This is a genomic window from Paenibacillus solisilvae, from assembly GCF_042656405.1.
Lineage (GTDB): Bacteria > Bacillota > Bacilli > Paenibacillales > Paenibacillaceae > Paenibacillus_Z > Paenibacillus_Z solisilvae.
The window spans coordinates 1-57671 of sequence record NZ_JBHSOW010000016.1 but is presented as its reverse complement, the minus strand read 5'-3'; the positions used below and the strand labels follow the sequence as shown (position 1 = coordinate 57671).

Sequence of the window (57671 nt, the reverse complement as noted above, 5' to 3'; positions counted from 1 at the left end):
CGAGAGATGACCCTGCAAATAAAGTACGATCTCCTTGTAGCCAAGCCCATGCATGGATACCGCATCCACAGGAACGCCGCGCTCTAACAGCCCTCTCACCTCATCAACAAGCCCTTCCTCAATCATGGCATCCACGCGTTCATTAATGCGTGTGTAAAGAACGGCTCGGTCCATCGTCAGGCCAATGATACAGAGTTCAAAAGGCGACGTCTTATTCTGCCTTGCGAGCTGCTGGGATAAGGTAGTTCCAGTCAGATGATAAATTTCTAATGCACGTATGATTCTTCGTTGATCGTTGACATGAAGCCGCCCGGCAGAGTCAGGGTCGACAACCCGCAGCTTCTCCAGCAAAGCTTCTGCGCCATGTTCGAGCGCGTATGTAACCTGCATCTCTCGAAAAGACTCATCCGAGCCTACATCGGCAAAATCATAACCGTATGCAACAGACTCCACATAGAGGCCCGTACCGCCAACAATGAAAGGAAGCCTGCCACGGGCTGTAATGTCCGGAATCAGAACGGCGCATCGTTCCTGAAATTCTGCAGCCGAGAACGGGTGAACAGGGTCACAAATATCTATCAGATGATGCGGGATCCCTTCCTGCTCCTCAGGCTTGATTTTGGCGGTCCCGATGTCCATGCCCCGGTAGACCTGAATAGAATCGCCGGAGATGATTTCAGCATTCCAGGCCTTGGCAATATCCAGACTCAGTCTGGTTTTACCCACTGCAGTCGGTCCGATCAGAACGAGCAGTTTCGGTTTATCCATTGTATTCATGTTGTCAGAGTTGCTCATGACGATGTGATCACTCCATAAGCAATTTTGTTAGCGTGCTTGCGCTCAAAGCCCAGGCGAACAAATTCGCCGCTATCCCGGTGCTCCTTGAGCACGACGGATTTGCGGGCCACGCGTATCGCATGTTGAACCGAGTCCTCATCCAGGGCTGCGCGGTTTGCAAGAGCCCTAAGGGGCTGGATGGATGAAGAGTCGTGAAGCGGCTGCCTGAACATCGGGTCGAAATACACAATATCAACACTCTTGTCCGGCTGCTTTTCTAACCAACTCTTGTGGTCCATGCATATGACCTCAATACGACGGAGAGCTTCATTGACATCTTCATGTCCGGTTTGATAGGACTGCAGGCCTTCCCGGATGACAGTGGACAGCACTTGCGCACTCTCCAAAGCGGTGACCTGTCCACCCGCACCTGCCGCATATGAGAATACGATAGAATCTGAACCTAATCCAGCTGTACAATCGACAATTGAATCGCCTGGAACGCATCCCGAAACATCAATCAACGGGTCACGCTCCCCTTTGCGAAGTCGTTTCACTCGTACATACGCCATGCTGGGGTGAAAATACAGCGGAGTGTCCGAATCCTCATAATAACGCAGTCCCAGGTCGTCTGCAACAAGCAGCCGGTTATCATTGTACCGCTGCCTTAATAAGGTCAGCGAATCCTGCTTCCTCGGGACGAAACGCCCGCCGAGCTCCTCACTGATACGGTGTGCGTAAGCGACCAGCTCTTCCGAGGGCTTATGCGGTGTAGTAACAATCATGACATCACCCGTTTAAACATTTTTTCCAGCTGGTAAGTAGACATATGGACAACGATCGGTCTGCCATGCGGGCAGGTATAAGGCTGATTGCACGCCCCTAACCGATGCAGCAGGCCTTCCCCTTCTTCCCGGGTCAACCGGTCGTTGGCCTTAATAGACGCTTTACAGGAGCACATAATAGCCGACTTCTCCCGAAGCTTGCCGATATCAATGGATCCGCGTTCATTCAGCAGCCATTCGATCATCTCTTCAATAACCGACTGCTCATCCCCTTGAGGCAGCCACTCCGGATAAGACCTTACGAGGAAGGTATGACTGCCGAATGGCTCCAGCTCAACTCCCGCCTCCAGCATGAAGTCTAACCGATCCTTCAGCGCTGCCGCCTCTGTAGATGTGTATTCCAGTGTCATCGGCACGAGCAGCTGCTGGCTCGCCTGCTGCGGACGGCTAAACTTATCGAAGTAATATTCATAATGAATACGCTCATGCGCCGCATGCTGATCGATTAAGAATAAGCCTTCTTCGTTCTGGGCGACGATATACGTTCCATGAAGCTGACCGATCCAGTACAGCTCGGGAAAAGATGGAGCCGCAGGTATTCCGGTGCTCGATATAAGGCTGCTGCCAGGCGGGAGATGAACCTGCTCTGGTGAAGGGTCCTTTTCATGCACAGAATGAACGGTATCTGCTTCAAACACCGCACCTGCTGCGGTTTCACGCATAACCTGATCCGCCATCCGCTGATTAGGCAATTCAGCAGACGGCGGTGCATACAGCCGTTCGGCGGCATCCTTAGGGATGACGGAACGCGCGCTCTGCCAGTCCGGAAGTACATTTCTGCTTCGTACAGAGTATCCGGCGGAATGATCCGCTTGATTGGAATAATTTCCAATGCCGCTGCCCGTCGACCGTGATGCTGCAGACCAAGGCCAACGGTCGTTTTGCCCGCTGCCGCCTGCTTGACTGCCGCCGGATGACGTTTGACTCTCCTTGCTCTCAACTCGCCGCCCCGAATCGTCCACGATCGAACGGAAGGATGGCTCGGGCTGATGAAAAGAGATATTTTCCTGAATGAAAACGGGCTTAGAACGCTCAGCCGGTGCGGGACCCGGTATATGCCGCTGCTTGCCGAGCGCTGCACTTACTGTTTCCTCGATAAATTGACGAAGCTCTGCTTCTTTGCTGAACCTTACCTCCATCTTGGATGGATGCACGTTCACATCCAGCAGGCTGGGATGCATACCGATCTCCAGCACGATCATCGGATACCGATTTATGGGAAGCAGCGTGTGATACGCTTGCATAATGGCTTGGTTTATCACGAAGCTCCGGATATAGCGGCCGTTGACCACAAGCGTGATCCCATTGCGGTTAGCTCTTGTTTGTTCCGGTTTAGAGATGTATCCCCGAAGATCATAATCCGCTTGCTCCCCTTCAATCGGAAGCATCGATTTGGCAGCTGTCGTTCCATATATCGCAGCAAACGTCTGGAGACGGTCACCGGTTCCAAGCGTGCGAAGCAGCTGGCCGCCATTATGCTTAAGCGTGAAAGCAATTCCTGGATGTGCAAGCGCCAGACGATTCACATAATCCGCAATATGACCGATCTCCGTCTGAATCGTCTTCATGTATTTAAGCCGTGCAGGCGTATTATAAAATAATTCACGTACCGATATATCCGTCCCTTGAGGCGCACTGGTCTCTTCGTTCACACGAATACTGCCGCCCTCAATAACAAGTCTGCGGCCAAGTCCTGTCGCCTCCGGAGAGGATATACATTCCACACGGGCTACCGCCGCAATACTCGGAAGCGCTTCGCCCCGGAAGCCAAGGCTGGCAATACGGAACAAGTCCTTGCCGGATGAGATTTTACTTGTTGCATGTCGGAAGAATGCCGTCTCGATGTCATCACCGTCAATGCCTGAACCGTTATCGGTTACACGCACTAAAGTGAGACCTCCTTCTTCGATGACGATATCAATCGTCGAGCTTCCCGCATCAATGGCATTTTCCACAAGCTCTTTGACGACCGAGGATGGCCGTTCAACCACTTCTCCCGCAGCAATCTGATTGGCAAGCTGCTCGTCCAATACATGAATTTTGCCCATTTATGCCGCCTCCTTCCTCAATTATTCGTACTTGCTGACACTTATTTATCTTCCGTAAGCTTAAGCTTCATTTCATTCAGCCATTGCATGGCCTGCATCGGCGTCATATTAAAGAGATCCAGCCGTTTAAGCTGGTCCGCAAGCTGCTCGGCTTTCGGACTTGCTTTGCGCACCTTGGTCTGTTCCAGCACAGGCTCGGAGAAAATAGACAGCTGAACAACCTCCGCCGCAGCTGCCGAACGGCTCGAATCAGCCTCAGCCGTGACGGCGGGCGCGATGACGGTTTCTTTCACTGGGGCAGCTTGTTCGTAGGCAGAGGCTGCCTCGCGCACAGAAGCAGCAACCAGCTCTTTCTTATCCTCGATCGCAAGAGGCTGCGCTGAACGCTGCAGCCCGTCTTGCTCGTTCACATGTGTTTCCAGCAGCGTATAGGCGCGGGATATGATGCTGCTTGGAAGACCGGCGAGCTGCGCGCAATAAATGCCGTAGCTGCTGCTGGCCGCTCCCGGTACCAGCTTGCGCAGGAAGGTCACGTTATCACCGGTTTCTTGAACAGCCATACAAGCATTCGCGAGTGAAGGAAGCGTATCTTCCAAATGCGCCAGCTCATGGAAATGCGTCGAGACCAGCGCTTTGCTGCCTACAACATGATGAACATATTCAATGACCGCTTGTGCAATCGCCATGCCTTCGCCAGTCGAAGTCCCGCGTCCAAGCTCGTCGATAATAACCAAGCTTTGAGCGGTTGCCTTCTCTGTCATCGTCTGGATGTCCTTCATCTCGACCATGAATGTGCTCTGCCCGCCGATAAGGTCATCCGCTGCTCCGATCCGGGTAAAGATCCGGTCGATGAGCGGAACCTCAGCACGCTTCGCAGGGACGAAGCAGCCGATTTGGGCCATGATGCAAACGAGCGCTACTTGACGCATGTAGGTGCTTTTACCCGCCATGTTAGGACCGGTAATAAGCAGCATGGATGAACCGCCGCCGCCGCCGCGCAGGGACGTGCTGTTCGCGATGAATGGCGTACCCTCCATAACGGCTTCAACGACGGGATGACGGCCGTCTTCAACAATTAAATCAAAGCCTTCGGTAACTTCGGGCTTAACGAAGCGCTGATCGGCACTGACGGTCGCCATTGATTGAAACACATCTAAAGCGGCAAGCATCTCGGCCAGTTTCTGCAGACGATGCAGATGGACTGCTAAGTGATCGCGCAGCTCGATGAATTTGGCGTATTCCAGATCGACCATTTTATCTTCAGCTTCAAGGATCAGCCGCTCTTTCTCTTTAAGCTCCGGTGTCACGTAGCGTTCTGCGTTCGTAAGCGTCTGCTTACGCTCGTAGCGCCCCTCCGGCAGCATTGAGATATTCGCTTTGGACACTTCCAGATAATAACCAAATACTTTGTTGTACCCGATCTTCAGCGACTTGATTCCGGTTGCCTCTCGTTCCTGGCGTTCCAGATCGGCAAGCCACTTCTTGCCGTTCACGCTCGCCTCCCGAAGCTCGTCCAGATAGCTGTCGTAGCCCGCCCGAATAAGAGAACCCTCGCGCACCGAGACCGGCGGATCATCAACGACAACCGTTTCTATGATAGCCGCCAAGTCCCCGCAGCCGTCGATTCCATCAACCAGCTTGCGTAGTGTTGCCGAATCCGAAGCCGCGCACAACGAGGTAAGGGCAGGCACATGCTGCAGTGAAGATTTCAGGGCATTCAGATCGCGTCCGTTCGCACTTCCGAATGCGACACGTCCGACCAGCCGCTCAAGGTCATAGATTTCGCTCAGCTCGCGGCGAAGCTCATCACGGAGCATGAAGCTGCGGTACAGCTTGTCCACCGCTTCCAGCCGTTCATTGATAACGGCTTTATTAAGAAGCGGCTTGTCGATCCACCGGCGAAGCAATCTAGCCCCCATTGAGGTGCGTGTACGATCAAGCAGCCAGAGCAGGGAGCCCTTCTTATTTCGGTCGCGAACCGTTTCGACAAGCTCCAAATTACGGCGTGTGAATGGATCCAGAATCATAAACTGATTCGGTTCATACTCATGAATCCGGCGAATATGGCCAAGCGAACGCTTCTGCGTATCATCCAGATATCCCGTCAGCAAACTGACTGCCCGGTACCGCGCAGGAGGAAGCTCAGGGAGATTCACCTCATTAAATTGTTCTGCGAGCCTGGCTGCTTCCATGACTTCACGGGAAGTAAACAGAACCGGACGATTCCAGCCGGAGGCCGCTGCCCGCAGCTGCTCCAAGGGTCCGTTGTCACCGACGATTTCGGAAGGATGATACACGTTCACCTCATCCGTCAGCATGTCCAGTGCTGCAGCAAATGAAGTCACATAGAGCTCACCCGTCGTTAAATCACAGGCTGCCACGCCGAAGCTGTCGTTAGTATGAGCAATTGAAACAATGAAATTATTCGCTTTCTCAGCGATCGATTTGGATTCCATGACTGTACCTGGCGTAACGACGCGGACGATCTCACGTCTTACAACACCTTTGGCAGCTGATGGATCCTCGACCTGTTCACAGATAGCAACCTTGTAGCCTTTCTCAATTAAACGGGCGATGTATCCCTCTGCAGCGTGATAGGGGATCCCGCACATCGGAATACGTTCCTCCGCTCCGCCTTCTCTTCCTGTTAACGTTATACCAAGCTCACGAGATGCGAGAATAGCGTCATCGAAAAACATTTCATAGAAATCACCAAGCCGGAAAAATAAAAACGCGTCCTTTGCATCCTCTTTAATTGCGAGGTATTGCAGGATCATCGGGGTATATGCAGCCATGCCGCCCCTCCTGTAAGTATGTAACATAAGAATCAAACATCAGAGTTTTATTATAACAGAAAAGCGCCCCCGGTGGAGCGCTCCAGTTATTCCTTGGCGGGGATGCGCCATTTCAAACGGATATCTGCTTGCGTATCCCAGATCCGGCCTTGAAGAGCCGCATTCATAAGAGGTTCAATCCACCGGGATAACTCTTCATAGGAACGGGTCGCTTTCATCGCAGCTATTAATGGTTCTAAACATCCGCGCAGCTGTATCCGATCCCCCGAATAATAAGCATCGATTATCCGCTCTTCGCGGGATGGCAGATAAAGCAGCTGATCCGTCTCACGCGCACATAGCAGCATGAGCGCAAAAGCACCCTTCGCAGCAAGCGGTGAAACGAGCCAGCTGGGAAGCGTGCGATATTCAAATCCGCCATGGGGCTGAAATCTAAAATCGCCGAGCGATCCAAAACGCGGTCTGCGTAATTGTTCATTTGCTGACTCTATCATAGCCAGAGGCAGTGCCAGATAGCTGTCAAGCTGATGAAGCAGGCGGCTTGTCAACTTGACACCGCTGAGGTGGATGTGACCGCCAAGCGCAAAGCCGGGAGCCGGCATTCCGCCAGCAGCCCATCGAAGCGTCTGATCTGAAATCCGCATATTCGCTTGCAGGAGCAGCTGATGGATATGATGCGCAAGCCGCACAGGCGTAGATGCTGGAGCCGGCCTCAGCTCAGCCACCGGATACATCACTCTACCTCCGACAACAACAGCATCACATCCTGTTCCATGCCCGCCTTCCAAATACCGGGCCGCCGATACAACCTTCCCCTGCTTGGACAGGAGCAGAAATTCCGGATCTGCCCCTATCAGCTGTTCTTTGTCTTTGTTCTCCCTGCCTGGAAGAGCGAATTGTCCGGTTTGCCAATCTGCTGCAAACTTCTGGATCGCCTTATCCCAGACGGTTCCGCCAAGCGCAGCGATTTCCGGCAATTCAACAGCTTTGACTGTGCATCTGCCGCTGCCCTCTGTATGGATGCTGACAACGGCCAGCTCCAACCCGAGGGCATGCAGAGCCTTCAAGGCCAGCCGGGTCAAACGAATATATAAAGGATCTGCCGGATCAAGCTGCTGGCGGCTTTCGGCTGCCCCCTCGGCCGCCCATGCTGCGGAAGCACCGCTGCGGCTGAATGAATGACTCGCTGCTGCCGGCATAACCCGTTGAACTTCAATTGGCTGCAGATGAAAGACCGAAACTGCAAAATTCCGGCTTCCAGCGCTTCCTGCTGTATCCTCTATCCTCACGCCGGATCGAGCTAACCGGCGTTTCATTTCAGCAGGTTTCAATTGTGCGAAAGCAGAGGCTTCCGCGTTTAATACGAACGGCTCCCCGGCTGCCCGCCATGCTGGCGGAAGAGGACAATCGTCGATTACGATAACAGCATCCGAGGCAGCCGGCACACCGTCCCGCCACGCTTGGAGACTGAATGCTGAAGCCTCGCGGCGCTTCCTGCTCCAGTACCAAACCTTACCGGCCATCTTCTTAACCTCCGATCGATCGCTGCTCTTACCTAAAGCCCGCTTTCGCAGCCTGATTCTTACAGCCCAAACCTTATATTTTTCCAAAAAAAAGAGGGCTCACGCCCTCGAATCCTTGCTCTTGCCCGCATACGATAGAGTATTCCGCTGTAACCCTCGAAATTACAGCTCGTCGTCGAGAAGATCTGGATCCAAATCTTCAAAGTCGCCATCATCGCCGTATTCGATACCTTTGTCAAAGTCTTCATGCCCGCCCGGCAGCGTGGCAACCCATACCTTTGTTTCAGCAATCAATTCGACTGCAAACTCACGCTCAACACGAATAACAACGCCTGAGCCGCTTGCCGAAATGTTTGCCTCCACACAGTTTGGTTCCTGCGTCGAATCAGCCGAAACTTCCTCCGTCGAAGCCCGATGCTTCGGATCGAGATAGGAAAGCGGCACATGCTCGACGTAAGACAACGTTTCTTTCGCTACATCGGTCTGGGAATTCTTGTTGTAAGAATACCAGATGTTGATATCGTAAGTACCGATAACCTCGATCCCATCGCCGGAACGGACCGCCTCATATTGATGATTAATAATCCATGCGCCCAATATGCTAGTGGGATGATGAGGCGGCGTAACGTTGTGAGTTACTGTAGAAAACTTACGACCTTTGCCGCAGACAGCTTTGGTAATAATTTCTCTAGCCTTAAGCTGTTTATCTGCATAAGCCATCGCTTTAACCTCCTCCATACAATCATTCATTTAAAGTGTATGCAGGACATTCGTCTAGGGTGACTATTTCTTTTTGACATGTACAAATTTTATAGGCTTATTCTTGTAATTCGCTCTGCAGCTTAAAACGACTGTTCACGTGCGGCCGTTTTTTGGCTGTTTTTTTGTTTTTTCCACCGTTTTGCGATACCCAGATAACGCTCGAGCTCAAGCATTAACTGCAGCAAGGCCGCCCTTACTTCAAATTCCTTGCGGGTTATGGGCAGCGGCATCGAACGGAACCGCGCTCTGAGCTGGGATAAGCTCTGCTCTACTGCGCCTTCATAAACATCGGATTTCACATCATCCTCCAAATGGTCGAACAGCTCAGCAATCAGCTCGCCTTGCGGCAGCGATTCATAGACCAGGGACAGATGCACCAGCATCTGCCCGATGGATTCAAACTGCTGGTGCCTCATATCAAAGTAAGTCGGCCAATAGCGCCAATAAGCGCCATCCTGCCCCCAAATGCGGTTCTCAAGGCTTAACTCCGCCCGCCTTGTTCCCTCTTCGATCGCTTTGCTTGCTTCCAGTACTTCTTCCCCGTCCCACACCAGAGATGGAGTGCGCAGAGTTTGTGCCATATTATGAAAAATAGCGCTAAACTTCTCTTCCGTTATAAGCCGAAGCTCCAGGACCTTCTTCTCTTCCTTGGGCACATAAAGGAGATTGATGACTGTCGCCCATCCAAGCCCGGTCAGCAGCAGCATAATTTCATTGCCGATTAGTTCCATCGTTACTTCTTCTCTGGCATAGATATGGAAGACGATGACGGCGCTTGTTACGATTCCATCCTTGAGGTGAATCCGGGATAGCACCGGAAAAGTAAGCAATATAAAGATTGAAATCGTCCATATATGAAAACCAAGCACGATAAATAACAACGAGGCGAAGAAAAGCCCCAGCACGGAGGCTACAAACCGCACAAACGCGTTCTTCAGCCCTCTTAGCCGTGTGACTTCAACACCAAGAATGGCAAGGAGTCCGGCAGACAGAGGCGGCTGAAGATCGAGATAATGTGCCGTATATAGCGCAGCTAGGGCGGCTAAAGCGGTTTTGACTACACGAATTCCCATGTGATTCTCCTGACATGCTTACCGATTCATTCCGGTTTTTCCCTTATCGTACCCCTGTCATTATTAATCAGTCAACTCTATGCACCGAATCATAGCTTTTCAAAACAATAACGGCATTATGACCGCCAAAGCCAAAGGAGTTACTTATGCCGATCTTCAAATCCGCTTGACGGGCAGCGTTAGGCACGTAATCCAAGTCACATACGGGGTCACGTTCAAACTGATTAATTGTTGGGGTAATCATGCCTTCATTTAAGCTTTTTACTAATGCTATCGCTTGAACCCCGCCTGCAGCCCCCAGCATATGTCCTGTCATCGACTTGTTCGCCGTAACCGGGATTTGATAGGCAGCATCTCCAAACAGCCGTTTGATCGCCAAGGTCTCTGATTTATCGCCAAGCTCTGTGCTTGTCGCATGCGCATGAATCACGTCCACTTCCTCCGGCTTGATCCCCGCTTCCCGAAGAGCTGCCCGCATGGCCAAGTAAGGACCAATTCCTTCCGGATGTGTCGCAACCATATGATAAGCATCTGAGCTTGCCCCATAACCAATGACTTCCCCGTAAATCCGGGCGTCCCTGCGCAAAGCATGGGAGAGAGTTTCCAGAACAAGAATTCCGGCTCCCTCCGCCATCACGAAACCGTCCCGACCCGCATCGAACGGCCGACTTGCCCTGCCAGGCTCATCATTGCGTGTGGATAATGCAGTCGCATTGCTGAAGCTTGCCAAAGAAATCTCTGATACGGCTGCCTCCGAACCGCCTGCGATAATAACGTCCGCACCGCCCATCGCCAGGAGTCGGTACGCTTCACCTATAGCTGTATTACCGATCGAACAAGCTGTTACCGGAGAAAGGGTCGGCCCTTGTGAGCCGTAACGAATGCTGATCATCGCCGCTGCCATATTGGATATCATCATCGGGACAAGGGTTGGACTAACCCTCTCCGGACCACGGTCCTGAAGCACCCCGTCTTGTTCGAGCAGCGTGGTCAGCCCTCCGATACCGGAGCCCACATACACGCCCATACGTTCCAGATCCACGTTCGCAAGATCAAGCCCTGAATCCGCGACCGCCTGCTCCGCTGCCGCCAGCGCGAATTGACAGAACCTGTCCATCCGGCGCGCTTCCTTCCGTCCGAAGATCGCCTCTGCATCGAAATTCCGCACCAGCCCTGCAATCTTCGCTTTATGTCTAGCCGTATCAAATGTATCGATCTGCGCAATCCCTGATTGACCGGCGAGCAAATTCGTCCACAACGTCTCCACATCATTGCCTAGCGGCGTTATAGCACCCAAACCTGTAATAACGACTCTTTCCATATGTGTTTGCCTCCTTAAAGTTTTATGAAGCAATACTTGCAGGGTTACATCGCAATAAAACTGGCTGCGGAAGCATAAGCCTCGTTTTATGAAGCAATGCTTTCCGAACTGCTTCGCAATAAAACTGACTTGCTATGCCTTCTCAGGCAACCCTTGTGAAAGCAAGTTTGTCACACTTCCTATCCTATTACAAGTTGTTGTTTATCATAGTATAATGTATACCATGATAACTGAATTGCGAGGTGAACCGTTTCATGAATCATCAGACTAGACTCCAGGCTCTATCCACTTTCTTGAAAGCTCAGCGAATGAAAATAGTACCTCAATCCGTTGGAATTCCAACAGGAACTCGCCGCAGAACGCCTGGCCTGCGCAGAGAGGAAGTCGCTCAGCTCGCAGGGGTAAGTCATACCTGGTATACATGGCTCGAGCAGGGCCGGGATATCAAAGTTTCCACATCTGTTCTCGATGCGGTCTCAAGCGCCCTTCAATTAACGCCGGATGAGAGAAAATATTTATTTGCTCTCGCCCTGGAGGCCGGTACAAGCATTCATCATCCCGGGGAATCGCTGCCGGAAACAACTGAAATTAGTCCCTCTCTGCGTAGAATCTTGTACGAGCTGCGTTCGTGCCCCACCATTATCTCAGACCGCCACTGCCAAATCGTTGGCTGGAACGAAGCAGCATCGCACGTATTCATGGACTTCGAGCAGATTCCATATGACGAGCGAAATATGATTTCGTTATTGTTTATGAGAAAGGAATTCAGGCGGCTTGCCGTGAATTGGGAGCATTTTGTCAGCGGATTCCTAGCCATATTCAGAGCCTACTATGGACAATATGTGGAGGATGAGTGGTATCAGAAATTTCTTACTCGCATGAAAGAGCTCCATCCCGACTTCAGCCGTCTGTGGGAGCAAAGCGCTGTCAGTGCCTCCCCTGAGGTTGTCATAGAATTCAGGCATGCTAAAGCAGGAAAAATGCTCTTCCATCTTACTTCCCTTCAAGTACACGGAAGCATTGATCTGCGCTGCAGCATTTATACTCCTGCTTCGGATTCCACTACCGAAACAAAGCTCAAGCAGCTGATGGATAAAGGGATATCTTCATCCAACTAACCGCTGCAGCAAAGTTGAATGCCTCTGTGCAACTCTCTGCTCCTGCGAAAAAAAAGCTATCCTAGAGCCGAATTTATTCAAGCCCAAAAGATAGCTATATAAAGTTTAGGTTTTATCATGCTGGAGCTTTATCATTTTGAGATATCTGCGAGCCAATTGCCCTCGCCTGCCGCCGCTATACTGCATCTATACAGTTATTTTCAGTCAATATTACTGACCTGAGGAGCTAAACTGGAAAAATCCATTTAATAAGTAAGGTCAGTGCCCAGAAACGCTCATCTGAGCTCAAATAACTGGACAATATGCAGTATAGATCCAGCAGTTGGACCTGCTAAGCCGTTTAACTGGATGAAATCCAGTTTAGAGCGATGCTGTGCCTCCGATTATTTACCTGCTTTCAAAAACGTTTCGGGATATAAGAATCAGCTCCCTGGCCGCCCGTAAAAGCAGAAAAACATTAAATCCAGCATGCTTAACAAATTCATACTATTCAATAGGCCAAAAAAAGAAAGCCTCATTAAATAGAGGCTTCCATTTCAGGAATCTTTAGGGACAGCGCAATAACTTACAGCTTATAAATATCCTTGTATTTTTTCTCAAGGTACGCGACCAAATAATCCGGATCCAGCGGTTTGCCTGTAATGTCTTGAATCAGCTCCGACGGTGTCCGCAGCTTGCCGTACTGATACACCTTATCGGTCAGCCAATCCTTGATCGGATGCAGCTCGCCCTTCTCGACCAGCTCCCAGAAGTCCGGAAGATCGCGTTCCAGGGTATCCGTTATTTGCGCTGCGTACATGTTACCGAGGGAATAGGAGGGAAAATAACCAAAAGCCCCGCCGGACCAATGCACGTCCTGCAGTACGCCTTCGCCGTCATTCTCCGGCACGATGCCCAAATACTCCTTATATTTCTCATTCCACAGCGCCGGAAGCTCGGACGCCTTAACGCCTTCGTTGAAGATCAGCTTCTCCATTTCATATCGAATGATGATGTGCAGATTGTAGGTAAGTTCATCAGCTTCGATCCGGATGAGAGAAGGCTTCACTACATTGGTCGCTCGATAAAAGTCCTCAACCGGAACTTCAAGCTGATTCGGAAAATGCTGCTGTAAATCTTTATAGTAGCGACTCCAGAACGATTTACTGCGGCCGATTACGTTCTCCCAAAAGCGGGACTGGGATTCATGAATCCCCATCGATGTGCCAGTGCAAAGCGTCGTGCCGATCAGCTCATCTTTAATATTCTGCTCATAGAGCGCATGACCGCCCTCATGGATCGTTCCAAACAACGCGCTGGTTACATCGTCAGTCAGGTAGCGGGTCGTGATTCGTACATCGCCGGGATTCAGGCCTGTTGCGAACGGATGCACGCTCTCATCCAGGCGCCCGCCTGTAAAATCAAAGCCCATCTGACCCAAAATGAACAGGCTGAACTTCTTTTGCGCTTCTTTGGCATAGGTCTGCTTCAGGAAATCCGTTGCCGGCTGATGCGGGGATGCTGCAATAGCCGCAGATAACGGAACCAGCTTCTCACGAAGACCGCCAAACACGCGGTCAAGCTCAGCCGTCGTCATGCCAGGCTCATAAGCATCCAGAAGCGTATCGTAACGGGAGCCTTTTACTCCCCATAGATCGATGAATTGATTGGTGTATGTAATGATTTTGTCCAAATAAGGCTCGAAGGAAGCATAGTCGCTCTTCTCCTTCGCTTCTTCCCAGAACGACTCGGCCTGCGAGGTCAGCACGACATACTCCTGATACAGCTTAGGCGGAATTTTGACACTTCGGTCATAATCTTTGCGCGTCTCCGTAACAAGCCGCTGATTAATCTCGTTCAGGTCGGCGAACACACCCGGCTGCTCGAGCTGTGTCAACCATTCACCAAGCTCGGGTGCAGTTGACAGCTTGAACATTTGACCGGATAAATGACCGATCGTCTCCGACCTTACCTCCATACCTTTGCGCGGCGCACCCGTGCGCAAATCCCAGTACAATACACCAAGCGCTTCTTCATAGCTCTTAATCTGCTTGATCTGTGCAAGAAACAAGGATAAGACATTCTCAGCAAGTTGTGTCACAAAGCATCCACCTTTCTATAAGTAAAAAACGGTCACCTACTTGATCATACTTTTTGCAAACCGTATAATCAACTTTAATCCGTGTTTACGCAAGATAAAAATGCGGAAAGGAGTGATAACGATGAATTTTACCTTTACCGATTCCGCAGTGAGCCAGCTCTCCGAACATATGGCGGATTCAAACAAAAGTTTGAAACTGTTTTACGATACGGAAGGCTGCGGCTGTGTCGTGTCAGGTGTACCTGCTCTTCAAATCATTGACAAGCCTTACGAGGACGATAAACTCGGCGAAGGAACGCCTTATTCGGTTTGGTATGAACCCCGCTACGAGGTATTCTTCGAGCCTAATCTCAAAATTGATTATAATCAAGCCCGTCACTCGTTCAGCTTGAAGAGTGATAATCAGATCTACACGGCAAATTTACGTCTGTTGAAGTAACCGGCAGCTTTAGCGTTAAAAAGAGAGAAGTACATTCATACTGTAAATTTATCCAGGATAGGAGATTAACCATGAGCGCAATCCAAGATATTTTGTCCTATAATGAGCAGTTTGTAGAGAACCGGGAATATGAGAAATATTTAACCGATAAGTTTCCAGATAAGAAAATGGTTATTGTAACTTGTATGGATGCCAGGCTGACCGAGCTTTTGCCTAAGGCGCTGAACCTGCGCAATGGGGATGCCAAAATTATCAAAAATGCAGGAGCCATTGTAACTCAGCCCTTCGGCAATATTATGCGGAGTATTCTGGTTGCGGTGTATGAGCTTGGTGCTGACGAAGTGGTTGTCATTGGCCACCATCAATGCGGCATGACAGGTCTCAACCCAGAAGGCGTCATCCAGCATATGCTTGATGGCGGCGTCTCGGAGGAAACCATCCGCACGCTTCGCAATTCCGGGATGCATCTGGAGCGCTGGCTGACCGGCTTCGACAATGTACAGGACAGCGTGGAGAGAAGCGTTGGCATTATAAGCAACCATCCTCTTCTTTCCGCGACAACCCCTGTGCATGGACTAATCATTGATCCTGAAACGGGTAAGCTAGATCTTGTTGTCGACGGCTATGAAGCCCTGCGAACCAAGTTTCAAGGTTAATCCTAACAAGTAATTGTTCTTTCTTAATATAGAAGAGCCTCGCTGCAGACCGAAATGCCGGTGCACCCGAGGCTCTTCTTCATTAAAGACGTTTCTTCTCTTCCCTGGCAATAACCGCGGCCGCTCGTGCTGCGACAACGTCGCTTCGATCACGGAGAGTATGCCGATGCACAAGAGCTGCTTCCCCGCTGCTCGGTGCATTCCATATAAGGCCTCTCATGGAGCAGAGCTGCTTGCATTGCTGGAGAAGAGCTTCATCTTCCAGCGGAATTTCCATATCTGTGAATGGCTCACCTCTCTCAATGTCATCAAGCCTAGACATGAGCATCTCCCGAAGCTTCACCCCGTTTACACCGATTTGCGAAGCCTCCGCGTCCGTTATTTTATTCTTCGATTGCCGCAGCATTTTTAAGGCTCCGGGTATATTTCCTCTCCGCTGATGATAGGAACCTACTGCCAATTGAATAAGCCCGACCCAAATCCGGCCAAGGCCGTCTCCGGGATGTTCCTTCCAATATTCCTCCAGCAGTTCATGGCATTCAAAATAATCTCTAGTCGCATGAAATTCCACCAGATATGAAAGATATGCAGATGGATACTCGTTATTTGGCATCGTTATCCCCCATTATAATCAATAGCATTCATGAAAAGAGAATGAAAGTTGAAACCTTTGATTATATTAGACGTAAATGAAGCGAAAGGCAATGACAGATGTACGAGCACTCGCTCAGGAGGAGATTGACAGATGAGAAGAACACTATTGCTGCTGATGGCCTTCACTTTATTCTTCGCTTTCAGTGCTGGATCGGTGGATGCAAGACCCAAATTCGGGGGCATCAAGTCACCCAAGAAGAGCTATACACAGACGCCGGCTAAGCCGGCCGAAAATGTAAATAAAAGCACACCCGGTACTTCAGGTACTGCAAAAACAGGCACGACAGCCAATCGCGGATTCTTCAGCGGCGGCAGTTTAATGAAGGGATTAATGATCGGCGGTATCGCAGGCTTGCTGTTTGGAAGCATGTTTGGTACAGGGTTTTTCAGCAACTTCCTCGGCCTGGTTGTTAACCTATTGGCTATTTATCTAGTCATCGTTGCGATTCGCGGGATATTCCTCTACTTCCGCAACCGTCGCCGCCGGGCGCATCCGGGTGACCGGGGACGCTACTAAAGGTGAGAATCTATACCGATGAGATTATTAACGCAGTCTGCCTCCATATGGCTGAGCGTCGAGGAGTCTCGCCATCGGATGTGGAAGTGCAGTTATCGTGGGAGGAGCAATACGGCTTCACCGCTGAGGTTTGGGTGAATGGCCGCAACCAATATTTAATAGAGGCAAACCTGCTTGAAGCAATTGAGCAGTATTTGCTGAAGCAGTATAAGATCCGTAAGTTCCGCTCCCAAATCACGCTTGATGCGGATGAAGAATTTTGGGCAGATATCGAGGACTAACCGGATTGGTTGGTTCGATACGCAAACGAGTGCAGAGATTGTTTTCTGCGCTCGTTTTTTTTGCTGCAAGCTGTTAATTAGTAAATACCGGTAAATGCCGTTTTCCTCGCAACCTCTTCCTCTCTCCAGAGTCTAATAGACTAAATTGGGAGAGGATTGATAATTAGGCATATGAGGATGAATTTCACAGTTATTATTGCCCTGACTCTAGCCTTGCAAGCCGGTATGTCTTCGACCGCATCAGCCGCGGCCGCAGGTACCGGCAGCACAACCAACTATCGTGTATATCAGAATGACAAGGCTCTCCGAGAATTCAACACATCTAAGGGTGCAATTGCGTATGCGAAGAATTTTTCCTATGCGCATGTGGAGAAAATCACAGGAAAACTGTGGGTTTGGGATAACTTTCCGAAGTATAAGGTGTATGAGAACGGCTTCTCGACAAGCAGCCGAGAATTCCGGACGCTGCAGGAAGCCAAGCAATTCGCTGCGAAGCTCAAATTTGCTCAAATTCGCGATTTAGAGAAGCCTGGTTTTGTTGCCGGCACTTATCCGAAGTATCAGCTCTATCAAGGCGATAAGACACTAGCCAATTGGAGCTATGCCACACTAGCCGATGCAAAGAAAGCCGCAAAAGCATACATCAATGTACATATTATCGATCTGGCATCGAACCAATGGATCTGGGATAACTTGACTGTTTACCAGAAAAGTCAGCAGCGACTTGGAACAGCTAAGTATGAGATTCAAAGAGACGGCGTTTCAGTGGACACTGCCCGCTATGCATTCCTGCTTGATGCCCTGCGTGCTTCTACCCGGATTGCCGGCAGTTCAGTCGTTAATGTAGAGACGGGACTTATCGTTCATAACAACCTGCCCGGCTTCACCATTACTCAGAACGGAACACCTGTTAAATCCGTTTATAGTATAGATAGTGCCGTATACGCTGCGAAAAGTCTGGTAAATGCCGCTGTCACAAAAAACGGGCTGGAATGGTGGACGAATACCCCCTATTTGAAGGTTGCGCAAGGAGCTCATTTCTTACGTTCCTTCCATACGCATGAAAGTGCAGTTAAATATGCGGCGCAGTTCAGCGATTCCATTGTCACGAATGCAGATGGAAGAGCCGTTTGGAACAACAAACGAAAGCTGCTGTACTGGGGATGGAACGGATCTTCCCGCACATCTACCGTTCTGAGTCAGGTTAGTCAAACACATGGACTTGATTACGATTCCCCTTCTTGGTTCGAGCTTGCAGGCGCCGATGGGCGTTTATCCGATTATTCGGATCCTGCCCTTGTTCATGCGATGAAACAATCGGGAATCAAGCTCACGCCGCTCGTTAGTAACCAGTTCGATGCTAAATTAACGACATCGTTCTTGAAAAATGCAGCTGCTCGGAAGAGCTTCATTCAGAATCTGGTTGGGCGGTTGAAGTCACTTGGCGCGGACGGAGTTAATCTGGATTTTGAAATGATGGCGGGCAGTGACCGGGCTGCCTATTCCTCTTTCGTTCGCAGCTTAACGAATGCCGCTCATCTTGCAGGGTTGACCGTATCCATCGATCTTCCTCGCGGCGATGTAAACTGGGATGCCAAAACCGCCTATGACCATGCCGAACTGGCTGGAATCGTGGATATGATCATGATTATGGCCTATGATCAGCATTGGCAAAATAGCGATGAAGCGGGATCAGTGGCAGAGCTTCCGTGGGTCGAGGAAGGGGTTCAACAGTTTCTGGATTATGGAATTCCGCGCAGTAAGCTGATGCTTGGCGTTCCTTTTTATGTGCGTGAATGGCGCGTGAATGCAGCTGGTAAACTTGTAGACAGCAAAGCCATTCTGATGAAGGACATACCTGGTCTAATCCAAGAACAAAGCGCCCTGGGAAGGTTCGATAAAGCTTCGGGACAAATCAAATTCACCTATAATAAGGATGGTTATACGCACGTATTCTGGGCTGAAACGATGGATACAATGAAGGCTAGAATTGCCATCGCAAAGAAATATGAGCTGGCAGGCGTAGCCGCATGGCGCCTTGGCTACGAAAGTTCAAATCTATGGACATTGCTGCTTCAGCAGAAATAAACAGCCGGTGCGAATGTGAGATGTCATGTGCCTGTCTGCTATGGTATAATTGGGTAGAAACACGATCGGTTTACTACATCATTAATAGTGAATCAGACCATAGCGAAGGAGACATGCACATGTCGCAAGTTAGAGAGATTCAATCCATTGAGGAATGGAACACCGCTTTAGAAGGTTCAGCCACTCGTCCACTCGTTGTCTTCAAACACAGCACGACATGTCCTGTCAGCGCGAATGCTTATGACGAATTTAATAAATATCTGAACAACAATGAAAATGCTGACGCTGATTTTGTATTAGTCAAAGTGATTGAATCCCGTCCGGTCTCGAACCAAATTGCTGAAGATGTAGCCGTAAAGCATGAATCGCCCCAAATCATTCTTGTGAAGAACAAAGAGAAATATTGGAGTGCAACACATTGGTCGATTACAGAGGCGCACATGAAAGCGGTCATGGATTAAGCTCCTTACAGAATACAGAAAAAACGGGTATCGCATGAAGCTTAAACTTCTGCGGATACCCGTTTTTTTAGGTCCTTTCCATCTCATAGGGATGGCGTCTAATCAATTCAGCCACTGCATCCCCGCGTCCTGTCTGCTGCAGCCTCTCTATGTAACGGGGCAGGGAACCCTTGGCATGATAGGGGCCGCCCTCCTTCATTACGGTCCAAAGCGGGTCTACGTCATAGGGCATCGTCGCCATCATGCTATCATGCCACTCGTTCAGCAGGTAGACAGCTTCGCGGCACAGCTCCGGCCTCTCCTGCGCCAAGTTGCGCTGTTCGTGAACGTCCTCGTTCATATGGAACAGCATCTCCTTGTCGAAGAGATGGTAGCCATCGTGATAAGTCCGGATATAGAGCCACTCCCCAAAGCGCACGCTGCGCTGACAGACGTGGGCGCACTGGGAGACGACGAGATAGTCCCGGCCGTTCTCCTCGCCGGTCTTCAGCACACTGGCGTAGCTGCTTCCGTCCCAGCTTGGCGCCGGGGCGCGGCCGAGCAGCTCCGCGATCGTCGGTGGAAGATCGAGATGGTAATGAAGGCCGTTGTCGACAGTTCCCTTCTGCAGGCCGGGCCAGCGGATAATCATCGGGATGCGGCAGGTGCCTTGGTCGGCCGTTCCGTGCTCGCCATAGATACCGAGCTCACCCATGTTCTCTCCGTGGTCGGCTGTGATGATGACGATTAAATCCTCCATCACCCCTTTGCTCTCCAGCAATTTGAAAATCGAGCCGATGTTGTCGTCCATATAGCGGATTCCGCAGTCATAACCGTCAATCATGGTGCGCAAGCCCTCCATCGAACGGATCTCGCCGGGATGACGCGGATAATCCGGCGACGTCTTGCTGTCGTACATATTGATCTCGCTCGCGCTGTGGGGACCCACCTTGCGCATGTGGCCCTCCAGCACTTCCTCGGTAATCCACTCCGGAAGCGGCTCGCCCTCAAACGGATTGCCGAAGGAGGCGGGAGCCCGATAAGGAGTATGCGGGTCCCAGTAATTAACGTAGAGCATCCAGTCGTCTTGCTCCGCGTTGCGCTCGATCCAATCAAGAACGACAGGCGTAACGGTTTCGGCGGATTCCTGCCCGCCTTGTCCCGTGTTATGGATCTCGTTGAAGCCCGCGTAGAACGTCCAGGCTGAGTGCCTCTCGCCGAACGGGCTGACAAGCGCTGTCTTCAAGCCCGCTTGACGGAAGAGAGCCGGGAAGCTCTCTGCTGCGAGCCGGTCCCGGAACTGCCGCTCCTCCCCTTCGTGCCGGACGTCAGCCGCTGTTCCACCGTGGCCCACAACGCCGTTGTGAATGCCGAAGCGGCCGGTCATCAGAGCCGTGCGTGAAGGAAAGCACGGTGCATCCGAAGTGTAGTAGTTGTCGAAGCGTACGCCTTCGGCGGCAATACGGTCGATATTCGGCGACGTATTCCGGGTATAGCCGTAACAGCCCAAATGATCAGGCCTCGTTGAATCCAAATCCAGCAATAAAATTCTCATGTCATCCTCAATCCCCTTTCCGGTCTGGTTCATGCTTTTATTCTTCGACTGCCGGACACTCCACTCCGCCGATTACTCGTCCAAATGGGAAGTGAATGTACACACGCTTTCTTTATTGGCCATAGCTGTATTATAAATTTCGGTTTTGTCAGGCGTCCACGTACATTTCGCCAAAATCATGTACATTTCTATTCCTATCTTTCTCCCCTGGATTCGAATATTGAAGGTGAGGTTTACCGTAACCCCTTATTGTGATACGATTTTGTCGACATTCGAGCGAGGAGCGCTGTTCTATGATTCAAATAATAAGTGTACATTTCGATCATTACATTCCCAATTGGCGTACACAGATGGAGGTTCTCGGGCACAACGTGATTGTCCTCGTCATGGAGGGGAAAGTTAGATATGAGATTAATGGGGAAGAGATCGTCGCGGAGAGAGGGGACTTTCTTTATATTCCGAAGTCGACCCGGCGATGCGGCGAGAATCTGAATGGAAGCCCGCACCAGAAGTATACGCTTCTGTTTACCATCGAACCGGGCATGGACACCGGAATTCCGTTCCTTGATCAAGGGCGGTTCATTCAGTTCCGATTGGCGAACTTCCAGTACGCACAGCGGCGCTTCGAGAGATTGTACGAAGAAATGCGGGGAAGCAAAAGCTTCCGTTTCATAATCTGCCTGGGCATCGTGCAGGAGCTCATCGGCATCCTCTCGCGGGAACTGGAGAAGCCCGAGGTGACACCGATCAAGATGAAGTACGCCCAGATCGTCAAGCATTATTTACTGGAGCATTACCGTGAGCCGATCGAGATCGAGCAATTGGCCAGGCTGATCCACCGCTCTCCCAACTACACGACCGCCTTGTTCAAGGAAGTGTTTGGGCATTCTCCGATCCGGTACATGCACCAGCTGCGGGTGCTTGAAGCCTGCAACCTGCTGCTCCATTCGGATATGACTATAGCGGGCATCTCGCAGTATTTGGGCTATTACGATACGTCCTACTTTTTCCGAGTTTTTAAAAAATACAGCGCGATGTCGCCCTCCGAGTTCATCACCCGCGGCAGCCAATCGGATCTGTCTCAGCTCTTCTCTTGATCAATCCCGTCACCCTTACGGCCCGATATATTGATGACGAGGAAATTTTCGTGGATTCCTTGATTAAATGCGGACAATCCAGTGAGGGGATAACACGAAGAGGAAATAAAAAATGTGTACGAAACAAACGGATTCTAACAGTCGGTATTTTCCAGCGGCTCCACATGTCTATTATCTGCATACGGTTCTGTCCCGCTGGTTGTCGGAACCGCCCATTTCACGGCATTGGCGATGACATGCAATACATATTTGTTATAATACGTCGGAAACGTTTCATGGCCGGGCTGAAAGTAAAATACCTTCCCCATTCCCCGATAATAAGCGCAGCCACTGCGAAAAACCTCCCCGCCCTTGAACCAACCGATGAATATCAATTCGTCTGGAGCCGGTATATCGAAAAATTCCCCATACATTTCTTCCTTCTGCACCACGAAGTATTCACTGCCGATACCTTCTGCAATCGGATGGCCGGGGCTCACAACCCAAATCCGCTCCCTTTTCCCATCTTCCCTCCATTTCAACGTGCAGGACGTTCCCATTAATTTTCGGAATATTTTGGAATAATGACCTGAATGAAGGACGATTAAGCCCATGCCCTGGCGCACTTTTTCGTAAATCCGATTCACAATGCTATCGCTAACTTCTTCATGAGCCAAATGTCCCCACCAGATTAAGACATCCGTACGATCCAATACTTCCGCCGTTAAGCCATGTTCAGGTTGGTCGAGTGTTGCCGTCTGAATGCGAAATCCGTACGGCTGAAGACCATCTGATAAAGCGGTATGAATACCTTTCGGATAAACCCTGCCAGCCTCCGGATTTGTTTTTTCGACTCTGAATTCGTTCCAAATCGTTACGTTGATCGGTTTCCATTCAAACATGGCATGATCTCGGATCTGCACTTTGAGCATGGCTTTGGCCACCTCTCCTGAGTAACAATGTAATACTTTTTATTTATGTTTCCAATCAGTGCCTAATGACATCAACACCGGAGACCTTTCTCTTATTGTCGAAAAAAATTACCGCATGAACTGTCACTGCAGGTACTAACATTTGCTTAAATCGAAATGAGTGAAGCCGCTCCTTCCCAATATTTAACACTTACCTTTTACATGATCTAGATATGACGAAAACATTCTCTTAATATAACTGCTCTACTATCTGTTAAGTAGACTTATCTTAGGAGGAATCATATGAAATCAGTGAAAAAGAACGGAATTAAGGCTGCAATTGTAGGATCTGCAGCAGCTGCTCTAGTGGTTACGAGCGTCATCAGCGCCCAAGCGCCAGATCATGCGGACGCCGCTTCTTCGAAAACGAAAAATGTGATTTTGTTTATCGGTGACGGAATGGGTACGGCCCAGCGCGATGCCATCCGCCTTGCAACAGTTGGTGAGAAAGGCAGCCTTGCCATGGATGCAATGCCTTCCGTCGGATTAATTCATACGAGCTCCACTGTCCCTGTAACCGATTCGGCTGCTTCGGCGACGGCATATGCCAGCGGCGTAAAAACTTATAATGGCGCAATCGGCGTCGATGCAAACAAGAAAAATGTGAAAACGATTATGGAGTACGCCAAAGATGCCGGGAAATCCACTGGCGTAGTTACGACTAGTCAAGTTACGGACGCTACAGGTGCAGCTTTCGGCGCTCACGTGGAAGACCGTTCCAAACAAAGCGAAATCGCCCTGCAGTACTTGTCAAAAAGCAAAATCGACGTCATTCTAGGCGGCGGCGAAGATTATTGGTATCCGGCAGGAGACCCGGGTAAATTCAAGGACGAGCCTGCCGAAGATCCGTCGGAGAAAAGCAAAGGCACGCAGCTCAACCTTGTCAATAAAGCAAAAGCATTAGGCTATAACTATGTTACGAACAAAACCGATCTGCAAAAAGCAAAAGGCGGCAAGCTTCTTGGACTATTTGCCAACGAGGAAATGTTCCAGCAGCGGCCAGAAGGCGAAGGAGATCTTTATAATCCGGTTGTTTCTCTGCCAGAGATGACTAAAAAAGCGATTTCCACGCTTTCTGCCAATAAAAAGGGATTTTTCCTGATGGTCGAAGAGGAAGGTACGGACGAATTTGCCCACCAGAACAATGCGAAAATGATGATTAAAGCCGGACAAGAATTGGATAAATCCGTTCAAGTAGCCAAAGATTTCGCCAAGAAAAATCCGGACACGCTTGTTCTTGTGCTTGCCGACCACGAAACGGGCGGGTTTTCCATTGAAGAAGTTACCGCAGACGACGAGTCGGGCGATGGAATTTCCAAGGAAGACGGTCCTTTTGCCGTTGCTAATTCCAAGTTTAACTTTGTAGTTGATTGGACAACCTCTGGTCATACAGCCGTTGATATCCCCATTACTGCAATGGGTCAGAACGCTGAGCTGTTTACAGGAATCTATGAAAATACCGAAATTTTCAACAAGCTCGCGCAAGCCTTGGGAGTTAAAGTAAAAAAATAATACGACTACATCATTATCTCCCGCTGAGAGCGGCATAGTAAACGAGTGTTTGGAGCGGCGGTGCAGACTTTACTGACCGCAGGCCGTATTACGGGCAGCCAGAATAACTGGCTGCCTTTATTATTGTTTCTGTGTCACCCAATTGATCAAAACAATAAGGTTATTTCCCCGATTCACTTGGTCAAACGCTTCTCCATTCCATACTTACCAATTGAATCCGCAAGAATACAATAAAGGTATTTGCACATATCAACATCTGGGTTTAATTGGAAAAAGACACTAACGAAGTGTTAATGTCTTTTCATCACCTTGCAATATCATCCACATTCAACAGACTAGCTTGCGAAGCCGCAAACCTGCTGGGAGTCATTCCGACAGCAGCCTTGAAAGACCGGCTGAACAAATGAATACTCGAGAAACCGACCGTATCAGCAATCTCAGTCAGGGTATGTTTTCCTTCCATGATTCTGCATTTTGCTTGCTCGATTCGGATATGTGTCACATATTTATGGATCGAGATGCCAAGCTGCTGCTTGAACAAGTAAGATAGATGGTTAGTCGACACCCCGGCAGACCGGCTGATGGATTCGTTATTTAATTGAGGATCGGGATAGCTTTCATGGATATAATTGACCGCTCTTTCGATGAAAGCCCATCCCTTCGTCATTTTTCCTTCTATTGCTTTCTGATCGCTTTGATTTTTAAAAAACAAGTATAACAATTCCAGACAGACGGACTTCGTCAGTAACGAATATCCCTCTCTTTTCTCCTGGAATGCCCGGTGCATCAGCAGGAATCTCTTCTTCACTTCAATTCTGTCGGCTGCCTGTATATGGGAAACAGGAAAAATGGAGGCAAGCTTCATTTCCCTCTCCACTTTTGCTGTTTGCTTATACATCGCTGCAGTCGTGTAATTCAATCGGCTTCGTTCTTCATCAAAATACAAATCAAAATGAAAAATATATTGAATCAATGGAAGAGTTGAAGTGGATCGTATGATATGCGGCATAAATGGATGCATCAGCAGAACATCGCCTTCTTTGGCCAGGTATTTAACACCGCTCAAAAAAAACTCCGCTTCACCTTGCTCGATATAGGTATAAACATGATCGTGGTCCAGCCATTCACCGGCCAAGGAGGAGGATTGCATAATTCTCTCCGCCCTTACGAAAGGCGAGATGCTTTGTATCCATGACTCATGCATTGATTACTCTCCTAACTCGATTACACCCCTGAAGATCTTCCTCTTAGTATACCTGAAGCCTGTCCCGATTCTCAAGGGAGAATTGGAAAGGCTTGCATTTGTACCAGTGAAGAGCCGGCATTCTAGGACCAGTCGAACAATACGCCGTTATACTGATCTTTATTGACTCTCAGCCCCTCGTAAGCCTCCTGCGCTTGCTCCGGCTTGATCACATGACTAATCAAAGGTTCGATCTGAAGCCTGCTTTGTTTCATAAGTTCAAATACAATCTTCGAATTTCTCACCAAGGAATGTTTAACAAACTCATTCGGTTCAACGGGGTACCGCCATTCATGCGCTCCCTTAAACGTAATACAGCCCCGGCCATAAAGATGACAGTAGTTTAAAATATCCGTGACATCTGCGTTGTATTCACCACGGGGGCTTCCTAAGAAAATAATCTCGCCTAACTTTGCTATCCATTCCAGACTCTCAACCCCTACACGGGCTGCACCGGTAGCTTCAATATGGGTGGAAACGCCTTTTCCATTTGTTATGGCCGCTATCTTTTCTTTAACATTTTCTTCCCCGCCATGAAGCGTGTAATCCACACCGCATGTATGGGCGGTCCGGATTCGTTCTTTTGACAGATCAACCCCGATAACTGCGGCACCCTGCAGGCGCGCCAATTGCGCAGCCAGATTTCCAACAAGCCCAAGACCGGTCACACTTACATAATCGCCGATTTCAATATCGGATACACGCACCGAGGTCATAGCAACTGTAGCCATGCGGGTAAATGGAACCCACTTCAAATTCAGATGATCAGGTACTTTAATAAAGACATGACTGGCGGTTACAACTTGATATTCAGAGTGACTGCCATAGTGAAATACGATATCTCCGGCTTGAAAACCGCTTACAGCTTTCCCCACTTCAACGACTGTACTCACACTTGCATATCCAGGACATAATGGAAGCTTAGCCCAATCTTCCTTGCCGGACAGCATCGCAAGCTCTGTTCCAGGGCTGATAAGTGAATAAATCAATTTCACTGCGACTTCATTATCGTTCAAGGCTGCAGAGATAAGGTTCTCTTCCACCGTTTCAACTTGCATCGGACTTATAAACATGACCTTCCTGTTGATCATTGTGCTCCCACCCCCAATATTGATAACTCTTAATATAAGCCTTATCCGATTAGTTGTCTTTGCTTGCAGAAACGAATTTTTATCGAAAACAACGATAAACCTTCCATTTGATCGTTTGGTAAATAAATTTGATTATGGACAAGTAAATGGTACAATTTGAATGAAAACTTTACCAATCAAAACGAAGGAGTGAAGGTAATGGCAGTAGATATTTATGTAAACTTCAATGGGAATTGTCGGGAAGCGGTTGCGTTTTATGAACAAGTTTTCGGGGTAGAAAAAACCCATTTTATGACCTTTGGCGAAACTCCTGCCGACCCGAATTATCCTCTTCCGGAAGAAGCCAAAAATTTAGTCATGCACACCCGGCTTAACATTGATGGAAGCAATGTCATGTTCTCCGATGTTTTCCCCGGCATGCCTTTCGTTGAAGGAAATAACATAAGCCTTTCCGTAGTCAGCACCGACTTGGATCAAATGAAATCTTATTTTCACAAGCTGAAAGAAGGCGGCAAGGTTAACATGGAGCTGCAAGAAACCTTCTGGAGCAAATGCTATGGCAACTTAAAAGACCAGTTTGGAATTGAATGGCAGTTCAACTACGATAATGGTGAAGGCATTTAAATAATAAAAGACAAGCAGGCGCCGGAAGCTTAAGTTCCAGCGCCTTTATCTTATGTCTTGGTTTTTTTCCGTTCCGCTTTGCTCAGCTCTGGAATTCCACCTTCATCTATTAGCGGCCTTCAACCCTTTCCAGCTCGCTTATCCCCATAATCTCATACAGCTTATCCATATTCAGATGATTACGGACATGATCGGCCAGCTTGTCAAAAGCCTCAGCTTGACGAGTGCGGAACGGTATAATCGAGAGAATGGGATCTAATCCCTTAAAGCTGCGCACGGAATCCAGCCATCTTCTGCGAAACTCATCATTGTGAAAAATCCCGTGGATGTAGGTCCCCCACACTTGCCCATTTTCGGAAATCGCACCATCTATACCTTCTCCGAGGGAAAATAACGAGTGCACGGGCTCAAGCTTAATCGTTTGTCCCATATGGATTTCATAGCCATCAACAGGAATCCCCTGCCACGATGACCAAGCCCCTGCATCGCCAATAACCTGTCCCAGAACTCGAACGGTGCGTTTTTCCTTATAAAAAAGAGTAGACAAAGGAAGGAAATCCAACCCGCTAACGGCACCTTGCTCGGATTCCACCTGAAACGGATCACTGAGACTTCGGCCTAACATCTGATAGCCACCGCATATGCCAACAAGGCGGCAGCCGTTTGAAACAAGCTTTTGGATGGCCTCAGCTAGGCCTGACTGCTGTAAGTAGGCCAGATCTTCCAAGGTGTTTTTGGAACCGGGAAGAATGACCACATCCGGCTGCTTCAGCTGTTTCAAGCTCTGCACATAACGAAGGGAAACATCCGGTTCTGCAGCAACCGGGTCGAAATCAGTAAAGTTGGAAATACGCGGAAATCGAATCACCGCGATATCAAGGCCATTCTGAATAACCTCGTCGCTTTGCAGATGATCAAGCACAACCGAATCCTCAGCTTCAATGCCGATTTGCGCCACGTACGGAATGACTCCGAGCACCGGTATACCTGTTCGCTGTTCCAGCCAATCAAGGCCAGGCTGAAGCAAACTGACATCCCCTCGGAACTTATTAATAATAAATCCTTGAACCCGTTTACGTTCATGCTCTTCTAGAAGCTCTAAAGTGCCGACAATAGCGGCAAATACGCCTCCCTTGTCGATATCGGCAACGAGCAGCACTGGAGAATCCGCCCACCCGGCCACCCGCATGTTAACGATATCTCGGCTCTTGAGATTAATCTCCGCGGGACTTCCCGCCCCTTCCATGACTACAAGCTCATATTCAGCCCGAAGACGATTCAGGGCATCTTTGACAATCTCCGCGGCAAGCGGCAAATACGCTTCCCTGTAACGGCGCGCACTCATTTCCTCATGCGGTTCGCCGTGCACCACAATCTGCGCGCTCATCTCACGGGTTGGCTTTATTAAAATGGGATTCATATCTGTCGTTGCAATAATACCGCATGCTTCCGCTTGCACGCCTTGCGCGCGCCCGATTTCTTTACCGTCAACCGTCACATAGGAATTCAAAGCCATATTTTGTGATTTATAAGGGGCGACCTTCCAACCATCCTGCTTGAAAATCCGGCAAAGCGCCGTCGTCAGGACGCTTTTTCCTACGTCCGAAGCGGTTCCCTGAATCATAATCGTTCTGGCCTGCTTCATCAACATGCCGCCTTTCTTTAATTAAGTATGTATACTGGCCGAATAAACGCTGTCCTTATCCAGGGTTATTCTTTGGTTTCCAACGCTTTTGCCATTTCGGCAAGCTTAATAACTGTTTTCCAGTTGCGTGAAGTAGCAGGCACAAGCTTTTGAAACTTCTTCGTTAATTTGGAATCTAAACTGCTTCTTCTGTAAAGCACATAGATTTCTCTGCCATCGATCAAATATTCATCGCCTTCAAGCTCAATATCCGGTAACCGATCCAGCTCTTCCTGCGTTGGTGCTTTCTTCAATAAAGTCAAATGTATGCTTTGTTTGTCGATCAGCGTCTCCGGCGAAAACGGACATGTCGCAGTTATCGTTTTCCATTCGGATTCGGATCTTACCATAACGGAAATGGTTAAGCCAAAGACGCTGCTGATCTCCTGCTCAATCCTAGCTTCAAGCGATTCCCCCTCTTCCTCTGATTCAAACAGCACATTCCCGCTGTTGATATACGTTTGTACGCGAGCAAACCCCATCTCCTCGAACATCCGTTTTAACTCCGTCATCTTAATCATGTTATGACCGCTGACATTAATGCCGCGCAGCAATGCAAAATAAAGGGTCATGGTATGCTCCTTTTCCAGCCGGAATCATTTATTTTGAAATTTACCGCTTATTTTATTATAAACGTAAGTTCCTCCTAATTGGCCGCTTTCGTGAGAAAAACGGCAAAAACCAGTTCGAGGACATTCGCCCGAACTGGTTTTCTTTCTTTTCCTCATTCGCATTAATTCATGAAAGGATTCATTTCTTCTGCCCCATCGAAGCTTTGCGTGCTTGCATGATTTTGGTTGGCTTGCTGCAAGCCGTCAAAGATATTGAGCAGATACGTAACCGGCAGCAGCAGAGCGACGAAAGTGACCAGAGCCATGTGGAATGGAAAATTCCCTTGAGCTGCAAACACGATCATAACGATATTCAGGATAAACGTTAGCATGAACGCAAGCCCTCTTGGCATAAGTCCTAAGTATAAATGTCCGGCACCTGGAAATATCATGGACAGCAGTACGGTTAACGCTTTGCTTTTACGCACTTTGTACGAATACGGATAAGGATTCATAACCTGCGGCCTCCTTTACAATTTGGACTCTTCTAGGTTCAGTTTAACCGATAGATCAGCTTTGTGTACTCCGCCCTGGGCACTGTTTGACCCCCGACTTTAGTCGGGCAACTCATGCTAATGAGGTGATTGACAAGTGAATGTTCAACATGGAATCGACAAGCTGGTTTATCATTTCATAAACACACAGTCCGCCGACGGTACATGGCGCTTTGGATTTATTGAATATGGAACAACCATGGACGCGGCGGTCATCATGCTGCTGCAAACACTAGGTTATGAGAACCATAAACTCATAGATGCGTTATGTCATCGCATTCAGGCGAAACAGCATTCCGACGGCGGCTGGCGGGTGTATCCCGATGAGCATGCACCTAATTTATGTGCTACTGTGGAGAGCTATTTTGCCTTGTTATATGCAGGGGTTTCTGCTTCTGAAGCTTCTATGGTCCGGGCCAGATCGATCATCATGCAGCTTGGCGGGATCTCACGGGTTAATAGTCTGCTGACCAAATTCTTGTTGGCCGTAATCGGCGAATACGAATGGCCGCGGTGGTTCCCGGTTCCCTTAGCCTTCATGATGCTGCCGACTTCGTCTCCCGTCCATTTTTTTCAATTCTCCGGCTACGCCCGCGCACACATGGCTCCCATGCTTATCCTCGCCGACAGAAAACCGGCATTTGGTTCATCCCCGCTCTCCCCGGAACAATCGCTGCTGCTATCCAATCCGGCTCATGATCGTTTGGAGCCTGGCTGGGAACGGCATTTCAATCCGCGTATCCTCGCTGCCATTAAGACGTGGACACAGTCCGTTATGAAGCTTCCGGGGCAGGCGAACACAGCCGCAACGCGGCATGCCGAGCAGTACATGCTGGACCGTATTGAACCGGATGGCACGCTGTACAGTTTTGCGAGTGCTACCGTGCTTATGATTCATGCGCTTCGAGCTATTGGCTATGCAGCTGACCACGAGGTGATTAAGAAGGCCGTACAAGGGCTGGAGTCGATGGTTATGACGGATCTGGATGGTAACCGTATCACCCTGCAAAATACAACTTCGACCGTGTGGGATACCAGCCTTATCAGTCACGCCCTGCAATCAGCTGGCTTGAATGCCTTGAACCCTTCCATCACTCAAGCAGGTCAATATCTGCTATCAAAGCAGCATTCGAAGCTGGGGGATTGGCAGCTGCAGGTTCAGAATCCGGTTCCGGGCGGGTGGGGCTTCTCTCATGTGAATCATATCAATCCAGATATTGACGATACGACCGCCGCGCTTCGTGCTATCTATGGATTACGTCATCTCCCTTCCTACAGAGAAGCTTCAAACAAAGGCCTGCAATGGCTGTTGGCCATGCAAAACAGCGACGGCGGCTGGGCGGCATTTGAGCGCAACAACAACCATCGTTTCATCAGCTGGCTTCCGCTTGACGGTGCAGACGACGCGGCAACGGATCCTTCTATAGCCGATTTGACCGGACGAACACTTGAATATGCAGGGGGCATGCTTGGCTTGAAGAACAACCTTCTTTTCATCAAGCGGGCCGTACAATGGCTATATCAGCATCAAGAGGACAACGGCTCTTGGTATGGACGCTGGGGGATCTGTTATATTTACGGCACATGGGCGGCTTTAACCGGTTTGAGCGCTGTTGGTGAGCCTCCAGATTCCGCTCCCATCATGAAAGCAAAGGAATGGCTGCTCCAAATACAAAATGAAGACGGCGGCTTTGGCGAATCCTGCTTCAGTGACAAAGCAAAAGCGTTTATCCCGCTCACGGCCTCAACGCTTTCGCAGACTGCTTGGGCACTGGATGCTCTAATCTCCGTATCCGATTCTCCATGTAAGCACATGAACAGCGCCGTTCAGTTTCTGCTCGAGCAGCAGTTTACGGCAGAAATCGCTTCCTTTTATCCAACCGGAGCCGCGCTGCCGGGGCATATGTATACACGCTACGACAGCTATTCACTAATCTGGCCGCTTCTGGCGTTGTCCAATTACAGGAAGAAGTATCTGAATTAATCAGGTAAACATACAGCAGCATAATTGATCCGATTATATTCTGGCTGGAAACCGTTTTTGAAGTAGAGCGTCTTGGCTGATTTGTTGGTGCTTTCTACGCTTAACCGGATATAGTCGACTGCCGTATGCTGTAAACGACGCAGAATTTCAGATAATAACGCTTTTCCGGCACCTTGTCTTTGCCAATCACGCCTAACAGCCAGGGTTGGTATCCGTGCCCCAGTCCCTCTAAGTAATGACGAGACTAATCCAATCGGCTCTCCGCTATTATTCATGCCTAGGAGATACAGGTCAGGATTGAAGCTTGCACTCTGGAATTCGTGTATGACACTTTCTGCACGCTTGTTACCGCCGAATGCATCGTTATAAATATCAGCCCAAACTTCTGCGTCCGCTAGTGCCGGAGAACGAAATTGAAATGGAGCAGACCGGTTAATGTCGTTTAGATCAGATCTGTTTTTCAGACAGAGTATCTCCAAGGTACTTTGTTCCTTCATTCCAAAATCGACCCCGCAAGCGGTTTCTCCTGCAATTAGCGAAACCGCACGATGACAGAAGTGAACAGGACTTGCTTCTTGATTGGCGATCCCTTGCAGCCGTTTGAAAATGAACTTGAAGATGGCCGTTCCAATCCCCCGCCGCCTCCAATCCATATCCACTGTCCCAAAGCAGTAGACGTCGGTATGCGAGCTTCGTTCAACAAAGCATAGTGAGAAGTACCCGGCAGTAACTTGCCCAAGCTCAACAACAAATGTGTGTTCACGTATTCTTCCATTCGGCTCATCCAAATCCTGTTCAAACTCGGTGACACCGATGCCGTTTAATAAGTGGTTGGGGTCGCGGTTAATCATGCTTACTATCCTGTGAGAATCTGAAGCTGTGTGTAATCGAAAGAACAGATCGCTATCCGAAATTTTCATTTGATTCGTAGACTCCATTCCTCACCGGATAATATTCGTTTTGCTGCATTTACATAGCATCATCCCTATATTCGATAAAGCCCCAACCTTTTCCTGCACCATGATGAGAACTTCAGCATTCAGCAGCTCACAACAAAAAAGCGCCCCATAGGGACGCTTATCAAGAAGCCAGTGCATTTCATTCCTTGCATTCGCTGCAAATTAATCCAGATGCTCCTATCGAAGACGCCAATACATGTCGTTCAGACGAAGCTCATTACGAAGCGAGCGATTGTTGGTCGAATTATCAATGATAACACATTCGATACCGGTCATTTCAGCCCAATCCACCAGTTGATCCACGCTCACCTCGTAGGAGAATACGGTGTGATGGGCGCCGCCGGCGTGAATCCATGCCTCAGCTCCATCTTTCAATGATGGTTGCGGCTTCCACAGCACGCGTGCCACCGGAAGCTTTGGCATCGCTTGCTCCGGCTGCACTGCATCCACTACGTTGATAATCAGACGGAAACGGTGTCCCAGATCGATGATCGAAGCATTCAATGCAAGACCGCCTCGTCCATTGAAAACCATGCGGGCAGGATCAGCTTTACCGCCAATACCGAGTGGATGTACTTCCAGGCGCGGACGGTCAACAGCGATAGTCGGGCAAATCTCGAGCATGTGCGAACCGAGGACCAGCTCATTTCCTGGTTCAAAATGATACGTGTAATCTTCCATGAACGACGTTCCTTTATTACCGGCGATCGTCTTCATAACGCGCGTCAATGCGGCTGTCTTCCAATCACCTTCACCGCCGAATCCGTAACCGGCTTCCATCAGACGCTGTACGGCAAGACCAGGAAGCTGTTTCAAGCCATGCAGATCTTCGAACGAGGTCGTGAATGCGGTGAATCCGCCTTCTTCAAGAAACGACTTCATACCGATCTCGATGCGGGCTTGCTCCCGAATCGCTTCCCACAATTCAGGCGTATTGCGCGTTTCTGCCGAAATGTCATAGACGGATTCATATTCATCTGTCAGCGCATTGACCTGCTCTTCGGTAATTTCGGAAATCCGCGCGACAAGGTCGCCTACGCCATAGCCGTTGATGGACCAGCCGAATTTGATTTGCGCTTCGACTTTATCGCCTTCTGTCACGGCTACTTGACGCATGTTATCGCCGAATCTTGCAACCTTCAGCGAGCGCCCTTCTGAAAAGGCGACAGCCGTCCGCATCCAACCGGCAATGCATCCGCGCACTTCCTGATCCTCCCAGTAACCGACGACAACTTTACGGGCAATACCCATTCGCGCCCCAATGAATCCATATTCACGATCGCCATGTGCCGATTGATTCGTATTCATAAAATCCATATCGATAGAATCCCAAGGAATATCACGATTAAATTGTGTATGAAGATGCAGAAGCGGTTTACGCAGCTCAGACAGACCGGCGATCCACATTTTTGCAGGAGAGAAGGTATGCATCCACGTAATTAGTCCTGCGCAGTTCTCATCCGCATTCGCTTCCGAGCAAAGCTTGTAAATCTCCTCCGGAGTTGTAAGTACAGGTTTAAAGACCACTTCAAAAGGAATGGCCTCATCACGATCTAATCCCTCTGTAATGATACGTGAATGATCCGCTACTTCGAGCAGCGTCTCAGGACCATACAAATGCTGGCTTCCCGTTACAAACCAAAATTGATATTTTTTTATGGACAGCAATAAATTCTCCTCCTTATTCATTCACTTGTACGAACAAATCAACAAAGCTTCAATTATACTGCTATATAGAGAAATGAATAAATGCAATAAAACTCCACATAACAAGCACATTCGCTTCTTCCACTTGTACGTACAACCTTATCTTCTCCTATTGTACGCCTTCACCTTATCATTTACAAGAGTTAAACTTATTTTGGATAAAATCAAGCCTTTTACCCTATTTATCTAACAAAATTCATATCCTGCACTTGACAATGATACACTTTGTATCATAAATTACTAGTAGTAGAGTAATACGGAACCCGCTCGTACTAGGACTAGATGTTCAGTATTCACGTAAGGAGCTATTAACATGACGATGGGAGACCGTTTGAGAGAACTGCGTCTGCGTAAAAGCCTTTCTCAAGAAGATGTTGCCAGGCAGATCGGTGTTACCCGTTCCGCCTACAGCCACTATGAAATTAACAATCGTCAGCCCGTCTATGAAACGTTGAAGAAACTGGCTGTTTTGTTTAACGTTTCATTAGACTACATTATCGGAGGGGAACCTGTAAAGCCGGAAACGCAGGTTACACCTGAAGCTATTGAAATCATCCGCATTCTGAACAGTATGGATCAAGAAAAGCGCAAACAATCGATAGATCGTATGATGGCCGTTATCAGACAAGCGGACTAATTCTGCATACTTCTAACTGGAAGCGCTATCCAGATTATAGTCCCTTTGTTTGGCATACTTTCTGCCCCTATTGTTCCCTCATGGCCTTCAACAATTTCTTTGGCAATTGCCAGGCCCAACCCGCTCCCGCCATCAGATGAATTTCGTGAAATTTCTTTTTTGTAGAACCGATCGAAAATATATGGAAGATGCTCCTTCTCAATCCCGCTGCCCGTATCAGAAACACTAATAATGACCCTGCTCGTATCGACATCATAATAAAAAAGAACCTTAATATTGCCTCCTGCCGATGTATGTTTAATGGCGTTGTAAATGATATTGCCCATCACCTGATCCATTCTCGGCAAGTCCAGATGAAGCAGGATTTGCTCCGGATGCAACTGATATGAAGCAGTTTGACCGGCATAGTCATACGCACATGAAAAGTTCAGACCGGCACTGCGCACATCAATTTCATATTGTGCTTGAATTTGTGCAATCCACTCATCAAGCGGTACATTGAGATAATCGAAACGAAGCTGGCCCGCTTCCAGCTTGGAAAGCTCAAATAAATCATGAATAAGCCGGTTAAGCCCGCCAACCTTGCCAAGCATCATGCGCACATACTTCTGCCTCTGTTCCTCTGTCTTAACCACTCCATCTTGAATAGCTTCCAAATACCCCTGAAGAAGTGTAATCGGAGTCCTAAGATCATGGGAAATATTCGTCATCAAATGCCTCCTGGATGTCTCCATCTTACCCAGATCACGGTTTCTCTGCTTCAATGTTGCATTCGTTCGGCTTAATGCATCGGTCCGCTCTTCAATTCTCTCCTCCAAATGGGTATTCAGCTCGCGTAATTCATCAGATACCTGTTCGACCCTTCGAAGCGCGGCCGAGAAGCGGGTAGAAATAATGAAGGACTGCATCAGCATGAAGAAGAACAGACCAAGCGGAACTAATTGATAGGTTACGAGCCATTCATTATAGAAAAGCATGTCATTCATCACCGTTATGACGAATACTGCCACCCCTGTAAGTACGAAGGTTGAGCCCTCCCGCTTTTGAAATTGTGCTTTAATCAGAATAAACAGCGCGTGCAGACAGACGCCGAGTACAAAAATCTGAAACAGCGGCAGCATTTTGGAATAAGCAATTGCCGGGCTGATCAGTACGAATAGGCAGAGCAGCAGGCCAATGGCAATAACCACCCGTGCTAATCGTTTTGATCCAAGCGAAGGAAACAATCTGTACACATATAAGAAGCCTGTAACCGCGCTTAGCGAGAATGAAATATATTCAATCTTCAATGCGGCTTCCCATGAAATGGGGAATAATTGCACCAGATAAGAATCACCTGTGACGCCCGCTCTGGCAGCCACAAATAAACATAACAAACCGAAGTTCAGTGTGAACCTTTCCTGTCGTCTAAATGCGTATAAGCCGATATGATACACGCCAATGATCACTAAACTGCCCAATATGACCATATCCTGCGCAGTCGCTTTCATTTGGGAGGTAACGATTCGGTTGCTGTCCCCCAGCTTAAAATCAACCCATATCCCGCCTTTGCGATGTTGAAAATTGGATATTTGGATCACAATATCCAGCTTGTCCGTTTGACCGTCAAAGGAAACGATGCGCGGGTATTGCTCAGGTTTAGTTGATGCCCGGCTTGTGCCGACTGTTCCAGCAGAAGCTACCATTTTCCCGTTAACCCACAGCTTATAAGCGCTGAAGATATTAGGAACCCGGAGCGCAAGCACTCTGTCCATCGGGTGAATATAGACGGTTAAACGGTAAGTCGCATAACCTCGCCCATCTTTGAATCCAAAGCTTGCGGGATAACTGTTCCAGGACCGCGGTACCCTGACAAAGCTGCTGTTCATGGATGGACTTATATCCTCCGGCATGAGCAGCTGCTTCCCGTAAAACGCCCATTCGCCGGTTAGCGGCAGTTCTCCCTGCTTATAAAAGGACCAGCCCCGAAGATCCAGCACCCCATGCACGGCTTTCGGTTTAGGGCTTTCCGGCTCGGCTGTACAGCTGGTTAATAGAAGTGAACATACTAAGGCAAGGAGTATGATGGCAAGCAAACGTTGAATATAAATCCCTCCTGCAAAAACGTGGATTGCTCAGCACTCCCTCCATTCGCTATAATAGTTCGAGGAAGAGGAGGCATAGAGATGAGCGGGAGCAAAATATTGGTCGTGGATGATGAGTCAGACATTACCGAGCTTATAACGCTTTATATGGAAAGGGACGGCTTCGTCGTCCATTCAACAGATAATGGCGAGGATGCCATCAAGCTGGCGCGCGAGCTGCAGCCAGATATGATCCTTTTGGATATTTCACTTAAAAGTATAGACGGCTTTGAAGTATGCAGGCAAATCCGAACCATTTCCAATGTTCCCATATTGTTCATAAGCTGTAAAAGCGACGATATCGACATTATACACGGATTGGCGGTAGGCGGCGACGATTATATGACCAAACCGTTCAGCCCAAGCCAGCTTGTGGCACGGGTCAAAGCGCATCTGCGCAGACAATCCGTGAACCGGCAAAACCTTGCCGCTCGCGAGCATGATGAAGTACTGCGCTTTGACGGCCTCGTCATTGATTTGCCAGGTCGGACTGTCCACGTGGGGGAGAAGGAAGTTTTCTTATCGACGAAAGAATTCGAACTTCTTGTAAGGCTCGCCAAGTCGCCAAACCGCGCTTTTGCTCTGGATGATCTGTATACAATCGTTTGGGGTCATGACAGTATGGGAGATACGCGCACACTTATGGTTCACATTAGCAATTTGCGCAAAAAAATCGAGCCTGATCCGACCAATCCGATCTTTATCGTAACGGTTCGCGGTATCGGCTATAAATTCAACATCAAGGAAGGAACTGGAAATGTACAACGCTGATCAATGGAAAGACTATGAATTGCTGGATACGGGAGACGGAGAGAAATTAGAAAGATGGGGCCGTTTCGTACTTAGAAGGCCGGACCCTCAGGTCATCTGGCCGAACACGGGGCAAAATGACCGCTGGACAACCGCCGATGGCCATTACCACCGCAGCTCCTCTGGCGGCGGTGAATGGGAATTCCGCACGAAGATGCCTGATCGCTGGACCGTCACCTACGGGGAATTGAAATTCCACATTCGGCCAACCAGCTTCAAGCACACCGGATTATTTCCGGAGCAGGCTGTTAACTGGAGCTGGATGATGAACAAGATTAGACAAGCCGGCCGGCCGATCCGGGTGCTCAACCTATTCGCTTATACCGGCGGAGCAACGCTCGCAGCTGCAGCAGCAGGCGCTGAGGTTTGCCATGTGGATGCGGCCAAAGGTATGGTGCAATGGGCAAAGGAAAATGCCCAGCTATCCGGGCTCGAGAGCAACCCTATCCGCTACATCATTGATGATGTCTTCAAATTCGTGCAGCGCGAAGAGCGCCGAGGCAAGCAGTATGACGCCATCATCATGGATCCGCCTTCCTATGGCCGCGGGCCTAATGGAGAGATGTGGAAGCTGGAAGAGAACCTGTATCCATTTATTGAATCCTGCTTAAGCGTTCTATCACCGGATCCGCTTTTTATGCTCGTCAACTCTTACACAAGCGGAATTTCGCCTACCGTGCTTCATAACATGCTCCATATGACGATGGGCCGCAAATTTGGAGGCTCTATACACTGCGGAGAGATCGGTCTGCCGATTACAGCAACCGGATTAACACTCCCTTGCGGAATATTAGGCCGTTGGGAGGCTGAATAGGATGGCAGGCGATTCTCATTCATCGCCCTCTTCTATTCTCCCGATCCTATACGAAGACAACCATTTACTTGCCGTCGTTAAACAGCCTGGCATCCTGTCCCAGGCTGATGACACCGGAGAGCCCGATATGGTTACGCTGCTTAAGGAAGACTTGAAAATCCGGTACGACAAGCCTGGCAATGTCTATGTCGGGCTTGTTCATCGCTTGGACCGTCCTGTTGGAGGAGCGATGTTATTCGCTAAAACCTCCAAAGCAGCTTCACGTTTATCGGAGTCCGTTCGCAGCAGGCAGTTTGATAAGATCTATGTCGCTGTGGTTCACGGCGCTCCAGCAGCCTCCTCAGGCCGTCTGCGGCACTATTTGAGCAAGGATGCTGCACGAAATACCGTACATGTATCTAACCGTCCTGTAAATGATGCTAAAGAAGCAATATTGGATTATGCAGTTGTTGCCAAACACCGCGATTGTTCCCTTGTTGCCGTGAAGCTCGTAACCGGAAGATCTCATCAAATCCGGGCTCAGATGTCAGCCATTGGCTGCCCGTTATTCTATGACCGTAAATATGGGGCTCCTGCCCCGGAGGGTGAACAGGATATTGCGCTGTGGTCCGCTTCCATCGGGGTATCCCATCCCGTTACGAAAGAATGGATGACCTTCCTCTCCCGCCCTCCTCATCATGGGCAATGGGCAAAATTCAGTGACGCCGATTATACCAACGCTCTTCATATCGTGCCCTCAGAAGGATACGGCAGATGAGAATGATACGGGTAATAGGTCTAACTTTATTCATTGCCTTACTTCTCTCTGGCTGTACGGAGTTCTCTTCAAAACCTGACAGGTCTCCAACGGCTAACGACTCACAGGGCAACGATTCTGCCGATGGGAATACCAATCAAGATAATCCTCCAGATTCGAATAATGAGGCTTCGAATGAAACAAGTAATCCGGATGCCCCTCCTGATGAGATCACGGATGCCGTCTGGATGGCCGCAGGAGACGTAATGATGCATATGCCCCAGCTTCCAGGGGCGTACGACTCGAAGACGAAGAAATATAATTTCAATCCCTTCTTCGAGCAGGTTCAACCGATTCTGAAGCAAGCCGACTGGTCACTAGTAAATTTGGAAACACCGATCGGCGGAAAAGCTCTGGGTTATTCCGGGTTCCCGCGCTTCAATGCCCCTTCAGAGCTTGCGGATGCCTTGAAATATGCAGGCTTTACGGTCGTTACCAATGCTAATAACCACGCACTGGATCGGGGAGCCAAGGGTGTCGAGCTTACACTCGAGAAACTGCAGAAGCTGGGCTTCGCCGTAAAAGGAACCGCCCGCTCGCAATCGGAAGCAGATGCCATTACGATTGTTGAACGCAAGGGAATCCGTATGGGACTGCTCGCCTACACGTACGGAACGAACGGCATCCCGCTCCCTGCGAATAAACCCTACACCGTATCGCTTATAGACGAGAGTGCAATCATTCGAGATATTAAACGATTGCGGGCAGCCGGTGTTGACTTTATAACGGTGTCCCTTCATTTTGGAACGGAGTATCAAACCGTGCCGAATAATACGCAGACAGCATTAGCCCGAAAGCTAATTGCTGCTGGGGCGGATATTATTGCCGGCTCGCATCCCCATGTCGTTCAGCCCTATGAAACGGTTGAAGCTGTCAGAGAAGACGGTACAATAAGGCGCGGTTTAATTATTTATTCGATGGGTAATTTCATTTCTAATCAACGCGGAGATACCAAGGACTACGGGGTCATTTTCAAGGTTCATATCCAGAAGAATGTAAGCAAAGGAATCACTACAATTGGTGATGTCGAGCCTATTCCTACCTGGGTAAAGCGCACGAAACAAAGCGGTGTCAATCATTATGTTATCATTCCGGTCGAGCAGACACTTCTTCATCATAATCAAGAAGGATTAACGAATGCCGATTACGAGGCATTGAAGACAAACCTGGACATTCTAGCAAAACGATTCGCCTCGATGTCACAGCAGCCTTACACCCTGAAAGATAGTATTCAATAAATAAACGCCCTTACGCTGCGATCACGTAAGGGCGACAATTAATTCTATGCATTAGCTACTTTTCCCAGCAGATAAACGAGCAGCTGTTGATTATGAGTAGAGATCCGATCAAGCGCACCGTCGATTAAGGCTTCTCGAATGGCGATGCCGCGCTTGGCTTCAGCTTCCCCCTTCTCCGTTACCGTCACCCATACAATTCGCCGGTCGTTCTTATCGCGATTTCGCACAACTAAACCACCTCGTTCCATACGATCCAATAAAGTCGTAATTGCAGCAGGCGTTGTAGCAAGAAATACGAGCAGATCTGAAGGTTTCATCGGTTGAAGCTGTAAAAGCAGTTCAAGGACACCCAGCTGTCCTTCTGTTAATCCAGGCGCCAGCTCTTCCTCCAAATGCGTCTTCCAGTCCTTCGTCATCTTCATCCACAATTGGGTAAACTCCGCGGATACGATAACGCTCACCCTCTTTCGTCCGGTTTTCTCTTATCTCTATTATATCATTCCAAAATGTCGAATAAAAGATTAATGCAGTTAATATTTTGTCCTACTAGTCGCTAGGAAAGAGAACCAATTGACAGGGTTAGACATAACATAAGCCTATAAGCTGTTAGACCGGCTCGGAAAATAAAACCCGTGGAGTGTGATTATCATGGACGACCGTAAACTGGAACTGATGCACAAGCTGATAAAGTCAGGGATAGCAAAAGACCCACAGTGGTTAGATCGGCTTGATGAACCGGCTCCACTGTGGGTTGTGCTTGATCTTGTTTTGCAGTTAATCGAAAATATCGACCCGCCGCATCAACCGTTTGACTAACGGATTGCAACTTACCATCCGTTACTTGTCTGCTTTAGGAAAGATTCTTGCCAGCAGATCTTTTTTATCTACAGTGACAATAGCTCGCCCTGTCGATTTGCGATCGTCTACCGGTGCTTTTTCTGTTGTAACCGTGCTTTGTGCACCTGACACGGTTACGAGCATCAATTCGCGCTCTTCCTTACAGTGTAAAGCACCGATTAGTCTTTCTCCGTTCGAGCGGACTCGTTTACCCTCTTTAAATTCAAAGGTAACAACCCCTTTGCCGCCCCGGCCTTGGATCGGGTAATCAAGCAGCAGCGACCTTTTGGCAAAGCCAAGCTCGGTAATAACGAGTACTTCCCCTTCGTCGCCCGATACCCATTCCGCAGCAACGATCTCATCGTTTTCCTTCAGCTGCATTCCGCGTACACCGGCGGCTACACGGCCCATTCCATTCACTTCACTTTCCATGAATCGAATGCTCATGCCATCCTTGCTGACGAGAAGCAGTTCTTTGGTTCCATCGCTGATCACGACTCGAATCACTTCATCCCCCTCCGCAAGCTTAACAGCTGCCATTCCCGTCGAACGTGAGGAATTGTATTCCTTCAGATCCGTCCGTTTGACTTGGCCGCGCTTGCTTACAAAGACGAGTGAACGGTTTGCTTCTTCGAAGTCTTTAACCGTAATGATGCTGATAATGCTGTCATCCTTCGGAATCGGCACAACATTAACCACTGCGGTTCCAGTGTCTTTCCATTTAAATTCCGGAATTAGGTGGACAGGCAATGGATAATATTGACCTTTGCGAGTGAACAGAAGCAGTTGGTCAATGGTGTTCACATCCAGCAGGGTGCGAATCACATCGCCTTCCTTCACGCCTGCGCTGCCCAGTTCACCGCCGGAGCGGGTAAAGGACAGTTTCGAGGTGCGCTTGATATAGCCCTCTTGACTGAGCGTTACAAATACATCCTCTGCTGGAACGATAACCTCCAGATTGACCTTTAGCTCTTCCACTTCTCCTTGAATGTCAGAGCGGCGGTCGATGCCGAATTTATCGCGAATCTCAGAGAGCTCTTCCTTGATCACGGCGATCAGTTTCTTCTCGCTGCCGAGAATAGCCCGATAAGCCGCGATCTTTTTCTGAATATCTTTCAATTCCTTCTCAATCGAAGTAATTTCCAGATTCGTTAACCGGTACAATTGTAAAGTTAGGATAGCATCCGCTTGACGCTCGGTAAAAGTAAACTTCGATACGAGATTATTTTGCGCATCTTGACGGTTCTTGGAGCCTTTAATCGTCGCAATAATTTCATCGAGCAGGTTAAGTGCTTTTGCAAGCCCCTCCAGCACATGTGCACGGTCTTCGGCTTTATCCAGATCGTATTGGGTGCGATGGGTAACCACTTCCCTCTGATGGGCAACGTAGGCGGTTAGAATCTCTTTCAGACCTAATTGCTTGGGGGCTTTATTGACAATGGCCACCATATTGAAGTTATACACGACCTGCAGATCCGTTTTCTTGAGCAAATAAGCAAGAATACCCTGCGCGTCCGCATCTTTCTTAAACTCGACAACGATTCGCATTCCATTCCGGCCGCTCTCATCACGAACCTCCGCAATCCCTTCAACCTTCTTCTCAATACGAATATTCTCCATCGCAGTAACCAGCCGCGATTTGACGACTTGATAGGGAATCTCCGTAATAACAAGCTGCTGACGGCCGCCCTTCATATCCTCGATCATAGTTTTGGAACGAAGATAGATTCGCCCTTTACCTGTCTGGTAAGCGTCTCGAATCCCGTCCTCTCCCATAATCAGGCCGCCAGTCGGAAAATCCGGCCCTTTGATAACCGTCATGAGCTGCTCAAGCTCAAGGTCAGGCTTTTCCATTAGGGCGATACAGGCATTAATGACTTCCCTTAAATTATGCGGGGGAATCTCAGTAGCAAAACCAGCCGAAATCCCGCTGACGCCATTCACTAATAAATTCGGATAACGGGATGGCAGCACAACCGGTTCTTTGGTTGTATTATCGAAGTTATCTTTGAACAGAACCGTACGTTTCTCGATATCGCGAAGCAGCTCCATGGCGATGGAGGACAAACGTGCCTCCGTATATCGCATTGCAGCCGGCGGATCATCATCAACAGAACCCCAGTTGCCGTGACCGTCCACAAGCATATGTCCCATCTTCCAAGGCTGTGCCATACGGACCATTCCGTCATAAATCGAAGCATCACCATGCGGATGATAGTTACCCATGACATCACCGACGGTTTTTGCTGATTTACGGTAGCCTTTATCAGGCGTGTTGCCAGAGTCATACATGGCGTAAAGAATACGTCTTTGCACCGGCTTCAAGCCGTCACGAACATCAGGGATGGCACGATCCTGAATGATGTATTTGGAATAGCGTCCAAATCGGTCCCCGACGACCTCTTCCAAAAACGCAGGCAAAAACTGTTCCAGGATGCTCATTCTTTTCTCTCCTAAAAGTTTTCGTCGTGGCTTTGCTTAAATCACCATGATTATGGTGATTTAAGACGAAAACTCACTTCGAAAGCATAGTCTTAAGTTTTCGTCGTGGCTTTGCTTAATCACCATGATTATGGTGATTTAAGACGAAAACTCACTTCGAAAGCATAGTCTTAATTTTAGTGTCTCCGAGGTTTCCCCCGTCATTTACTCTTCATATTCAGTGAAATCAACATTTTCGATAATCCAGCGTTTACGGGGGTCGACTTTGTCACCCATCAATGTGGATACGCGGCGTTCGGCTTTGGCTGCATCCTCAATCTGAACCTGCAGCAACGATCTCGAATCCGGATTCATCGTCGTTTCCCACAGCTGATCAGGATTCATCTCGCCAAGTCCTTTGTAACGCTGCAGTTCGAACTGCTTGCCGAATTCCTTCAGGTAATTCTGCAGCTGATCATCCGTCCAGGCATACCGGACTGTCTCAAGCTTTCCTGTCTTGCGGGTAATCTTATACAGCGGAGGCTGAGCGATAAAGACGCGGCCCAAATCAATAAGCGGCTTCATATAGCGATAAAAGAAAGTGAGAAGCAGCACTTGAATGTGAGCGCCGTCTGTATCGGCATCCGTCATAATGATAATTTTATTATAGTTACACGATTCCGCGTCGAATTCCGGGCCGATACCGGCGCCTATCGCAGCAATAATCGCTTTATATTCATCGTTTTTGAGAATATCAAACAATTTAGCCTTCTCCGGGTTCATTGGCTTACCTTTAAGCGGCAAAATCGCTTGATGCTTCGAGTCACGCCCCTGCTTGGCTGATCCGCCTGCTGAGTCACCTTCGACAATAAATAACTCATTACGCGTATAATCCTTCGACTGCGCAGGTGTCAATTTTCCGTTAAGGTTGGAGCTTTCACTCTTCTTCTTGCCGCTGCGGATTTCTTCGCGTGCTTTGCGCGCCGCCTCACGGGCCTTTGAAGCTTGAACGGATTTCTTAAGCAGCATTTGTGCAACCTGCGGATTCTCTTCCAAGAAGACCTGCATTTTATCCGACACAATCGCATCGACAACACTTCTTGCCGATGAACTGCCGAGCTGATCCTTCGTTTGTCCGACGAACTCAACCTCAGACATCTTAATATTGATGACAGCCATCATACCTTCGCGAAGGTCATTTCCTTCAAGGTTTTTATCCTTTTCCTTAAGGAGCGAATTTTTGCGGGCATAGTCATTCATTACACGCGTATAGGCTGTTTTAAAGCCTGTTTCATGCGTTCCGCCGCCGCGGGTCGGGATCGCATTAACGAAAGAAGCCATCGTTTCGGTATAACCGTCATTATACTGCAATGCGACTTCAACCTCGATATCATCTTTTTCCCCTGTAAAATGGACCACATCATGCAGAACCGTCTTATCTTCATTCAAAAACTGTACAAACTGTCGTGCGCCGCCTTCGTAATGATACAGCTCTTGCTTGCCGCTACGCTCATCTTTTACCGAAACCTTCAGTCCGGAATTAAGAAAAGCGATCTCTTGAAGCCGCTCGGCCAACGTGTCGTAATTGATCGAGATATTACCGTGAAAAACGCGTGCATCCGGCTTAAACGTTACCTTCGTGCCTGTGCGATTCGTATTACCAATGACTTCGAGCCCTTTAACAGGCTCTCCTACATGTTCCTTACCCTTATCATCGACCCAATACTCGAATCGCTGTTTATGTATCTTCCCATCTCGAAAAATCTCAACTTCCAGCCATTCGGACAACGCATTCGTTACCGAAGCACCAACGCCATGGAGACCGCCGGACTTCTTGTATCCTCCGCCGCCAAACTTGCCGCCTGCATGAAGCATGGTGAACACAACCTGGGGTGTCGGAATACCCGCTTTATGCATCCCTGTCGGGATTCCCCGTCCGTTATCCCGCACCATTACGGAGCCGTCAGAATGAATAACGACATCAATGGCCGAACAAAATTTGGCTAAATGCTCATCTACTGCATTGTCGACGATCTCCCAGACGAGATGATGCAGTCCCGAGCTGCTGGTGCTTCCAATATACATCCCGGGTCGTTTACGGACAGCGGTAAGACCCTCCAGCACTTGGATATCATCGGCTTCGTAGTTGCGATTAGCAGCCGAAGAAGTTTCGCCCGCAAACAGATCAACCTGCTCAGTCATACTGGTCCTCCTAAAAGTTTTTACGAAGTAAAACTTACTTCGTAAGCTTATTCTTGTTTTTGCGAGGTTCTACCTAAGTTAACCGTTTTCGGCTATCTTAAGCAAAAACTACTTCATAATGTGAGATTTAATCTCTTCAAGGTAATTTCAAGTTTTGCCAAGCAACCGACTCGGCGTATAAGCTAACGTATGCAATCATATCTCACATTCGTCAGAAAACGCTAAATTATTTATCAATCGTGACAGCATGACAACAATAACTCATCCGTCCTGCATCGCGATTAGCGTACCACCTGAATCATTCATTCGCCCCGCTTGCACGACAAGCGCTGCCCCCGCCCCAGCTTGAAACTGGAGAGTTAAACTTGCATTGGCAAGTGGCGAGTAGAGCAGTGCAGCTGCCGGAGAGTTTACGTTCCGCCTTTGAAAGCGAGACGCCCTGACTATTCTAAATCAGCATCATGCTTTCAAGAGCGGACGAAGGCAGGTGTACGGATCGAATCGTTCCCGAGTTGTTGCATTTTAATTCTGCTACTGAAAGCTATTCTAATTCATGATGTCCTGTTTCGTAAAGACGCTGAACGAAACGATCAATCCGGAAATCGACCAAATGGCTAAAATAAACAGCGAAAATGGAAGCGTCATCCCTTGTATTGGAGGCGGTGACCCGGCTAAATAATCTGTTAGCTGGAGATTAACCGCAAACACATATTTCGCGCTTTCCCATGATGAGCTCATGCTGGAGAGTATGGTTCCCGCAATGACCGCTGCCATCATCGTAACGATGCTTGCCGCCGTACTTCGAACGAGAACGGAGACCATTAACGCCAATATTGCAACCGTCATGGAGGAAACCCAGATGAGCCCAGCCTGCATAAGCAGGTATAACCACTGCGGTACCGCATGTACAAATGCATTGTCAACGTTGGACCCGTTAATGACAAATCCGGTAAAAATCGGCATCGTCCAACCGTTATAGCCAAAGAATGCGCCCGATATAAGATAACAGAGAATTGCGCTTGAGACAACAATAAGTGAAACATATAAGGTCAGAGCGATCAGTTTGCTAAATAAAATTTTCCAGCGTCTAACCGGTCTGGTCAGCAGCATCTTAATGGTTCCTGTTGAGCGTTCGCCTGAGATTAAATCCGACGCAATCGCAAGCACCAGCAGCGGATAAAAGAGTGTGACCGAGTTCGACATAAAGCCGCGCGTGAAGGTGACACCATCTGGAGAATTGGGATTCACGTTATGATCCAGATAATACTGCAGCTGCTGAACAGCGATCTTCCGGTACCGTTTCCATTCTTCAGGAATCCGTTCACTGGACAGCGCGTTCTGGTAGTCATTGATCTGCTGAACAAGCTGATTGCGCCAATCCTTGAAATTCTTCTTATTCGTCTCAGAAATCTTCACCTGTGCGTAGGTAAAGACGGGAATGAGTACAAGCAGCACGAGGATGACGACATAAAATCTTTTTTTCTTCCAGATTTTCAACGTCTCATTTTGTATAAGCGGCAGCAGTCTATCCAATGCTCTCCCCCTCCGTCATATTCAAGAATAACTCCTCGAGCGTCGGTGCAATGCGCTGTACGGAGAGAACGCCAATCCCGGCGCTAACGGCCTTCTCCACGAGGACCGGAATCCTCTCCGCATGCATGGTAGTTATAAGTGCATCCTTCAAGCCTGCCAATATACTCTCATCGATCCGGTGCGCATCATGTTTGACAAATTCAACATCCGGTTCCTTTGCAAGCAGCTTCCTGCCCGCTTCCGGCTGATCGAACTGCCACAGCACGTAAGAGCCTGCCTGCTTCACCAGCTCATCTACAGTGCCGACAGCAAGAACACGGCCATGGCTGATAATTGCCACTCTATCGCACATTAGCTGAATTTCACTTAATAAGTGGCTGGAAATAAATAAACTCATGCCTTGATTGGCAAGCATACGGACGAATTCACGCAGCTCTTTAATCCCCTTAGGATCCAAACCATTCGTAGGCTCGTCCAAAATAAGCAAGCGCGGTCTGCCGAGCAGTGCTTGTGCAATACCAAGTCTTTGCCGCATACCTAGTGAATAGGTTTTAACTTTGTCATGTATCCGTTGTTCAAGACCAACGACATGAACAACTTCTTGAATGCGATCCTGTCCGATACCGCGCTGCATTCGGGCAAAATGTTCGAGGTTTTCCCAGCCTGTCATATAGGAATAAACCTCGGGATTTTCTACGATACATCCGATATGCCGCAGCGCCTCCTCCGGATCACGCTGTACGTTATATCCGCAAATCTTAATTTCGCCTTCCGTTGGTTTGATCAGATCAACCAGCATACGGATTGTCGTTGTTTTACCTGATCCATTAGGCCCTAGAAAACCAAAAATTTCGCCTGCCTGTACGTCGAAGGATACATCGTGAATGATCATTTTACCGCTGATTTTCTTTTTGACATTTTTTACGGATAAAATAATCTCGGTTTCCGTCATTATGCTTGTCCCCTCCTATTCCAAAGATTGAACGATGCGGGAAGCGATCTGTGCATACCCGTCATGGTTAGGATGAAAATGATCGGAAGAGATATAGGCTGTGAGGGTACGCTCGAATAAATCGAATGTAGGAATCATTGTCATATTTGGATAACTATGAATCAATGAGTAGGCTTGTTGATTCCAATTCTGCACCTCTAGACTGCCGTCACGCAGCTCCTTAATATCAAAGAAAGGATTATAGAGTCCCATATAGACGACGTGGGCATTTGGATTGATCTCATGAAGCAAATCCACGACGGTCTTCAGCCTGCTTATTCCCTTCGGGAGTTCAGCCTTAAGCTTCGCCAAATTCAATTCTCCGGTTGCTTCGCTGGCTGACTCGCCGGTGGCGATTTGGAAGAGATCATTGCCGCCGATGGTGAAGACGATTAAATTAGACTGGGTTAGCGCGTACCGATAGCCTTTGTCATTCTTCAGCAGGTGTGCAAGCTGGTCCGCGCGCAATCCGTTAATCGCCAAATTATTATTAAGCTTGACCGGGACATCAGGGAACTTCTTCTGCAGCAAAGGGATAACCTGCATCACATAACCCTCGCCTGTTGAATCTCCAGTGCCTTTTGTGATAGAGTCACCAATCGCCATCATACGTATTTCTTTACTCGCGCCTAAACTCGTCTGCTTCGGAAGATCTGACGTAACCTGCGCACCCGAGAAATTATCTTTCTTGGGCCACAGCATGTCTTTCACCGAATAGCCAAAACCGAATAAAAGCAGCAATGTCGAAATAAGTGCGGCCAAACTGATGCTTCTCCATAATACGCTAGACCGATTGCTCTGCATCCTCTTCTCCTTTCTAGTTCAGAAGCCATTCCACATGTAGGTGGCAATCGCTGCACTGCTGAATAATGTAAGTTTTTGACTGCCTTAACAAGATCTTATCTTTTAAAATAATGGTTTCAATCTTTATTTGCAAATTCTGCCTTCTGGAGTAACCGCGAAAAAGCCCGAGTAAGCATCTTGCGGGAGTCCTGTTATCAGGTGCATCTCGCAGAAGTCACTATACTCGGGCTAAGTAATTACCAATTACTCATATGAAATTGATAATGATTCCGCTGCCTGACGCGCCAGTTCACGCGCTTGATCGGTATTCTCTGCCGAGCTTAATGCGACTGCCATCCGTCGGCCCGGTTTAGTTACAGGCTTCCCGAATACGCGAACCTGCGTATTAGGCAGTGCCAGTGCATCCGAGATGCCAGTAATCCGGAAGGAATCCGACTCCCGGTCAGCCTTCAGAGTGTGGGAGGCTCCCGGCGTTAACAAGCGCACATTCGGAATAGGGAATCCAAGAATCGCCCTTACATGAAGCGCAAACTCCGACAAATCCTGCGTTACCATCGTAACCATGCCTGTATCATGCGGCCTTGGAGAAACTTCGCTGAACAATACGCCGCCCTTCGTCAGGAACAGCTCGACTCCATAAATGCCGAATCCGCCCAGCTCTCCAGTTACTGCTTCGGCAATCGCTTCCGCTTCTTCAATTTGTTTAGTCGACATCTGGTGCGGCTGCCACGATTCGATATAATCCCCATCCTTCTGAACATGTCCAATCGGCGCGCAGAAGGTTGTGCCGGAGATTGAACGGACTGTGAGCAGTGTGATCTCTGATTCAAAATGTATAAAGCCCTCAACAATAACACGCTGTTTTTTCGCTCGTCCACCATCCATGGCGATTTGCCAGCAGCCTTCAATGTCAGCCTCGGTACGGCAGACGCTCTGGCCTTTACCTGATGAGCTCATAATCGGCTTAATGACACATGGGGTGCCAATCTGTGCGACCGCCTCCTGAAGTTCCTCAAGAGAGTCGGCAAATCGATAAGGTGCTGTAGCTAGGCCAAGTGTCTCTGCTGCAAGCCTGCGGATACCCTCACGATCCATTGTAAGCCGTGCGGCCCGTGCCGTTGGAATAACCTTGAAGCCTTCCTGCTCAAGTTCAATAAGCGCATCTGTAGCAATCGCTTCAATCTCAGGAACGAGAAGGTCAGGTTTCTCCTGCATAATAATATCCCTTAGTGCGGCTGCATCCAGCATATCAATGACATAAGAACGGTGAGCGACCTGCATCGCCGGCGCATTCGCATAGCGGTCTAAAGCAATCGTTTCGACACCAAGACGCTGGGCTTCAAGAATCACTTCTTTCCCAAGCTCACCGGAGCCTAGAAGCATAATTTTACGCGCATGAGAGGATAAAGGTGAACCGTACATACAAAAAAGAACCTCCTGGAAGCGAAGCCATAACTTGATCCCATTTCGAAAATGGACAAGTCATAGCGATCGTTTTTCTTCCATTGTGGAGGTTCTGAATCGAAAAATCAAGAATTATGCCGATAAAAATCGATACTGGGCTTCAATCAATCCATTATAAGTACCGCCATGTCGCATAAGCTCATCATGCGTACCCTGTTCGACGATCACGCCATGGTCGAGAACGACGATCCGGTCTGCATTGCGGATTGTTGACAAGCGATGGGCAACGATGAACGAGGTACGGCCCGCAAGCAGCGTCTTCAGTGCTTCTTGAATCTTCAGCTCGGTTTCCGTATCAATGCTCGCTGTAGCCTCATCAAGGATGAGTACACGAGGGTCTGCCAGCAGAGCGCGGGCAAATGAAAGCAGCTGTCGCTGACCCATAGAGAGAATGTTTCCGCGCTCCTGAACCTCCGTGTCATAACCATCAGGAAGGCTCATAATGAAATCATGAGCGTCAACAGCGGTTGCTGCCTTGACGATTTCATCATTCGTTGCATCCAGACGGCCAAACCGGATATTCTCACGAATAGTTCCGGAGAAGATAAATGTATCCTGCAGCACGATACCAACCTGGGAGCGAAGACTTTCGATGCTGACATTGCGTATGTCGATCCCATCAATAAGCACCGCGCCTTCGTTAGGATCATAGAACCGGCACAGCAGGTTCATAATCGTACTCTTCCCTGAACCGGTGTGGCCAACAAGAGCTATGGTTTGGCCCGCCTTCACATCAAGAGTGATGCCTTTAAGTGCGGGACGCCCCTTCTCGTATTCGAACAAGAGCCGATCAAATTTAACATCGCCGCGAATGGCAGGTAATTGACGGGCTTCAGGAAGCTCTGCAACCGTAGGCTGCTCGTCGATAAATTCGAATATCCGTTCAGAAGAAGCCATTGCAATCAGCAGCTGCGCATACATTTGTCCAAGACGGTTAATCGGATCCCAGAAGTTCCCGACATAGTTCGCAAAACCGACAAGAACACCGACAGTTATGGCCTCCGACTGAATAAGATGGGAGCCATACCAGAATAGGATTAACGTACCGATTGCTGACGTTACCTCAATGATCGGGCCGAACGCCTGGTTAAGCGCTGACGCTTTGTTCCATGCTTTGATGTTGACACTATTGATGTGATTGAAGAATGCAAGGTTCGCTTTCTCCTGGGTATAGGCCTGCGTAACACGCATCCCTTGAATGCTCTCGTTCAAATGAGCGTTAATGCGAGACTGCTTCATCCGAACATCCTGCCAAGCGAACCGAATCCGTCTGCGCAGAGCAGTAGAGACGATGAACATCAGCGGAACCGTGATCATAACGGCAGCTCCAAGCTTGAAGTTCCAGACGAGCAGAATGATCACGATGCCCACCAGCTGGACACAGTCCATGAGCAGGTTAACGACACCGTTGGTGAATAAATCCTGAAGCGCATTCACGTCATTCGTTACACGAACAAGCACAGACCCTGCAGGACGTTTATCGAAGAAACGGAATGACAGCCTCTGGATGTGACGGAATAAATCCTGACGAAGGTCATAAATAACGCGTTGTCCGATGATATTCGTAAACCGAATCCGGAACGTGTTAGCTGCCCATTGAATAATATAAAGTGCAAGCATGAGACCTGCGTACATATAGAGCTTCGATAAGCTTGGAGCTCCTCCATCCTTTGGCTGAATGGCTTCGTCAATCGCAAGGATGATGATTGCAGGTATGGCCAAACGGGTAACGGTACCTAGAACCATCATTACGATTAGAACAGGCAGCAGCTGTTTCTTATAAGGCTTCATGTAGGAAAAAAGTCTGCTTAGCTGCGCCCAGTTAAATGGTTTTTCGATGGCATCGTCATCTTTATAAGTAAACCGCTCGCGATTATCGCGAGTTGTTTGCTGATTACTCACTGTGCGACCCTTCTCTCTTCTGCCGCTTCTCCAGCTTGAACCGGTCGGTCGGCATATTGAATGTTATACGTATCCAGGTAAGGCCCAGGAACACGGATTAACTCCTGATGTTTGCCGCGCTGGACGACATGGCCTTTATCAAAAACAATGATCTCGTCCGCATGGCGAAGCGAGGAAATACGATGTGCAATAATGAAGGTCGTACGGCCTGCCATGACTTCTTTGAAGCCGGCTTGGATTTCATGCTCGGTTTCCATATCGACGGCGCTTGTTGCGTCATCGAGAATCAGAACCCGCGGATTCTTAATCAGTGCGCGGGCAATCGCGATCCGCTGCTTCTGGCCGCCTGAGAGCCCCATGCCGCGTTCTCCGACAATGGTATCGTAGCCTTCTGGAAGCTCCATGATGAAATCATGCGCCTTGGCTAATTTAGCCGCATTCTCAATCTGATCCATCGAAACTTCCTGCATGCCGTAGGCGATGTTATCCCGGATGGAGCAGGAGAAGAGGAAGGTTTCCTGGAATACGGTTGCAATCTGAGAACGCAATGTTTCCAGCGGAAGATTGCGGATATCAATGCCATCAATGCTGATTGTACCCTGCTTGATGTTATAAGCCCGCATAAGCAGCTGGATTACGGTCGATTTACCAGAACCTGTGCCACCCAATAGACCAATTACCGTCCCTGGGGGCGCATCAATATTCAAAGCTGTCAGCGCAGGGGATTTGTCTGCGTAGTTAAATGTCACATCATTAAACTGAATATGACCCTTTACTTCATCCTCATCAACAATCACCGGAGCTTCAGGTTCTTTTACATGCACATATTGATTCAGCAGCTCGAGCAGACGCTCACCGGCGGCTTTGGCTTGTGTGTAGTTATTGATTTGAAAACCAATGCTCCACATCGGCCCGATAATATACCAAACCATACTGAAGAAGGCGACCAGCTGACCTAATGTCAAGGATTGATTGATAACAAGTCTGCCGCCTACGACAAGCAGGATAACCGCACACATGCTGGCGAGCAGCTCCATTACAGGGAAGTACCTTGCCCATAAAACCGCTGCACCGATCTGATTGGACTTGTAAGCATCACTGCGAGAAGAAAATTTATCAATCTCGAAGGATTCCCTCGCAAAGGATTTGACCGTCCGGACACCCGTAATATTCTCTTGAACAGCTGTCGTCAGGTTACTCATCGCTTGACGCATCTCACGGAATGCCGGATGAATCAGTTTCTCGAACCGGATAGCCGTGAAAGTCAGGAAAGGCATGGTAATAAGCGTAATCAGTGTCAGCTGCCAGTGAATCGAGAACATCATTGCAGCTCCGAATACGATCATCAAAAACATATTCAAAATCTGTGCAAAACCGAACCCGATAAAGTTCCTCACACCTTCAAGGTCCGCTGTCAGCCGGGACATGATGTCCCCTGTCTTGGCTGTATCATAATACTGAAAGGACAAGCTCTGAAGCTTGGTATAACACGCATTCCGCAGCCGGAAAGCGACGCGGTTGCCTAGCCGTCCACCATAGAAGCCGTGAAGGAACTGCAGGCAGCCTTTTACTGAAACGACACCAACTACGGTTAATGAGAGCGCAGGCACCCACTCAAAATTTCTTGGTACAATAACTTTGTCGATTAAAATGCGAAGCAAATTCGGATAAACCAGCCCGAGTGCTGTTGCGCAGATTAAACAGATGATCGAAGCATATAAACTTCTGCGTTCGACCCAGTAATGCGGTTTAAGTTGCCTGAAGACGTCCAATGGGTTCCCCACTCCTTGTTTCTATTCTGTGACATTATTATGAATATGAATGAATATTAACAGCATCAATCCGGAACGGCAAACAGAGCAAAATCGCGTTTGGAAGGCCATTTTCGCTTACTTTCGCATTCTGGCAAATTGGAAGGGGGTATTCTTCGATATCTTCAAGAATCATTGCCAACATGCGCACATTGCTCCATTTTTGCACATTTTTTTTGGTTTTTGCATGATTTAATTATCACAAAGAAAAGGAGCTTTTACGGCCGATCGATTAAGATCGTTCGCAAAAGCTCCATAGACTAGCTTTGAATGGAATGGAAAGGAATGGATTAAACTGCGGATAATGCTTCCTGCAGCTGCCGCAGCTCCACAAGGTTAGCCTGCCCGCTGAGTGATGCTTGCTTCCCTTGAATAAAGGCCGCCACATCCCGCTTGATGGCCTCCGCGCAGGATGACATCGCCAGATGCCACAGCTCCAGATAACGTTCAGTCCACACCGACTCCGCCTGATCAATCCAGCTCTGCAGAGGCTCTGCGAGCTCAGCCTCCAATACGACTCGAAGTGCAGCTTTTCCCTCGCCTTCAAAGAAATGACGAGGCGACTTGAACCGGCTCCACAGCAGTTTAGCTTCGACACCGGCTGCTTGAAAGGCCGGCTGCTCCTCCGGGGTGGACAGCTCAAGAGGAATATATTCAGAGTGAGAGAAGCCCGGCAGTGACTGTGCAATCTCCTCTGAGGTCTCTTTAAACTTCTTCCCTGCCAGTTTGATCAAGATATTATCCAGACGAAGCGAGGTTGCTTGCAGCTCCTGCGCCAGCTCAATCTGAAGCAGACGCTGCAGCTCAAGCCAAGCAGTCCATAGCGCTTTGCGCAGGTCACGTCCATCATCCTGCAGGACAGAGGGATTAAAAGCAAAGTTGTAATGATCGCCAAACCGCAGCTGCAGACGCTGAATCACGTAATACAGCAGCTCCTTCAGCTCCTGCTCCAACTGCGGGTTTGGCTGAGGCTGTGCAAGCTGTGCGGCTAATTGCTGCGCCGCTTCTCCTTGGGCAATGAGCTGCCGGCTTGCCGCTTCTCTGGTCGCAGCATCGCCTGATGCGGTCTCTACCCAGTCTGTGATTGTGTTTCTGGCTCGCTCCAGCTCTTGTTCAGCAGAAGCGATCGCAAGCGCGCCAAGATCATTTTGCGTGAAATTCAAGAATGCAGCTTCAAAAGCACCGACACCAGAAGATGCGATTAACAACTCATCATGATTTTGTTTGCCTGTTAATGCCTGAAGACTGGATACAGGGAACATCCTGGGGAATCGAATGCCATGCTGCTGCAAATTACGTTCCACATGGGCGAGTACACCGTCTCGCTCCTCCTCATCTGAGGCCAAGTCTGCGGCATTCACGATAAAGAACATTTTATCCAGCTCAAACTGGTCCTTCACTCTACCAAGCTGAAGCAGGAACTGTCTATCGGCCTGTGAAAAGGCATGGTTATAATAGGTCACAAACAAGATTGCATCCGCATTTTTAATATAGTTAAAGGCAACCCCTGTATGGCGGGCATTCACCGAATCCGCACCTGGCGTATCGACAAGCACGATGCCCTGTGCAGTGAGCGGATTATCGTGATGAAGCTCGATCTCATTGACAAAACAGGAGCGCCACTCCTCAGCAACGTAACGGCGATAGGTTTCACCATCGACCGCCAACTGCTGCCCAAGCAGTGCTTCATGCTCCTGCCAGCCCTTGGCGGCCGCTTTGAGGAAGCTGTAGTGCGGCCTCCCTCCTGCATGCACGCCATCCGGTGTTAATTTATGAATCGCTTGAAGAAGCGCGGGCTCAGGCAATGATTCTGCCTCTTCCCCGAGCAGCGCAAGCGAGTAACGCAGGTCATCAAGAAGCACGGCTCTTGATTTCATCAAAACAGCAGCAGTCCCATGAGGGTGTTCAGTCGTAGGAGGTACAATCCGGTTCACCGCGGCTGTCGTCGGGTTCGGCGATACCGGCAGTGCCGAATCGCCAAGGAGCGCATTAGCCAGCGAGGATTTCCCCGCGCTGAAGGCGCCGAAGAGCGCGATGGTGAAACGGCTGCGCTGCAGCCGCTCCGCTTTCTCGCGCATGGCCTGGATGGCCGAAGCCAGCGCTTCATGCGGCGCCAGCAGGTCGGCGGCGCGGCGCAAGCGCTCGGCGGCGCGCCGCTGTGGCGCGAGCGCATCGCCGCCGGCAATAGCGGCGGCCCCAGCGGCAGCTGCGGGTGCCGCTGGCGCTGCGCTGCGCGCCAGCGCGGCGGCGGTCGTCAACAGCCCGGCACGCTTCATCCAGCTGCTCCGTTCATTCATTCACAATCCCCCCTTGTATGCAGGAAGAACCTCCCCCGCCTAAGCGGGAAAGGTTCCGGTCGC

General features: G+C 49.0%; 47 protein-coding genes (1 of these 47 running past the window's edge). 17 read left to right on the top strand and 30 right to left on the bottom strand.

What is annotated here, in order from left to right:
• The 8 genes from miaA to fabF all read right to left on the bottom strand — a co-directional run.
• Nucleotides 1-777, bottom strand: partial view of a tRNA (adenosine(37)-N6)-dimethylallyltransferase MiaA gene (gene miaA, locus ACFPYJ_RS04585; protein WP_379187007.1) — the 5' portion only. The gene continues 198 nt to the left of window position 1, outside the view; 777 of the gene's 975 nt are visible here — the first part of the coding sequence; it begins with the start codon at nt 775-777; the stop codon falls past the left edge of the window.
• 14 nt (nt 778-791) lie between these two features.
• Nucleotides 792-1562 carry a class I SAM-dependent methyltransferase gene (locus ACFPYJ_RS04580; protein WP_379186871.1) on the bottom strand — a complete coding sequence of 257 codons (771 nt, stop codon included), beginning with the start codon at nt 1560-1562 and terminating at the stop codon, nt 792-794.
• Nucleotides 1559-3670 (bottom strand): DNA mismatch repair endonuclease MutL, encoded by a 2112-nt coding sequence (gene mutL / locus ACFPYJ_RS04575; protein ID WP_379186870.1) that lies wholly within the window; start codon nt 3668-3670, stop codon nt 1559-1561. Before mutL ends, ACFPYJ_RS04580 begins: the two co-directional genes overlap by 4 nt.
• Before the next feature lie 41 nt (nt 3671-3711).
• Nucleotides 3712-6465, bottom strand: a complete 2754-nt coding sequence (mutS, locus tag ACFPYJ_RS04570) for a DNA mismatch repair protein MutS (protein WP_379186869.1) — start codon at nt 6463-6465, stop codon at nt 3712-3714.
• An 86-nt stretch (nt 6466-6551) separates the two neighbouring features.
• Entirely contained in the window at nt 6552-7988 is a 1437-nt protein-coding gene (locus ACFPYJ_RS04565; RefSeq protein WP_379186868.1) for a putative amidoligase domain-containing protein, read from the bottom strand.
• 162 nt (nt 7989-8150) lie between these two features.
• Complete coding sequence (locus ACFPYJ_RS04560; RefSeq protein WP_379186867.1) at nt 8151-8708, bottom strand: outer spore coat protein CotE; 558 nt, start codon at nt 8706-8708, stop codon at nt 8151-8153.
• Between the two features lie 122 nt (nt 8709-8830).
• Nucleotides 8831-9823: an aromatic acid exporter family protein gene (locus tag ACFPYJ_RS04555; protein WP_379186866.1), complete on the bottom strand. Its 993-nt coding sequence runs from the start codon at nt 9821-9823 to the stop codon at nt 8831-8833.
• Between the two features lie 67 nt (nt 9824-9890).
• On the bottom strand, nt 9891-11144 hold the full coding sequence (gene fabF / locus ACFPYJ_RS04550) for a beta-ketoacyl-ACP synthase II (protein ID WP_379186865.1): 1254 nt from the start codon (nt 11142-11144) through the stop codon (nt 9891-9893).
• Between the two features lie 254 nt (nt 11145-11398).
• Here fabF and ACFPYJ_RS04545 point away from each other — a divergent pair, with 254 nt between their 5' ends.
• Nucleotides 11399-12262, top strand: a complete 864-nt coding sequence (locus ACFPYJ_RS04545) for a helix-turn-helix transcriptional regulator (protein ID WP_379186864.1) — start codon at nt 11399-11401, stop codon at nt 12260-12262.
• A 565-nt stretch (nt 12263-12827) separates the two neighbouring features.
• On the opposite strand, the gene ACFPYJ_RS04540 is transcribed toward ACFPYJ_RS04545, so the two are convergent.
• The gene (locus ACFPYJ_RS04540; protein WP_379186863.1) at nt 12828-14342 is read right to left on the bottom strand and encodes a carboxypeptidase M32; all 1515 of its coding nucleotides are present in this window, start codon (nt 14340-14342) and stop codon (nt 12828-12830) included.
• A gap of 121 nt (nt 14343-14463) precedes the next feature.
• Between ACFPYJ_RS04540 and ACFPYJ_RS04535 the strand changes: the two genes are divergently transcribed.
• Nucleotides 14464-14781 carry an iron-sulfur cluster biosynthesis family protein gene (locus ACFPYJ_RS04535; RefSeq protein ID WP_379186862.1) on the top strand — a complete coding sequence of 106 codons (318 nt, stop codon included), beginning with the start codon at nt 14464-14466 and terminating at the stop codon, nt 14779-14781.
• 71 nt (nt 14782-14852) lie between these two features.
• Nucleotides 14853-15437, top strand: coding sequence for a beta-class carbonic anhydrase (locus ACFPYJ_RS04530; protein WP_379186861.1), 585 nt, complete (start codon nt 14853-14855; stop codon nt 15435-15437).
• Nucleotides 15438-15519: 82 nt separating this feature from the next.
• Here ACFPYJ_RS04530 and ACFPYJ_RS04525 read toward each other — a convergent pair whose 3' ends face one another.
• A complete protein-coding gene (locus tag ACFPYJ_RS04525; RefSeq protein WP_379186860.1) occupies nt 15520-16050 on the bottom strand; it encodes a DUF309 domain-containing protein in 531 nt (176 codons plus the stop codon).
• 132 nt (nt 16051-16182) lie between these two features.
• Between ACFPYJ_RS04525 and ACFPYJ_RS04520 the strand changes: the two genes are divergently transcribed.
• From ACFPYJ_RS04520 to ytxJ, 4 genes are all read left to right on the top strand, one after another.
• Nucleotides 16183-16608, top strand: coding sequence for a hypothetical protein (locus tag ACFPYJ_RS04520; protein WP_379186859.1), 426 nt, complete (start codon nt 16183-16185; stop codon nt 16606-16608).
• A 2-nt stretch (nt 16609-16610) separates the two neighbouring features.
• A complete protein-coding gene (locus tag ACFPYJ_RS04515; protein WP_379186858.1) occupies nt 16611-16889 on the top strand; it encodes a YxcD family protein in 279 nt (92 codons plus the stop codon).
• 177 nt (nt 16890-17066) lie between these two features.
• Entirely contained in the window at nt 17067-18977 is a 1911-nt protein-coding gene (locus ACFPYJ_RS04510; protein ID WP_379186857.1) for a glycosyl hydrolase family 18 protein, read from the top strand.
• A 119-nt stretch (nt 18978-19096) separates the two neighbouring features.
• A complete protein-coding gene (ytxJ, locus tag ACFPYJ_RS04505; protein ID WP_379186856.1) occupies nt 19097-19438 on the top strand; it encodes a bacillithiol system redox-active protein YtxJ in 342 nt (113 codons plus the stop codon).
• A 67-nt stretch (nt 19439-19505) separates the two neighbouring features.
• Here the strand turns inward: ytxJ and ACFPYJ_RS04500 are convergent, their stop codons facing one another.
• A complete protein-coding gene (locus ACFPYJ_RS04500) occupies nt 19506-20972 on the bottom strand; it encodes a sulfatase family protein (RefSeq protein WP_379187006.1) in 1467 nt (488 codons plus the stop codon).
• A 293-nt stretch (nt 20973-21265) separates the two neighbouring features.
• On the opposite strand from ACFPYJ_RS04500, the gene ACFPYJ_RS04495 reads away from it, so the two are divergent.
• On the top strand, nt 21266-22069 hold the full coding sequence (locus ACFPYJ_RS04495) for a helix-turn-helix domain-containing protein (protein ID WP_379186855.1): 804 nt from the start codon (nt 21266-21268) through the stop codon (nt 22067-22069).
• Nucleotides 22070-22203: 134 nt separating this feature from the next.
• Here the strand turns inward: ACFPYJ_RS04495 and ACFPYJ_RS04490 are convergent, their stop codons facing one another.
• Nucleotides 22204-22980 (bottom strand): ThuA domain-containing protein, encoded by a 777-nt coding sequence (locus tag ACFPYJ_RS04490; protein ID WP_379186854.1) that lies wholly within the window; start codon nt 22978-22980, stop codon nt 22204-22206.
• A 282-nt stretch (nt 22981-23262) separates the two neighbouring features.
• Between ACFPYJ_RS04490 and ACFPYJ_RS04485 the strand changes: the two genes are divergently transcribed.
• On the top strand, nt 23263-24531 hold the full coding sequence (locus ACFPYJ_RS04485; RefSeq protein ID WP_379186853.1) for an alkaline phosphatase: 1269 nt from the start codon (nt 23263-23265) through the stop codon (nt 24529-24531).
• Between the two features lie 304 nt (nt 24532-24835).
• Here the strand turns inward: ACFPYJ_RS04485 and ACFPYJ_RS04480 are convergent, their stop codons facing one another.
• Nucleotides 24836-25735, bottom strand: a complete 900-nt coding sequence (locus ACFPYJ_RS04480) for a helix-turn-helix domain-containing protein (protein WP_379186852.1) — start codon at nt 25733-25735, stop codon at nt 24836-24838.
• Between the two features lie 122 nt (nt 25736-25857).
• A complete protein-coding gene (locus ACFPYJ_RS04475; RefSeq protein WP_379186851.1) occupies nt 25858-26865 on the bottom strand; it encodes a zinc-dependent alcohol dehydrogenase in 1008 nt (335 codons plus the stop codon).
• Between the two features lie 198 nt (nt 26866-27063).
• Between ACFPYJ_RS04475 and ACFPYJ_RS04470 the strand changes: the two genes are divergently transcribed.
• Entirely contained in the window at nt 27064-27489 is a 426-nt protein-coding gene (locus ACFPYJ_RS04470; protein WP_379186850.1) for a VOC family protein, read from the top strand.
• A gap of 109 nt (nt 27490-27598) precedes the next feature.
• Here the strand turns inward: ACFPYJ_RS04470 and ACFPYJ_RS04465 are convergent, their stop codons facing one another.
• The 3 genes from ACFPYJ_RS04465 to ACFPYJ_RS04455 all read right to left on the bottom strand — a co-directional run bounded on the left by ACFPYJ_RS04465 (nt 27599) and on the right by ACFPYJ_RS04455 (nt 30239).
• Nucleotides 27599-29134: a cobyric acid synthase gene (locus tag ACFPYJ_RS04465; RefSeq protein ID WP_379186849.1), complete on the bottom strand. Its 1536-nt coding sequence runs from the start codon at nt 29132-29134 to the stop codon at nt 27599-27601.
• A 65-nt stretch (nt 29135-29199) separates the two neighbouring features.
• Nucleotides 29200-29745, bottom strand: coding sequence for a DUF1697 domain-containing protein (locus tag ACFPYJ_RS04460; RefSeq protein WP_379186848.1), 546 nt, complete (start codon nt 29743-29745; stop codon nt 29200-29202).
• Between the two features lie 161 nt (nt 29746-29906).
• On the bottom strand, nt 29907-30239 hold the full coding sequence (locus ACFPYJ_RS04455) for a hypothetical protein (RefSeq protein ID WP_379186847.1): 333 nt from the start codon (nt 30237-30239) through the stop codon (nt 29907-29909).
• A 136-nt stretch (nt 30240-30375) separates the two neighbouring features.
• Between ACFPYJ_RS04455 and ACFPYJ_RS04450 the strand changes: the two genes are divergently transcribed.
• On the top strand, nt 30376-32262 hold the full coding sequence (locus tag ACFPYJ_RS04450) for a terpene cyclase/mutase family protein (RefSeq protein WP_379186846.1): 1887 nt from the start codon (nt 30376-30378) through the stop codon (nt 32260-32262).
• Here the strand turns inward: ACFPYJ_RS04450 and ACFPYJ_RS04445 are convergent.
• A complete protein-coding gene (locus ACFPYJ_RS04445) occupies nt 32259-33182 on the bottom strand; it encodes a GNAT family N-acetyltransferase (protein WP_379186845.1) in 924 nt (307 codons plus the stop codon). The two genes, ACFPYJ_RS04450 and ACFPYJ_RS04445, sit on opposite strands and share 4 nt — an antisense overlap.
• Nucleotides 33183-33398: 216 nt before the next feature.
• Nucleotides 33399-34889, bottom strand: a complete 1491-nt coding sequence (gene araA / locus ACFPYJ_RS04440) for an L-arabinose isomerase (protein WP_379186844.1) — start codon at nt 34887-34889, stop codon at nt 33399-33401.
• Between the two features lie 352 nt (nt 34890-35241).
• Between araA and ACFPYJ_RS04435 the strand changes: the two genes are divergently transcribed.
• Complete coding sequence (locus ACFPYJ_RS04435; RefSeq protein ID WP_379186843.1) at nt 35242-35565, top strand: helix-turn-helix domain-containing protein; 324 nt, start codon at nt 35242-35244, stop codon at nt 35563-35565.
• Here the strand turns inward: ACFPYJ_RS04435 and ACFPYJ_RS04430 are convergent.
• Entirely contained in the window at nt 35562-37640 is a 2079-nt protein-coding gene (locus ACFPYJ_RS04430) for a sensor histidine kinase (RefSeq protein WP_379186842.1), read from the bottom strand. The two genes, ACFPYJ_RS04435 and ACFPYJ_RS04430, sit on opposite strands and share 4 nt — an antisense overlap.
• A gap of 90 nt (nt 37641-37730) precedes the next feature.
• Between ACFPYJ_RS04430 and ACFPYJ_RS04425 the strand changes: the two genes are divergently transcribed.
• Genes ACFPYJ_RS04425 through ACFPYJ_RS04410 form a run of 4 tightly spaced genes read left to right on the top strand, consistent with a single transcriptional unit; the run spans nt 37731 to nt 41346 of the window.
• Entirely contained in the window at nt 37731-38459 is a 729-nt protein-coding gene (locus ACFPYJ_RS04425) for a response regulator (protein WP_379186841.1), read from the top strand.
• Complete coding sequence (locus tag ACFPYJ_RS04420; protein ID WP_379186840.1) at nt 38446-39312, top strand: class I SAM-dependent methyltransferase; 867 nt, start codon at nt 38446-38448, stop codon at nt 39310-39312. The genes ACFPYJ_RS04425 and ACFPYJ_RS04420 overlap by 14 nt, the downstream gene beginning before the upstream one ends.
• Nucleotide 39313: 1 nt before the next feature.
• Nucleotides 39314-40069 (top strand): RluA family pseudouridine synthase, encoded by a 756-nt coding sequence (locus tag ACFPYJ_RS04415; protein ID WP_379186839.1) that lies wholly within the window; start codon nt 39314-39316, stop codon nt 40067-40069.
• The gene (locus ACFPYJ_RS04410) at nt 40066-41346 is read left to right on the top strand and encodes a CapA family protein (protein WP_379186838.1); all 1281 of its coding nucleotides are present in this window, start codon (nt 40066-40068) and stop codon (nt 41344-41346) included. Before ACFPYJ_RS04415 ends, ACFPYJ_RS04410 begins: the two co-directional genes overlap by 4 nt.
• Before the next feature lie 44 nt (nt 41347-41390).
• Here ACFPYJ_RS04410 and ACFPYJ_RS04405 read toward each other — a convergent pair whose 3' ends face one another.
• A complete protein-coding gene (locus tag ACFPYJ_RS04405) occupies nt 41391-41798 on the bottom strand; it encodes a MarR family winged helix-turn-helix transcriptional regulator (protein WP_379187005.1) in 408 nt (135 codons plus the stop codon).
• A 196-nt stretch (nt 41799-41994) separates the two neighbouring features.
• On the opposite strand from ACFPYJ_RS04405, the gene ACFPYJ_RS04400 reads away from it, so the two are divergent.
• On the top strand, nt 41995-42162 hold the full coding sequence (locus ACFPYJ_RS04400; RefSeq protein WP_379186837.1) for a hypothetical protein: 168 nt from the start codon (nt 41995-41997) through the stop codon (nt 42160-42162).
• Nucleotides 42163-42183: 21 nt separating this feature from the next.
• On the opposite strand, the gene gyrA is transcribed toward ACFPYJ_RS04400, so the two are convergent.
• The 9 genes from gyrA to ACFPYJ_RS04355 all read right to left on the bottom strand — a co-directional run bounded on the left by gyrA (nt 42184) and on the right by ACFPYJ_RS04355 (nt 57608).
• The gene (gyrA, locus tag ACFPYJ_RS04395; protein WP_379186836.1) at nt 42184-44625 is read right to left on the bottom strand and encodes a DNA gyrase subunit A; all 2442 of its coding nucleotides are present in this window, start codon (nt 44623-44625) and stop codon (nt 42184-42186) included.
• A 204-nt stretch (nt 44626-44829) separates the two neighbouring features.
• A complete protein-coding gene (gene parE / locus ACFPYJ_RS04390) occupies nt 44830-46806 on the bottom strand; it encodes a DNA topoisomerase IV subunit B (protein WP_379186835.1) in 1977 nt (658 codons plus the stop codon).
• Nucleotides 46807-47352: 546 nt separating this feature from the next.
• Entirely contained in the window at nt 47353-48339 is a 987-nt protein-coding gene (locus ACFPYJ_RS04385; protein ID WP_379186834.1) for an ABC transporter permease, read from the bottom strand.
• The gene (locus ACFPYJ_RS04380; protein ID WP_379186833.1) at nt 48332-49291 is read right to left on the bottom strand and encodes an ABC transporter ATP-binding protein; all 960 of its coding nucleotides are present in this window, start codon (nt 49289-49291) and stop codon (nt 48332-48334) included. Before ACFPYJ_RS04380 ends, ACFPYJ_RS04385 begins: the two co-directional genes overlap by 8 nt.
• 15 nt (nt 49292-49306) lie before the next feature.
• On the bottom strand, nt 49307-50134 hold the full coding sequence (locus ACFPYJ_RS04375; protein WP_379186832.1) for a GDSL-type esterase/lipase family protein: 828 nt from the start codon (nt 50132-50134) through the stop codon (nt 49307-49309).
• A gap of 243 nt (nt 50135-50377) precedes the next feature.
• Nucleotides 50378-51556 carry a formate-dependent phosphoribosylglycinamide formyltransferase gene (purT, locus tag ACFPYJ_RS04370; RefSeq protein WP_379186831.1) on the bottom strand — a complete coding sequence of 393 codons (1179 nt, stop codon included), beginning with the start codon at nt 51554-51556 and terminating at the stop codon, nt 50378-50380.
• 114 nt (nt 51557-51670) lie between these two features.
• The gene (locus ACFPYJ_RS04365) at nt 51671-53500 is read right to left on the bottom strand and encodes an ABC transporter ATP-binding protein (RefSeq protein ID WP_379186830.1); all 1830 of its coding nucleotides are present in this window, start codon (nt 53498-53500) and stop codon (nt 51671-51673) included.
• Nucleotides 53497-55272: an ABC transporter ATP-binding protein gene (locus tag ACFPYJ_RS04360; RefSeq protein ID WP_379186829.1), complete on the bottom strand. Its 1776-nt coding sequence runs from the start codon at nt 55270-55272 to the stop codon at nt 53497-53499. Before ACFPYJ_RS04360 ends, ACFPYJ_RS04365 begins: the two co-directional genes overlap by 4 nt.
• A gap of 329 nt (nt 55273-55601) precedes the next feature.
• Entirely contained in the window at nt 55602-57608 is a 2007-nt protein-coding gene (locus ACFPYJ_RS04355) for a dynamin family protein (protein ID WP_379186828.1), read from the bottom strand.
• Nucleotides 57609-57671: the final 63 nt, after the last annotated feature.

What these genes read in the sequence shown, in the direction of transcription:
- gyrA (WP_379186836.1), bottom strand. Translation starts at nt 44,625, where the DNA reads ATGAGCATCCTGGAACAGTTTTTGCCTGCGTTTTTGGAAGAGGTCGTC.
- parE (WP_379186835.1), bottom strand. Translation starts at nt 46,806, where the DNA reads ATGACTGAGCAGGTTGATCTGTTTGCGGGCGAAACTTCTTCGGCTGCT.
- mutL (WP_379186870.1), bottom strand. Translation starts at nt 3,670, where the DNA reads ATGGGCAAAATTCATGTATTGGACGAGCAGCTTGCCAATCAGATTGCT.
- ACFPYJ_RS04565 (WP_379186868.1), bottom strand. Translation starts at nt 7,988, where the DNA reads ATGGCCGGTAAGGTTTGGTACTGGAGCAGGAAGCGCCGCGAGGCTTCA.
- ACFPYJ_RS04480 (WP_379186852.1), bottom strand. Translation starts at nt 25,735, where the DNA reads ATGCATGAGTCATGGATACAAAGCATCTCGCCTTTCGTAAGGGCGGAG.
- ACFPYJ_RS04535 (WP_379186862.1), top strand. Translation starts at nt 14,464, where the DNA reads ATGAATTTTACCTTTACCGATTCCGCAGTGAGCCAGCTCTCCGAACAT.
- ACFPYJ_RS04445 (WP_379186845.1), bottom strand. Translation starts at nt 33,182, where the DNA reads ATGAAAATTTCGGATAGCGATCTGTTCTTTCGATTACACACAGCTTCA.
- ACFPYJ_RS04375 (WP_379186832.1), bottom strand. Translation starts at nt 50,134, where the DNA reads ATGCAGAGCAATCGGTCTAGCGTATTATGGAGAAGCATCAGTTTGGCC.
- ACFPYJ_RS04545 (WP_379186864.1), top strand. Translation starts at nt 11,399, where the DNA reads ATGAATCATCAGACTAGACTCCAGGCTCTATCCACTTTCTTGAAAGCT.
- ACFPYJ_RS04465 (WP_379186849.1), bottom strand. Translation starts at nt 29,134, where the DNA reads ATGAAGCAGGCCAGAACGATTATGATTCAGGGAACCGCTTCGGACGTA.
- ACFPYJ_RS04415 (WP_379186839.1), top strand. Translation starts at nt 39,314, where the DNA reads ATGGCAGGCGATTCTCATTCATCGCCCTCTTCTATTCTCCCGATCCTA.
- ACFPYJ_RS04500 (WP_379187006.1), bottom strand. Translation starts at nt 20,972, where the DNA reads ATGAGAATTTTATTGCTGGATTTGGATTCAACGAGGCCTGATCATTTG.
- ACFPYJ_RS04420 (WP_379186840.1), top strand. Translation starts at nt 38,446, where the DNA reads ATGTACAACGCTGATCAATGGAAAGACTATGAATTGCTGGATACGGGA.
- ACFPYJ_RS04490 (WP_379186854.1), bottom strand. Translation starts at nt 22,980, where the DNA reads ATGCTCAAAGTGCAGATCCGAGATCATGCCATGTTTGAATGGAAACCG.
- ACFPYJ_RS04470 (WP_379186850.1), top strand. Translation starts at nt 27,064, where the DNA reads ATGGCAGTAGATATTTATGTAAACTTCAATGGGAATTGTCGGGAAGCG.
- ACFPYJ_RS04410 (WP_379186838.1), top strand. Translation starts at nt 40,066, where the DNA reads ATGAGAATGATACGGGTAATAGGTCTAACTTTATTCATTGCCTTACTT.
- ACFPYJ_RS04510 (WP_379186857.1), top strand. Translation starts at nt 17,067, where the DNA reads ATGAATTTCACAGTTATTATTGCCCTGACTCTAGCCTTGCAAGCCGGT.
- ACFPYJ_RS04400 (WP_379186837.1), top strand. Translation starts at nt 41,995, where the DNA reads ATGGACGACCGTAAACTGGAACTGATGCACAAGCTGATAAAGTCAGGG.
- ACFPYJ_RS04520 (WP_379186859.1), top strand. Translation starts at nt 16,183, where the DNA reads ATGAGAAGAACACTATTGCTGCTGATGGCCTTCACTTTATTCTTCGCT.
- ACFPYJ_RS04560 (WP_379186867.1), bottom strand. Translation starts at nt 8,708, where the DNA reads ATGGCTTATGCAGATAAACAGCTTAAGGCTAGAGAAATTATTACCAAA.
- ACFPYJ_RS04530 (WP_379186861.1), top strand. Translation starts at nt 14,853, where the DNA reads ATGAGCGCAATCCAAGATATTTTGTCCTATAATGAGCAGTTTGTAGAG.
- ACFPYJ_RS04475 (WP_379186851.1), bottom strand. Translation starts at nt 26,865, where the DNA reads ATGATCAACAGGAAGGTCATGTTTATAAGTCCGATGCAAGTTGAAACG.
- ACFPYJ_RS04355 (WP_379186828.1), bottom strand. Translation starts at nt 57,608, where the DNA reads ATGAATGAACGGAGCAGCTGGATGAAGCGTGCCGGGCTGTTGACGACC.
- ACFPYJ_RS04380 (WP_379186833.1), bottom strand. Translation starts at nt 49,291, where the DNA reads ATGACGGAAACCGAGATTATTTTATCCGTAAAAAATGTCAAAAAGAAA.
- ACFPYJ_RS04580 (WP_379186871.1), bottom strand. Translation starts at nt 1,562, where the DNA reads ATGATTGTTACTACACCGCATAAGCCCTCGGAAGAGCTGGTCGCTTAC.
- ACFPYJ_RS04455 (WP_379186847.1), bottom strand. Translation starts at nt 30,239, where the DNA reads ATGAATCCTTATCCGTATTCGTACAAAGTGCGTAAAAGCAAAGCGTTA.
- ACFPYJ_RS04460 (WP_379186848.1), bottom strand. Translation starts at nt 29,745, where the DNA reads ATGACCCTTTATTTTGCATTGCTGCGCGGCATTAATGTCAGCGGTCAT.
- purT (WP_379186831.1), bottom strand. Translation starts at nt 51,556, where the DNA reads ATGTACGGTTCACCTTTATCCTCTCATGCGCGTAAAATTATGCTTCTA.
- ACFPYJ_RS04485 (WP_379186853.1), top strand. Translation starts at nt 23,263, where the DNA reads ATGAAATCAGTGAAAAAGAACGGAATTAAGGCTGCAATTGTAGGATCT.
- ACFPYJ_RS04525 (WP_379186860.1), bottom strand. Translation starts at nt 16,050, where the DNA reads ATGCCAAATAACGAGTATCCATCTGCATATCTTTCATATCTGGTGGAA.
- ytxJ (WP_379186856.1), top strand. Translation starts at nt 19,097, where the DNA reads ATGTCGCAAGTTAGAGAGATTCAATCCATTGAGGAATGGAACACCGCT.
- ACFPYJ_RS04425 (WP_379186841.1), top strand. Translation starts at nt 37,731, where the DNA reads ATGAGCGGGAGCAAAATATTGGTCGTGGATGATGAGTCAGACATTACC.
- fabF (WP_379186865.1), bottom strand. Translation starts at nt 11,144, where the DNA reads ATGGAAAGAGTCGTTATTACAGGTTTGGGTGCTATAACGCCGCTAGGC.
- mutS (WP_379186869.1), bottom strand. Translation starts at nt 6,465, where the DNA reads ATGGCTGCATATACCCCGATGATCCTGCAATACCTCGCAATTAAAGAG.
- ACFPYJ_RS04555 (WP_379186866.1), bottom strand. Translation starts at nt 9,823, where the DNA reads ATGGGAATTCGTGTAGTCAAAACCGCTTTAGCCGCCCTAGCTGCGCTA.
- ACFPYJ_RS04495 (WP_379186855.1), top strand. Translation starts at nt 21,266, where the DNA reads ATGATTCAAATAATAAGTGTACATTTCGATCATTACATTCCCAATTGG.
- ACFPYJ_RS04435 (WP_379186843.1), top strand. Translation starts at nt 35,242, where the DNA reads ATGACGATGGGAGACCGTTTGAGAGAACTGCGTCTGCGTAAAAGCCTT.